Source organism: Rhodococcus oryzae (assembly GCF_005049235.1).
GTDB classification, from domain to species: Bacteria; Actinomycetota; Actinomycetes; order Mycobacteriales; family Mycobacteriaceae; genus Rhodococcus_G; species Rhodococcus_G oryzae.
Window position 1 is genome coordinate 456,822 of sequence record NZ_SUMD01000004.1, and the last position, 57,671, is coordinate 514,492.

The following is a 57,671-nucleotide window of genomic DNA, read 5'->3' on the forward strand; positions in this document are numbered from 1 at the left end:
ACCTTCTCGTACCCGGGAATCGCCTCGTAGAAGAAGTCGAACAGGTCGTCGTGCATGGGCACGACCTTCTTCATGAATTCCACGTACCGCATCAACCGGGTCATGTAGTCCGTCATCAGCTGGATGGTGGCCACCGTCCCGACCCCGCCCGGATAGAGCGTGGACGGGTGCACGTGCCGACCCTCCATGAGGCAGAACATCTCTCGGGTCGCCCGGCTGACCTGGAGCGCCTCGCGATAGAACTCGCCGGTGAACGGGTTGAGCGAACGCATGATGTCCGCGATCGTGCGGTACCCGTGTTCGCCCGCCCGCGGCGCCTGGGTGTTCTCGGCCTTGGCGAGCACGCCGGGGTTCGTCTCCGACACCATCTTCTCGCAGTAGTCCACGCCGACCAGGTTCTCCTGAAAGATGTTGTGGTCGAACATGTACTCGGCGGCCTCACCGAGATTCACGATCCATTCCCCGAGGTGCGGCGGCTTCACGCCATAGGCCATGTTCTGCGTGTAGCAGGAACACGTCGCGTGGTTGTCACCGCAGATGCCGCAGATGCGGCTCGTGATGAAATGCGCGTCGCGGGGATCCTTGCCCTTCATGAACAACGAGTAGCCGCGAAAGATGGACGAGGTGCTGTGGCATTCCACCACCTCTCGGTTGTCGAAATCGATCTTGGTGTAGATGCCGAGACTGCCCACGATGCGGGTGATCGGATCCCAGGCCATTTCCACGAGGCCGCCGGGGTCCGTCTGCTTGTGCGACGGCTCGGGGATGATCTGTGTCATCGAATTGCCTCTCGACAGGTCGAGCTACCAGGTACGTACTGCTCCCGTTTCGAGTGTGGAACCCGGATTGCGCCAACGCGGTTCCTTCTCCACCGTTCGTGCGGTCACGTGACGCAGGCGTCGGATGACGGAGCCGTAGAGCCCCGACGCCGTGCTCGAGACCAGGCCGCCGGGTGGCTCGTCCATGAATGGCATGAACTTGTCGGGGAACCCGGGCATGGTGCACCCGATGCAGATGCCGCCGACGTTCGGGCATCCGCCGAGCCCGTTCATCCAGCCGCGCTTGGGGACGTTGCACTTGACCACCGGGCCCCAGCACCCCAGCTTCACAAGGCAGGTCGGCGATCCGTACTCGGTGGCGAACTCACCCTGCTCGTAGTAACCACCGCGGTCGCAACCCTCGTGCACCGTGGCACCGAACAGCCACTGCGGGCGCAACGCCTCGTCGAGCGGGATCATCGGGGCCTGATCGGTCGCCATGTACAGCAGGTAGGTCAGCGTCTCGGACAGGTTGTCCGGCTGGATCGGGCAGCCGGGCACACAGACGATCGGGATCCCGGCCTTGGACTTCCATTCCCAGCCGAGGTAGTCGGGTACGCCCATCGCACCGGTGGGATTGCCCGCCATCGCGTGGATTCCGCCGTAGGTCGCGCAGGTCCCGGCCGCGACGATCGCGGTCGCCTTGGGCGCGAGACGGTCGAGCCACTCGCTCGTCGTCACGGGTTGTCCGGTGGCCGGGTCACTCCCGAAGCCGCACCAGTAACCCTCGTCGTGCAGCTTCTCGTTGGGGATCGATCCCTCGACCACCAGCACGAACGGTTCGAGTTCGCCGCGATCGGCCTTCCAGAACCACTCGAGGAAGTCGTCGGCGCCGCCGGTCGGTCCGCACTCGAAATCGATCAGGGGCCAGTGGACGGCGATCTTCGGCAAGCCCGGAAGGGCACCGAGGGCGATCTCCTCGATGCTGGGCTGGGTGGCAGCAGTCAGTGCCACCGAATCGCCATCACAACTGAGACCCGCGTTGATCCACAGCACGTGGATCAACGTTTCTTCGGCTTTGACTGCCGCCTCCGTTGGCATCAGTGCCGCTCTCCGGGGCAGGGCTGTGCCCCTACGTCATCGGAGTCGACCCTCGGCCCACTTGTATGACGCTCATCACGGTCTACACCCGCCGGAAGAACCTTGTCAATGGTCGCAGGATCGTCACGGCGCCCCTATTGCGCGTCAATCCATGTGTACCAATCGATTACGCCCTCGCCCGACACCGCCGAGACCGGCACGATCTGAACGTCCGGGTTCACCGACCGCGCGTGTCGCGAGCACGCCTCGAGATCGAAGTCGACATACGGCAACAGATCGGTCTTGTTGATGATCACCAGCCCCGCTGCCGCGAACATGTGCGGGTACTTGAGCGGCTTGTCCGACCCCTCGGTCACCGAGATCACCACCACCTTGCTGCGCTCGCCGAGATCGAACAGGGCCGGGCAGACGAGGTTGCCGACGTTCTCCACGAACAGCAGTGATCCGCTGGGCGGGTCGAGCGTGTCGAGGGCGCGCCGCATCATCTCGGCGTCGAGGTGACAGCCGGCACCCGTGTTGACCTGCACCACCGAACATCCCGTGGCCTTGATCCGTTCGGCGTCGAGCAACGTCTCCTGATCGCCCTCGATGACGGAGATCGGGCGCGCGCTGCCGAGTTCACGGATGGTGCGCTCGAGCAACGTGGTCTTGCCCGCGCCCGGCGAACTCGTCAGGTTGAAGGCGAGGATGTCGCGGGCGGCCAGCCATTCCCGAATCTCCTGTGCGAGCAGGTCGTTCTTCGCGAGCACCTTCTGCTCGAGCGAGATCGTCTCGGTCGGCGGCAGGTGTTCGTGCGGATGATCGTCGTGGTCGTGCTGGTGCGCGTGATCATGTGAGTGGGCAGGGTCGTGTGGATGAGCGTGATCGTGATCGTGATCGTGACCGGCATGGTCGTGAGGCACCGTGATCACCGCACCCGCGTGGTCGCCGCATCCGCATGTTGCACACATAGCTCAGCTCACTTCCATCGACATGATCCGCAGTTCGCGACCCGATAGGATCTCCACGTCCGCGCTCCCGCAGCGGCACAGCACCACCAGATCGGTCAGCTCGAAATCCGCCCCGCAGCCGCGACAGTGCGCCCTGCCCGGCGGCTGATCGATCGCCAGGCTGGCACCCTCCATCACGGTGCCCTCGGTCGCCAGCTCGAAACAGAACTGCATCGAATCGGGAACCACGGCGCAGAGCGTGCCCACCTCGATCGTGACCCGCCGCACCCGCCTGCCCGCCGCACGCTCGCACACCGCGTCGACGACGCTCTGGGTGATCGACATCTCGTGCATCACGGCCTCGCTCCGGCCTCGGTGGAATTCACCCTAGGACGCGGCCACCACGGGCACAACGGTTCGTCACTCAGGTGACGCCGCCTTCTCAGGTGACGGCGACGACGCCAGACCGGACTCCCAGCGCGCCTGCACGCCGCCGTACTGCCACACCAGCACGGCGGTCAGCCAGGTGCCGATGAACAGCCCGACGATGATGAACCCCATCGCCCCCAGGTCGAGCGCGCCGATCCACCCGAGCAGCCCGTCGGTGACGTCGAACTTCGCAGCGAGGAGCGAGATGATCTCCTGCGCACCGATGAGCATCGCGACCAGCACCGACAGCCCCGTGACCACGAGGTTGTAGTAGATCTTGCGGAGCGGCCTCGCCAGCGCCCAGCCGTAGGCGAAGTTCATGAACGAGCCGTCGATCGAATCGAACAACGACATGCCCGCGCAGAACAGGATCGGCAACACCAGGATCGAGTACCAGGGCAGCCCGGTCGCGGCCGCGCCACCCGCGATGACGAGCAGCCCCACCTCGGTGACCGTGTCGAAGCCCATCCCGAAGAGCAGCCCCACCGGATACATGTGCCACGGCGCGCGGACCGCGGCGACCACCGGCTTCAGCACCCGGTTGAGGGCTCCCCGATTGTCGAGTTCCCGCTCCAGCCGCGCCTCGTCGTAGGCACCCCTCTTCATCTCGCGGAACACCCGGTGGATCGCGATGAACGACATCAGGTTGAGCAGGCCGATGAGCAGCAGAAAGGTCCCCGAGACCAGGGTGCCGAACACTCCCGTCCAGCGCGTGAGATCGGACTTGTCGTCGGACAGGCTCGCAGCGATCTCCCGCACCCCGAACGCCAGCAGCGCCACGAGCACGAACACGATCGTGGAATGCCCTAGGGAGAACCAGAATCCGACCGACATCGGCTTCTTGTTCTCCGCGACGAGCTTCCTGGTGGTGTTGTCGATGGCCGCGATGTGGTCGGCGTCGAATGCGTGCCGCATGCCGAGCGTGTACGCGGTGACACCGAGCCCGACGCCGAAGGCGGACCCATGGACCATGTACTGCCCGGGAACGACGACGACGAACAGCACACCCCACCCGATGACGTTGAGGGCGAGCACCGTGACCGCCATGCCGACGAGGCTGCGTCGCTCACCGCGATCGAGGTCTCGCCATGCGCGGATCAGCCCGGTGCGGGTGAAGCGGGATGTCACGGTCATGACGTTCCTCGATGGGCGCGAGAACCGAGCCGATGCCGTCACTCAGCCTATACCTGCACAGTTGTTCACTTGAAGCCCTTGACCGCCGGTATCTGGCCGTGGCCACCGCCAGGTCAGCGAAACCCAATTGGCTGAATTGTGCCGGCTTCTCGGGCCGCGGGCCGGCGGGCGAGCGTGACGCACGTGATCGCCGTGACTGCCATTGCCGCGATCCCGATCCATGCCGCGGTTGTATAGGCGTCGTCGGTCGGGAAGAGATGCCCGCTAGGAGTGCCGGCGGCCAACACCAGGCCACCAATTGCACTTCCGAGCGAGAAGCCGACGCTGCGCACGACCTGGTTGAAGCTCATGGCGCTCGTCGTCTCATCCGTCGGGGTGACGGCCAGGATGACGGAGGGCATCGCCGCCGAGAAACCGCCGACGCCGAAGCCGAGGACCGCCATCGATACCAGCAACTCGGCGAGGTTCGAGCGGGCGGCAACAAACAGGGCAAAAGCAAACAGCACGATGATGGCGCTACCGGCCAGAAGTGGCGGCGCACCGATACGCTCGCGCAGGCGAGGCGTGAGCTTGCCTGCGACGAATCCCAGCAGCGAGAACGGAACCAGCACGAGCCCGGCAACGAAGGTGGTGAGCCCGAAGCCGTAACCGGCGCTCTGCGGCGTCTGGGCGTAGCGCGTGATGAGGGTCAGCAGCAGGTACATGCCCACGCCACCGACGAGCATCGCGGCGTTTGCTCCGGCGACGGCGGGGTGTCGCATCAGCCGGATATCGACAAGCGGCGCCGAGCTACGGCGTTCGTAGGCCGCCCAGATGCCGAGCAGGAGTGCGGCGGTCGCAGCCAGAGCCACCGCGAGGCCGAGGTGTCGGATCCACAGGCCCGTCTCGCTCGCCAGGAGAAGGACGAGGAACAGTCCGCCTGCCAGGAGTAACGCGCCAGGTTTGTCGACCCGGGCCGAGCGCCCCTCGGGTGGTACGGGCATGCTGCGCAGGGCCGCCAGGAACGCGACGGCGGTGACGAACACCCCGAGTCCGTACGCGACGCGTACACCGCCGAGTTCGGTGAGCAACCCTGCCAGCGGGTAGCCGATGCCGACACCGACGGTGGAGGCCACCGACACCAGGGCGATCGTGGCGGCCGCGCGATCTTCGGGAAGATGATCACGGGCGACGCCCATCATCAGCGCGGTCAACCCCAAGCCGACGCCCTGAGCCGCCCGGCCGACGAGCAGCCAGGCGAAGGGCAGCGGAAGCACCGTGAGCACGCTTCCCGCCACCACGACCCCGAGCGTGGCGAGGATGGTGCCGCGGCGATGAGGACCGGCCCCCAAGCGGCCGAGAACAGGCGTGGCGATGGCGCCGGTCAGCAGGGTGATGGTGAGAGTCCACTGCGCGCTGGCCAGGGACACATCGAATGTGGTCGCCACGCTGGTGATCAGCGGCGCCCCGAGGCTGCCGACCGCTGCGACGACCAGGGCGATGAACACCAGCGACGGGACCAGCATCCGCGGTTCGGGCCGCCTCGACGATGGCTTCACACGCCGCAGACTACTGATCATCGACTCGACACATCCAGTGGAAGACCTGTGTGTGGCGAGCTCCACAGGTCACCGAAGCGGTGCTCACCGGACCGGACGACCCGGCACGTAACCGCCTCCGACGAGGCAGTCGCGGTGGTCGTCCGGCCGGGAGGCACGCCTCAGGCGGACGGCACCTTGTCGAGGAAGCCGAGCACGTGGATCAGCCGGCCGTCCGCGTCGCGCTCGATCACGTCGAACCCCTCGATCAGGTCCTCCGCACCCGCGGGCCCGAGCTGCCAGCCGAACCTCGCCTGGTCGTGGTGACCGTCGACCGGGCCGTTGAGCCGGAAGCTCATCCCGGCGAACTGCTGCTGCACGGCGCCGATGGTGGCGTCGATCTCGGCCCGTCCGGTGGCCGCGGCCATCGGGTCCACGTACCGGCCGTCGGCCGCCCACAGCGCGTCGATCGCGGCGCGACGCCGGTCCGCATCGGTCTCGTTCCACACCGCGATGTACTGGGCCGCAAGGTTCTCGAAGGTCATGTCGTCACTCCTGTCGGATGTCGCGGTGGCCGCCTCGGCCCCCGTCGGAACACAACTCTGACCGTCACGGTGCGCCGCGTCGATTACCTCCGAGGTAATGGCGGCGCTTCCCGGGCCGCCCTAGGGTTGCCTCATGACCACCCTCATCGAGGCCCAGCAACCGGTCGGCACGTTGCTCCGGCGGTGGCGTGAGCGACGCAGGCTCAGTCAACTGGACCTCGCGTCCCGGGCGGAGGTCTCGGCCCGTCACGTGAGCTTCCTCGAGACCGGCAGGTCCAAGCCGACCAAGGCGATGCTGCTCAAACTCAGCGAACAGCTCGAGATCCCACTGCGGGAGCGGAACTCACTGCTGCTGGCAGGCGGCTATGCCCCGGCCTACCCGGAGCACCAGCTCTCCGACGTGCCTATGGCCGCGGTGGCCGACGCGATCGCGGCAATACTCGGTGCACACCTGCCCGCCCCGGCCGTCGTCGTCGACCGGCACTGGAACATGATCGACGGCAACACCGCGGTCGCGATGTTCACCGAGGGCTGCGCGCTCCACCTGCTCGAACCGCCCGTCAACGTACTGCGATTGAGCCTGCATCCGGAGGGCATGGCACCGCGGATCGTCAATCTCGGCCAGTGGCGCAGTCACCTGCTGCACCGGCTCGACCACCAGATCGTCACCACCGGGGATCCGTTCCTCGCCGCGTTGGCCGACGAACTGTCGGCCTACCCCGGCGAGTCGCCGACGGACCACGACCCGGATGCCCTGGTGGTGCCGCTCCGATTCGCCACGCCGGGAGGCGAACTGGCGTTTCTCAGCACCACCACGGTGTTCGGCACGCCGATGGACGTCACGGTCGCCGAGCTGGCGATCGAGACCTTCTACCCCGCCGACGCGCCGACAGCCGCGGCGCTCGCCGAGGGCGTCAGATGACGCCCATCCCGAGCATCGCGTCCGCCACCTTGACGAAGCCACCGATGTTCGCGCCGAGGACGTAGTCGCCCGGCTTGCCATATTCCTCAGCGGTCGCGACACAGCGGCCGTGGATGTCCGACATGATCTTCGAGAGCCGCTCGTCGGTGTAGTCGAAATGCCAGGAGTCGCGCGAGGCGTTCTGCTGCATCTCCAGCGCCGAGGTCGCCACGCCGCCCGCATTCGCGGCCTTGCCGGGGGCGAACGCGACGCCCGCCGAGCGCAGCACGCGCAACGCCTCGGGGGTGGTCGGCATGTTGGCACCCTCCGCGACCACGCGGACCCCGTTCTCGACCAGGGTCAGTGCGCCCTTCTCGTCGAGCTCGTTCTGGGTGGCGGACGGGATCGCGACCTCGCAGGGCACGTCCCAGATCGATCCGCCCGCAACATACTTGGCGGACGGAACGGTGTCGACGTAATCGCAGATCCGGCCGCGCCGGACCTCCTTGATCTCCTTGAGCAGCTCCAGGTCGATGCCGCGCTCGTCCACGATGTAGCCGGCCGAATCCGAGCAGGCCACCACGGTGCCACCGAGCTGGTGCACCTTCTCGATCGCGTAGATCGCCACGTTGCCGGAACCGGAGACGACGACCCGCTTGCCGTCCATGCTGGTGCCGGCCGTCTTGAGCATCTCGGCGACGAAGTAGGCGGCGCCGTAGCCGGTCGCCTCCTTGCGCACCTGCGAGCCACCCCAGGTCAGGCCCTTGCCGGTGAGCACGCCGGACTCGTAGGAGTTCGTCAGCCGCTTGTACTGACCGAACAGGTAGCCGATCTCGCGGCCACCGACGCCGATGTCGCCCGCGGGCACGTCGGTGTACTCACCGATGTGCCGGTGCAGCTCGGTCATGAACGACTGGCAGAACCGCATGATCTCCGCGTCGGAGCGACCCTTGGGGTCGAAGTCCGAGCCGCCCTTGCCGCCGCCGATGGGCAGTCCGGTCAGCGCGTTCTTGAAGATCTGCTCGAAGCCGAGGAACTTCACGATGCCGAGGTTGACGCTCGGGTGGAAGCGGAGGCCGCCCTTGTAGGGGCCGAGCACGCTGTTGTACTGCACCCGGAATCCGCGGTTGACGTGCACGTTGCCGTTGTCGTCGGTCCACGGCACCCGGAAGATGATCTGGCGCTCCGGCTCGCACAGCCGCTCGATCAGCGCGCCGTCGGCGTAGTTCGGGTGCCGCTCCAGCACCACCGTGAGCGATTCGAAAACCTCGGCGACGGCCTGGTGGAACTCCGGCTCACCGGCGTTGCGACGAACAACTTCCTCGAAGTACTTGTCGACGCGCTCACGGACATGCCCACTCACAGCGGCCGCCCTCCTCATTGATCTGCAGGGATGGAAAGTAAAGACAATCACAAGACTTCCTCACGGCCGCATGCGGGTGCCCGTGATCCCCGTCACCGCGGTGACCGATCCCACCCGTGCCGCAGGCGCGACACGGGTGGGCGCGGACCTGACTTGCCGGGACGGGAGGTGAGCCTGGGACTACCGTGAGATTCGTCATCCAGATCTGCGGAGGAGCGTCAATGAGCATCCAGACGGTGGAATCGCGCCGCCATCGCGTCGTGGTCATCGGTTCCGGTTTCGGCGGACTGTTCGGTGCGCAGGCACTCAAACGCGCCGACGTCGACGTCACCCTCATCGCTCGCACCACCCACCACCTCTTCCAGCCGTTGCTCTACCAGGTGGCGACCGGCATCCTCTCGGTCGGCGACATCGCCCCCGCGACCCGCCTGGTCCTGCGCAAGCAGAAGAACACCCAGGTATTGCTCGGCGACGTTCTCGAGGTCGACCTCGAGGCCAAGACCGTCACCTCACGACTGCTCGAGCGAGAGACGGTCACCGAGTTCGACAGCCTGATCGTCGCCGCGGGCGCCGGTCAGTCCTACTTCGGCAACGACCAGTTCGCCGAGTTCGCGCCCGGCATGAAGACCATCGACGACGCCCTCGAACTGCGCGGCCGCATCCTCGGCGCCTTCGAACAGGCCGAGCTCTCCAACGACCCGGAGGAGCGCGCCCGGCTGCTCACCTTCGTCGTGGTCGGCGCGGGCCCCACCGGCGTCGAACTGGCCGGCCAGATCGCCGAGCTGGCCCATCGCACCCTCACCGGCGCCTTCCGGAACATCGACTCCCGCGAGTCCCGGGTGATCCTGCTCGACGGCGCCCCGGCGGTGCTCCCCGTCTACGGCGGCAAGCTCAGCGAGAAGGCGGCCGCGCGGCTCGAGAAGCTGGGCGTCGAGATCCAGCTCAACGCGATGGTCACCGACGTCGACGTGGACGGCCTGGTCGTCAAGGAGAAGGACGGCACCGAGCGCCGCATCGACTCGCAGTGCAAGGTGTGGTCCGCGGGCGTGCAGGCCAGCCCGCTGGGCAAGCAGCTCGCGGCGCAGTCCGGCGCCGAGATCGACCGCGCCGGCCGCGTGCACGTCAACCCCGACCTGTCGCTGCCCGGGTACCCCAACGTCTACGTCATCGGCGACATGATGTCGCTCGACAACCTGCCCGGACTGGCGCAGGTCGCGATGCAGGGCGGCAAGTACGCCGCCAAGCAGATCAAGGCCACCGTCGCGGGTGAGTCCCCCGAGACGCGGCACCCCTTCAAGTACTTCGACAAGGGCTCGATGGCGACCATCTCCCGCTTCAGCGCGGTCGCGAAGGTCGGCAAGCTGGAGATCAGCGGTTTCATCGGCTGGGTCGCGTGGCTGGTGATCCACCTGATGTACCTGGTCGGCTTCCGCAGCAAGTTCTCCACGATCCTGTCCTGGACCGTCAGCTTCCTCGGCCGCGGCCGCGCACAGATGGCATCGACGGAACAGCAGGTGTTCGCGCGCAACGCGATCGACCTGTTGCAGGACTACGAGCGAGCCAAGGACGCAGGCCTGATCGGCGATCCGCTGGCGGTCTCCACCGGTGAGGAGCGGGAGAAGGCGGGCTAGCTAGCCGTTGTGCGCGTGGGTGGCGCCGAGGTCGTGCAGCATCCGGTGCACGACCTCGTCGTCGAGCGAGTAGCTCATCTTCTTGCCGTCCCGCCGTACCGCGACCCAGCCCTGGTTGCGCAGCAGCCGAAGCGCGTGTGAGACGGCCGTGGTGCTCATGTCCAGCGCCGCCGCGAGATCCGAGACGTAGATGCCGGGGGCGCGGTGCAGACCGAGCAGGATCCGGAGCCGGGTGGGGTCGCCGAGCAGTTCGAACCGGCGCACCCACTCCGGTAGGTCCGGCACCGCCTCGACGGCAGCGCGGGCCTGCGCGACCTGTTCCGGGTCGAACGCGGGCGGGATACCGGTCATGAGTTCACCGTAGCCAACGCGCGGCCCAGCCGGGTCCCGAGGCTGCCGCCCGCCGCAAGGGGCATCCGCACCCACGACCCACCCGCGGGGTACCTCTCGACCACCGCGGACCGCTCGTCGGGGAACACCAGCTCGCTCTGGACCGCCATCGGCGAGTCCAGCAGGTCGTGCCCCACCGTCCCCGCCCCCAGTTCCAGCCGGTGCCGCAGCAACGGCATCCCGTCCAGGTCCGCGTGCAGCGCGCCCGACCATCGCCCGCCGCGCTCCCCGGTGCGCCCGATCTGGGCCCGCTCGCGCACCGTCACCCGCGACGAGGACGTCAGCTCGAGCCGGGTGTGGGTCCGGTGGTCCGCGTCCGCCGCGACGACCATGGGCTCGGGGTCGAGCAGCAGCTCCGCGTCCCGGTCCACCCGGATGTCCCAGCGCGCGGTCGAGACCAGTTCCTCGGCCCCTGGCAACGCGAGCGCCGCCGCGACGGTGCGCACCGTCAGGCTCGCGCCAGGCCCGACGCGCAGCACGATCTCGAGGTGGTCGCCGCCGAGCGGCGTCGCCGCCGCGGAGATCAGGTGCACGGTGTCGGGCCCGGTGATCCGGGCGGCCAGTCCGCCGCTCGCCCGGATCCGCGGGGAGCGGCCCCGCTCGGCGACGATGGTCAGCGCGGTGTGCACCCGATCAGACCGCCGCGGCCAACTGCTCGCGCACCCAGGCCAGCACCGGTGTCGCCGCCGGGTCTGCGGTCAGCGAGATCAACGCCGTCGGCCTGCCCTCGCGGACCCGGGCCGCGTCGGTCTCCATCACGGTCAGGTCCGCGCCGACCAGCGGGGCGAGATCGGTCTTGTTGACCACCAACAGGTCCGAGAACGTCACGCCCGGTCCGCCCTTGCGCGGCACCTTGTCGCCGCCCGCCACGTCGACCACGAAGATCTGCACGTCGATCAGCCCCGAGGAGAAGGTGGCGGTGAGGTTGTCACCGCCGGACTCGACCAGGATCAGGTCCAGGGGCGGGTTCGCCTCGATCAGGTCGTCGATCGCGTCGAGATTCGCGGTGATGTCGTCGCGGATCGCGGTGTGCGGGCAGCCACCCGTCTGCACCGCGGTGATCCGCTCGTCGGGCAGCACCGCATGCCTGCGCAGGAAGTCCGCGTCCTCGGTGGTGTAGATGTCGTTGGTGAGCACCGCGAGCGAGAGTTCGTCGCGCAGCTCACGACAGAGCGCGGCCACCAGCGCGGTCTTGCCGGATCCGACCGGGCCGCCGATACCCACTCGCAGCGGCTCTCCCGGCACCCGCACCCGCTTGGGCCGGTCGTGCGTGTGCTGATGCGGTTCACCGTCGATCAGGTGCGGGGGCATGTCGATCTCCTTCGGATGGTGCGGTTCTCGGGCAGTCGGGGAGTTCACGAGGCGAACAGCTGGCGTTCGCGGTCCAGGTGCGCCTGCGCGACCACGTCGAGCAACGGGTCGGACAGGTCGGCGAGTCCGGTCGCCGCGAGATCCGCCGTCCGGTCACACAGCTCGGAGAGCGCGAAGGTGCAGGCAGCCACGTCCGCAGGGTCGAGGGCGAGCAGGCGCTGCGCGGCGATCGCGGACCCCGTCATCGTGGTGTAGACGAGGACCATCGCGGCCTCGGCATCGCTCATCCCGCAGACCCGCGCGGCCTCGCCGGTTGCCACCGCCAGGTGCGGGCGGGAGCCGAGAACCGACCAGTCGTGCTCGGGCCACACGCGTTTGGACAGCCGCAGCAGCCCCCGGCCCTGGGCCCGGGACGCGGCACGCCCCGCGGGGGACGGGGTCCGCGCGTCGGTCTCCGCATCGGCCTCGCCCGTGGCGAGCGCACCGCCGCACACCGCCGCGGCGATCGACCCGGCGACCAGCCCGGTGCTGCCGACCCGCCTGCGCAGGTAGGCGTCGAGCGTCGCGAGGTCCCGCACCAGCCCGCAGGCGATGGCCTCCTCCACTCCCCCGGAGTGCACGTGACCTCCGGTGGGCAGCCGGGAGTCGGCCAACGCAAGCAGGTTCGCCAGTCTCGAGGTCATCGCGTACGCACCGCCATCAGAACAGGAAGTACCGCTGGGCCATCGGCAGTTCGGTGGCGGGCTGCTCGCGCCACACCTGCCCGTCGATCCGCACGGTGAACGTGTCGGGGTCCACCTCGATGTGGGGTCGCGCGTCGTTGAGCGGCATGTCCGCCTTGCCCCGTGCGCGCACATCGAGCACCGGCACCAGCCTGCGGTCAACGTTCAGCCGGTCGGCGAGCCCGTCCTCGATCGCCTGCGGGGCCACGAAGTGCACCGAGGTCGCGGCGGCCACCTTCGGGGCGGCGCCGAACATCGGCCTCGGCAGCACCGGCTGCGGGGTCGGGATCGAGGCGTTGGCATCGCCCATCGCGGCCCAGGCGATCGCGCCGCCCTTGATCACGGCATGCGGACGGACCCCGAAGAACGCGGGCTCCCAGAGCACCAGGTCGGCGAGCTTGCCCACCTCAACCGACCCGATCTCGGCGTCCAGTCCGTGCGCGATCGCCGGGCAGATCGTGTACTTCGCCACGTAGCGCCTGGCCCGGTTGTTGTCCGCGGCGCCGTCACCGGGAAGGGCCCCGATCCGGCGCTTCATCACGTGCGCCGACTGCCACGTGCGCAGCACCACCTCACCGATCCGACCCATCGCCTGCGCGTCGCTGCCGATCATCGAGATGGCGCCCATGTCGTGCAACAGGTCCTCCGCCGCGATGGTCGACGGCCGGATCCGGCTCTCCGCGAACGCCAGGTCCTCGGGGATGGACGGGTCGAGGTGGTGGCACACCATGAGCATGTCCAGGTGCTCGTCGAGGGTGTTCACCGTGTGCGGGCGGGTCGGGTTCGTCGAACTGGGCAACACGTGCCCCTGCGCGGCAACGGTGATGATGTCGGGCGCGTGCCCGCCGCCCGCCCCCTCGGTGTGGTACGCGTGGATCCCGCGTCCCGCGATGGCCGCGAGGGTGTCCTCGACGAAGCCGGCCTCGTTCAGTGTGTCCGAGTGGAGCGCGACCTGGACGCCCGCCGCATCGGCGACGGACAGGCAGGCATCGATCGCCGCCGGGGTCGAGCCCCAGTCCTCGTGCAGCTTGAATCCGGAAGCGCCGCCGCGCAACTGCTCCCACATGGATTCCGCGCTCACGGTGTTGCCCTTGCCGAGCAGCGCGATGTTCATCGGCCACCCGTCGAGCGCCTCCAGCATCCGCGACAGGTGCCAGGCGCCCGGCGTCACGGTGGTGGCCTTCGACCCCTCGGCCGGGCCGGTGCCGCCGCCGATCAGAGTGGTGATCCCGCCACCGAGAGCTTCCTCCATGATCTGCGGGCAGATGAAGTGCACGTGGCAGTCGATCGCGCCCGCGGTCAGGATCCGCCCGTTACCCGCGATGATCTCGGTGGACGGTCCGACCACCAGGTCGGGATGCACCCCCGTCATGGTGTCCGGGTTGCCTGCCTTGCCGAGCGCGACGATCCGGCCGTCCCGGATCCCGACGTCTGCCTTGATGATTCCCCAGTGGTCGAGGACCACCACCCCGGTGATGACGGTGTCGGGCGCCCCTTCGGCGCGGGTCGCGCGGCCCTGTCCCATGGATTCGCGGAGCACCTTGCCACCGCCGAAGACGGCTTCCTCGCCGGCCAGCCCCGGACCGCCGGAGCGATCCTCGGTGATCTCGATGAACAGGTCGGTGTCGGCCAACCGGATCCGGTCGCCGGTGGTGGGTCCGAACAGGGCGGCATAGCGGGGCCTGCTCAACGAGCTCATCAGCGGTCCAGCTTTCCTGGTGCGGTCAGATTCAGGCCGTGCACTTCACGGGTGCCACCGATCGGGACCAGGCTCACGCGCTGGCTCAGCCCGGGTTCGAAGCGAACGGCGGTACCCGCGGGGATGTCGAGACGGAGCCCGTGCGCGGTCGCGCGGTCGAACCGCAGCGCCGCGTTCGCCTGCGGGAAGTGCACGTGGCTGCCGACCTGGATCGGCCGGTCGCCGACATTGAGCACCTCGAGCTCGGTCCGCGGCGCGCCGGGATTCAGCTCGATCTCGCCGTCGGCGCAGCGGATTTCACCGGGGATCATCTGCTGCTCCTACGCGATCGGATGGTGGACGGTCACGAGCTTGGTGCCGTCCGGGAAGGTGGCCTCGACCTGGACGTCGGCGAGCATCTCGGGCACGCCCTCCATCACGTCCTCGCGGCCGAGCACCTCACGACCGGACGCCATCAACTCGGCGACGGTGCGGCCGTCCCGCGCGCCCTCGAGCAGGTGGTCGGTGATGATGGCCACCGCCTCGGGATGGTTGAGGAGCAGACCCCTGCCCCTGCGACGCCTGGCGAGTTCGGCGGCATAGCTGAGCAGCAGCCGTTCCTGCTCATGGGGCGACAGGCGCATCCGTTCTCCTTGTCATGTGCCGGGCTGGTGCCCGGAGGGGCAATGGTGCCACGCGGACCGGGAGCGATCTCATCCTCCCCGGCCGGTTGATACGGCTGTAAGAAGACCGAAACATGCAGGCAACACGCCTCTCTCGACGCTGCGACGGCCCGCGGGAGCGGATCGCCAGTAGCATCGAGCCTGTGACCGAGGCGACGGAACGCACCAGCCCGCCAGTCGTGTTGCGCGTGCTCGTGTACAGCGACAACGCGAACACCCGCGCCCAGGTCATCAGTGCGATCGGGACGCGGCCCGACCCGGAGCTGCCGAAACTGGAGTACGTCGAGGTGGCGACCGGCCCCGTCGTGATCTGGCACCTGGACGCGGGCGGCATCGACCTGGCCGTCCTGGACGGAGAGGCGACCCCCGTCGGCGGGATGGGCATCGCCAAGCAACTGAAGGACGAAATCCGCGACTGCCCGCCGATCGTGGTGCTGACCGGCAGGCCCGACGACGCCTGGCTGGCCAACTGGTCGCGGGCCGAGGCCTCGGTGCCGCGGCCGATCGACCCGATCCGCCTCGCCGACGCCGTCGTCACCCTGCTGCGCGCCGCCGCGTAGCTCCGCGGTTCGCCGCCGGACACGCCCGCGAACCACCGAGCGCGAACTCCCCAGACCGGTAGGGTGAGATGTAGCTCACATCGACCCGAGTCGGGATAGTGCGGCTCGTTCGGCCGGAGTGATCGCGCGGGAAGTGCTTCGGATCTTGGGAGCGTGGTATGGGGCGAGCCTGGCAATTCGGACCGACGAGTCGGTCCGAGATCGACTGCCGCATCGGTCCCGCGCGCGTGCTGGAACGACCGTCCGGAACCGGGCGGCCAGGCTCGCACAGAGGGGAGCTCACCCGGCATGAACGTCTACGTGCCGATCCTCGTACTCGGAGCGATCGCAACGGGATTCGCGATCTTCTCGGTGATGGTCGCCTCGATCGTCGGCCCGAAGCGGTACAACCGGGCCAAGCTCGAGGCGTACGAATGTGGCATCGACCCGATTCAGCAGCCGGCGGGCGGCCAGGCTCCGGGCCAGCGCATCCCGGTGAAGTACTACCTGACGGCGATGCTCTTCATCATCTTCGACATCGAGATCGTCTTCCTCTATCCCTGGGCCGTGCATTTCGACGCACTGGGCATCTTCGGTCTCGGCGCGATGGCCCTGTTCATCTTCAACGTGGCCGTTGCCTACGTGTACGAATGGCGCCGGGGCGGCCTGAGCTGGGACTGAGCTCCCGTTCGCGCAGTGCCGGAATCGATCTCAAGCGAAATCCGAACCGAGAAGAGTAGCGAGATGGGTCTCGAGGAGAAACTGCCGAGCGGCTTCCTGCTGAGCACGCTCGAGGGGCTGGCGGGTTTCGCCCGAAAGGGCTCCCTATGGCCGGCGAGCTTCGGCCTCGCCTGCTGCGCGATCGAGATGATGGCCACCACGTCGGGGCGCTACGACCTCGCCCGCTTCGGGATGGAGGCGTTCCGCGCCTCGCCGCGGCAGGCGGATCTGATGATCGTCGCGGGCCGGGTCAGCCAGAAGATGGCCCCGGTCCTCCGCCAGATCTACGACCAGATGGTCGAACCCAAGTGGGTGCTGGCGATGGGGGTGTGCGCATCCTCGGGCGGCATGTTCAACAACTACGCGATCGTGCAGGGCGTCGATCACGTCGTCCCCGTGGACATCTACCTGCCAGGGTGCCCGCCGAGGCCGGAGATGCTGCTGAACGCGATCATCACGTTGCACGAGAAGATCCAGCAGATGCCGTTGGGCGCCAACCGCGAGGAGGCGGTGCGGGCCGCCGAGCAGGCCGCGCTGGCCTCCACCCCGACGTTCGATCTCGGCACCCCCGGGGGTCTGCTCCGGTGACCAACAAGGAAAGCGACCGCGACGAGGAAGCCCGGCGGATCGACGCGGAGGCGACCGTGGGCCCGGAGGGTGCCGTGCCGTCGGCGCACCCCGAGGACGAGGAGCTGATCGGCGTGCGCCGGGGCATGTTCGGGGTGCGCGGCACCGGCGACACCTCCGGCTACGGCCGGCTGATCCGCCCGGTCACCGCGCCAGACAGCGCGCCTCGCCCTTACGGCGGCTACTTCGACGAGGTCGCGGACGCCCTCGAGGCGGCGCTCACCGAGGCGGGTACGCCGTTCGAGGAGGCGATCGAGAAGGTCGTCGTCTTCCGGGACGAGCTGACCTTCCACGTCCGGCGGCAGCACCTACCTCTGGTCGCGCGGACCCTGCGCGACGAACCCGATCTCCGATTCGAGCTGTGCCTCGGCGTGAACGGCGTGCACTATCCGCAGGACACCGGCCGGGAACTGCACGCGGTCTACCCTCTCCGGTCGATCACCCTCGGCCGCCTGATCAGGCTCGAAGTGTCGGTGCCCGACGGCGATCCGCACGTTCCGTCCCTGTACGGGGTGTACCCCACGAACGACTGGCACGAACGGGAGACCTACGACTTCTTCGGCATCGTGTTCGACGGTCACCCCTCGCTGACCCGGATCGAGATGCCCGACGACTGGCAAGGCCACCCGCAGCGCAAGGACTACCCGCTCGGCGGTATCCCCGTCGAGTACAAGGGCGCGCAGGTGCCCCCGCCGGACGAGCGGAGGGCGTACAACTGATGAACGAGACCGAACTGAACCTCACCGTCACGGGACAGGACTGGGACGAGGTCGTCTCCTCCACCGGGACATCCGGGGCCGAGCGCATCGTCGTCAACATGGGCCCGCAGCACCCGTCCACGCACGGGGTCCTCCGGCTCATCCTCGAGATCGAGGGCGAGACGGTCACCGAGGCGCGCTGCGGAATCGGCTACCTGCACACCGGGATCGAGAAGAACCTCGAGTACCGCAACTGGATGCAGGGCGTCACCTTCGTCACCCGGATGGACTACCTGTCGCCGTTCTTCAACGAGACCGCGTACTGCCTCGGGGTGGAGAAGCTCCTCGACATCACCGACCAGATCCCGGAGCGGGCCAACGTCATCCGGGTGATGCTCATGGAGCTCAACCGGGTCTCCTCCCATCTGGTGGCGCTGGCCACCGGCGGGATGGAGCTGGGCGCGATCACCCCGATGCTCTTCGGGTTCCGCGAGCGCGAGTTGATCCTCGATGTCTTCGAGGTGATCACCGGCCTGCGGATGAACCACGCATACATCCGTCCCGGCGGCCTCGTCCGGGACCTACCTCCTGGCGCGGACCGGAAGGTTCGCGAACTGCTCGCGATCATGCCGAAACGACTGCGGGACATCGAGTTGCTCCTCAGCGACAACGCGATCTGGAAGGCCCGCACCGAGGGGATCGGCTATCTCGACCTGACCGGCTGCATGGCACTCGGCATCACTGGTCCGGTGTTGCGAGCCACCGGCCTCCCCCACGACCTGCGCAGGAGCGCGCCCTACTGCGGCTACGAGGACTACGAATTCGACGTCATCACCGCCACCGGCAGCGACTGCTACGGGCGCTACCGGATCCGGGTCGACGAGATGGCTGAGTCGCTGAAGATCGTCGAACAATGTCTCGACCGACTGCGGCCCGGCCCCGTCATGGTCGCGGACGAGAAGATCGCCTGGCCTGCCGATCTCGCCCTCGGCAGCGACGGACTCGGCAACTCCCCCGAGCACATCGGCAAGATCATGGGGACCTCCATGGAATCGCTGATCCACCACTTCAAGCTCGTCACCGAGGGGCTCCGGGTACCGCCGGGACAGGTCTACACCGCGGTCGAGTCGCCCCGAGGCGAGCTGGGCGTGCACATGGTCAGCGACGGCGGCACCCGCCCGTTCCGGGTCCACTACCGGGACCCCTCGTTCACCAATCTCCAAGCAGTGGCGGCCATGTGCGAGGGCGGGATGGTGTCCGACGTCATCGCCTCGGTTGCCAGCATCGATCCGGTCATGGGCGGAGCTGATCGCTGATGTTGCAGGGACGAGGCGACGAGCGCGCGACCAACGTGTCCGTGAGCGGGCCACCCGGTGCCACCGGACCGATCTTCCTCGAGCTCGGGCCGCGTCCGGACGAGAAGGGTCAGCTGGTCCGCCCCGGTGCCCGCGCGGACTACCCGCCCGATGTCCACGCCCGGTTGGCGGCGGATGCGGCGGAGATCATTGCGCGCTACGGCGAGACGAGCGCGGTCCCGGAGGCACGCTCGGCGCTGTTGCCACTGTTGCACCTCGTCCAGGCCGAGGACGGCTACCTCACCCCGGCCGGAATCGAGTTCTGCGCAACGCGACTCGGCCTCACCGGGGCCGAGGTCACCGCGGTGGCGACCTTCTACTCGATGTACCGCCGCAATCCGACCGGCGACTTCCACGTCGGGGTCTGCACCAACACGCTCTGCGCGGTGATGGGTGGCGATGCGATCGCCGCCGCCCTGGAGGAGCATCTCGGCGTCGGCAACGGCGACACCACCGCCGACGGCAAGATCACGCTCGAACGCATCGAGTGCAACGCGGCGTGTGACTTCGCCCCTGTCGTGATGGTCAACTGGGAGTTCTTCGACAACCAGACCCCTGACTCGGCCAGGGAGCTGGTCGACGGCCTCGCGGCAGGCGACGAAGTCACCCCGACCAGGGGCGCCCCGCTGTGCACCTTCCGGGAGACCGCCCGGATCCTCGCCGGCTTCCCGGACACCAGGCCAGGCGCGCTCGAGGCGGGCGGCGGCGCGGGTGATCCCACCGTGGTCGGCCTGCGAATCGCCCGCGAACTGGGGATGGAGGCGCCCGACGTCGCTCCCCCGCCCGAACCCGCCGCCTCCCCCGACGAGACGGACCAGCCGCTGGCCGACGCGGCGCCGGAGCCGTCCGCCTCGCCCACCTGGTTGTCCCCTGTCCTCAGCCGGTACTGGGACGACCCCCGATCCTGGACGCTGGAGACCTACCGCAGGCACGACGGCTACCTGGCGCTGGACAAGGCCCTGCGCATGGATCCCGATCAGGTGATCGGGACCGTGAAGGACTCGGGTCTGCGCGGACGCGGGGGTGCCGGATTCCCCACCGGCACCAAATGGGGGTTCATCCCACAGGAGCGGAGCCCGCAGAGCGACCCGAATGCACAAACGAAAGATGCAGACGGCCCCGCGCCCAAGCCGCACTTCCTGGTCGTGAACGCGGACGAGTCCGAGCCCGGCACCTGCAAGGACATGCCGCTCATCCTGGCAACACCGCACGCACTGGTCGAGGGCGTGATCATCGCGGCATACGCCATCCGCTCGAGCCGCGCCTTCATCTACCTGCGGGGTGAGGTCGTGCCGGTGCTGCGCCGTCTGCAGGCCGCGGTTGTCGAGGCCTACGAGGCGGGGTATCTCGGCCGGGACATCCTCGGCTCCGGCTACGACCTGGAGTTGGTGGTGCACGCGGGCGCGGGGGCCTACATCTGCGGCGAGGAGACCGCGCTGCTCGACTCGCTCGAGGGCCGCCGCGGACAACCCCGGCTGCGTCCGCCGTTCCCGGCGGTGGCCGGCCTGTACGCGAGCCCGACCGTGGTCAACAACGTCGAATCGATCGCCAGCGTCCCGCCGATCATCCTGCGCGGGGCGCAGTGGTTCCGCTCCATGGGCAGCATGGAATCGCCCGGCTTCACCCTGTACTCCCTCTCCGGCCATGTTGCCCGACCCGGGCAGTACGAGGCACCGCTGGGCATCACCCTGCGCGAGCTGCTCGAGTACTCGGGCGGCGTGCGGGCCGGTCATTCACTCAAGTTCTGGACCCCGGGCGGATCGTCGACCCCCCTCTTCACCGCCGATCACCTGGACGTCCCGCTGGACTACGAACACGTCGCCGCGGCCGGCTCGATGCTCGGCACCAAGGCACTGCAGATCTTCGACGAGACCACCTGCGTTGTCCGAGCGGTGCTGCGCTGGACCGAGTTCTACGAGCACGAGTCCTGCGGCAAGTGCACCCCCTGCCGCGAGGGCACCTACTGGCTGGTCCAGATCCTCGAACGACTGGAGGCGGGCGACGGCACCGAAGCGGACCTGGAGAAGCTGCTCGACATCTCCGACAGCATCCTCGGGAAGTCGTTCTGCGCCCTCGGCGACGGCGCGACCAGCCCGATCATCTCCTCCATCAAGCACTTTCGTGACGAGTACCTGGCGCATTTCGAGCTCGGCCGGTGCCCGTTCGATCCGGACCGGTCCACTCTCCACGACGCTGGCGACTGCTCGCAGGTCGCTCGAAACAACACAGCGACAGGACACATCTGATGACGGTGAACACGAACAGCGACGCGGCGGAACTGCCCGTCCCCGAGGAGCTCGTGTCGGCCACCATCGACGGCGTCCCGATCGCGGTTCCCAAGGGAACGCTGGTGATCCGCGCCGCGGAGATGGTCGGCATCCAGATCCCCCGGTTCTGCGACCATCCGCTGCTCGACCCGGTCGGCGCCTGCCGCCAGTGCCTGGTCGACGTCGAGGGTCAGCGCAAGCCGCTCGCGTCATGCACCACGACGGTCACGGACGGCATGACGGTCCACACCCAGCTCACCTCGCCCGTCGCGGACAAGGCGCAGCGGGGCGTGATGGAACTGCTGCTGATCAACCATCCGCTGGACTGCCCGGTCTGCGACAAGGGCGGCGAGTGCCCGCTGCAGAACCAGGCGATGTCCAACGGCCGGACCGAATCGCGGTTCGGCGGGGTCAAACGCACCTTCCCCAAACCGATTCCGCTTTCCTCCGAGGTCCTGCTCGACCGGGAGCGGTGCGTGCTGTGCGCCCGGTGCACCCGCTTCTCCCAACAGATCGCGGGCGACCCGTTCATCGAGCTGTTGGAGCGGGGCGCGCTGCAGCAGGTCGGCATCTACGCCAAGGAACCGTTCGAGTCCTACTTCTCGGGCAACACCGTGCAGATCTGCCCCGTCGGCGCGCTGACCGGTGCCGCCTACCGGTTCCGTGCCCGGCCGTTCGACCTGGTGTCCAGCCCGAGCGCCTGTGAACACTGCGCCAGCGGGTGTGACCTCCGCACCGATCACCGCCGCGGCACCGTGTTACGCCGGATGGCGGGCGACGACCCGGAGGTCAACGAGGAATGGAACTGCGACAAGGGCAGGTGGGCGTTCACCTACGCCACCGCCCCCGATCGCATCACCACACCGATGGTCCGCGCCGAGGACGGCACGCTGGTGCCCGCCTCCTGGCCCGAGGCACTGGCAACGGCTGCGCGCGGTTTGACCTCCGCAGTAGGGAGTTCCGGCGTTCTGGTCGGCGGGCGCTCCACCCTGGAGGATGCCTACGCCTACGCGAAGTTCGCGCGGGTTGTGCTCGGCACCAACGACATCGACTTCCGCATCCGGCCGCACTCCGCGGAGGAGGCTGATTTCCTGGCCGCCCGTCATCGGGTCACGGCTACGTACCGCGACCTGGAGAACGCGCCGACCGTACTGCTCGTCGGGTTCGAGCCCGAGGAGGAGTCACCGATCGTCTACCTGCGACTGCGGAAGGCCGCGCGACAGAGCGCGCTCGCGGTGCTGTCGATCGCGCCCTACGCCAGCCGCGGCCTGGCGAAGATGTCGGGCCGGCTCTTGCAGACGGTGCCTGGCGGCGAGGCGGCGGCGCTCGACTCGCTGAGGGAGTCGGAGCTGCTGCGGATGGCGGGCGCCGTGATCATGGTCGGCGAGCGCCTCGCGGCGGTCCCTGGTGCGCTGTCCGCCGCGATCCGACTCGCCGATCGGACCGGGGCCCGGCTGGTGTGGGTACCCCGCCGGGCAGGCGACCGGGGTGCGCTGGAGGCGGGTGCCCTCCCGCAGCTGCTGGCCGGCGGCAGGCCGGTCGCCGATGACGCCGCGCGCAGGTACGTGGCACAGGCGTGGGGCCTCACGGATCTGCCTGCGATGCCGGGCCGGGACTCCGCGGACATCCTCGCCGCCGCGCGCGACGGCCGGATCGGGGCGCTGGTGGTCGGAGGGGTCGAGCCGGGCGATATGGCCGACCCGCGGGCCGCCCTGGCCGCCATCGAGGCGGCCGGTTTCGTGGTCAGCCTGGAGTTGCGCCGCAGCGAGGTCACCGAACGCGCCGATGTGGTGTTCCCCGTCGCCCCGGTGACGGAGAAGCCGGGCACCTTCCTCAACTGGGAGGGCCGCCCTCGTGTCTTCGGCGCCGCGCTTCCCGGCGGTGGCGCCATGCCCGACCAGCGGGTGCTGGACGCCATCGCCGACCGGATGGGCACGCCGCTCGGGCTTCCCGACGCCGCGGCCGCCCGCGCCGAACTCGCGCGGCTCGGCCCGTGGGACGGTGTGCCGCCCGCCGCGCCGGACGTCGCACCCGCCGAGCCGACGCGGCCGGGCCCGGGCGAGGCGGTCCTGGCCGGTTGGCGAATGCTGCTGGACTCCGGCCGCATGCAGGACGGGGAGCCGCACCTCGCGGGCACCGCGCGCACACCGGTGCTGCGTCTGTCCGCCGCCACCGCCGCCGAGATCGGTTCCGCCGAGGGGGATCCGGTGACCGTCAGCACCGAGCGGGGATCGATCACCCTGCCCTTGGCCATCACGGATCTGCCGGACCGGGTGGTGTGGCTGCCGCTGAACTCCCCCGGGTCCGCGGTGTTCCGGGAGCTCGCCACCCTCCCCGGCGGCGTCGTCCGCATCCATTCCGCGACAACCGGAACGGAGCGGTGATGGACACGGGGAGCGGTTACACCGCTAGCGACTGCTTGCAGGTCGCTCGAAATTACACCGATCTGTCGGCCTTCGGCCACGATCCGTGGTGGCTCGTCCTCGGCAAGGCCCTTGCGGTCTTCGTCTTCCTCGTCCTGACCCCGCTGCTGGCGATCCTCGTCGAACGCAAGGTGCTGGCCTGGATGCAGATGCGGGTGGGGCCCAACCGGGTCGGTCCGAAGGGAACGCTGCAGAGCCTGGCCGACGGCATCAAGCTGGCACTCAAGGAGGGCATCGTCCCGAGCGGCGTGGACAGGCCGGTTTACCTGCTGGCACCGATCATCGCGGTGGTGCCGGCCTTCATGGCGTTCGCCGTGATCCCGTTCGGCCCCGTGGTGTCGGTCCTCGGCCACCAGACTCCGCTGCAACTCACCGATCTGCCGGTCGCCGTCCTGTACATCCTCGCGGTCACCTCGGTCGGCGTGTACGGCATCGTGCTCGCCGGGTGGGCGTCGGGCTCGACCTACCCGCTGCTGGGCGGGTTGCGCTCGACGGCACAGGTCATCTCGTACGAGGTCGCGATGGGGTTGGCGTTCGCCGCGGTATTCCTGTGGGCGGGCACCATGGCCACCTCGGGCATCGTCGCCGCACAGGAAGGCACCTGGTACGTCTTCCTGCTCCTGCCCTCGTTCCTCATCTACGCCACCTCGATGGTCGGCGAGACCAACCGCGCGCCGTTCGACCTCCCGGAGGCCGAGGGCGAGCTGGTCGGCGGCTTCCACACCGAGTACTCCTCGCTCCGCTTCGCGATGTTCATGCTCGCCGAGTACATCAACATGGCGACCGTCTCGGCACTCGCCACCACGCTGTTCCTCGGTGGCTGGCACGCCCCGTGGCCACTGAACATGTGGGACGGCGCGAATTCCGGATGGCTTCCCCTGCTGTGGTTCACGGCCAAGGTCTGGGGCTTCCTGTTCGTCTTCATCTGGTTGCGCGGGACGCTCCCCCGGCTGCGTTACGACCAGTTCATGAACCTCGGCTGGAAGATCCTGATCCCCGCCGCACTGGCCTGGATCCTGGTGGTCGCCGCGATGCGGACCCTGCGGAACGAGGGGTACGGCTCCCTGCAGGTCTTCCTCTTCGGTGCGGGGACGGTCGTCGCACTGGTAGCCCTCGGACTGGTGTGGCGACGGCTCCGGTCTGCACCGAAGCCCGCGGCAGCGCCCGTGCCACACGTGGCCGGGGGCCCGATCGCACCCCAGGTCGAGGAGCCGTTCGACCCCATGGCGGGCGGTTTCCCTGTTCCGCCGCTACCCGGCCAGATTTTGCCCGCGTTCAGCCGCACCCCGGTATCCACGGGCGCCACCACCAAGGAGGGCGACGATGGTTGAGTTCCTAGGTCCCCTATCGGGATTCGGCGTGACCTTCCGAACGATGTTCGCGAAGCCCAACACCGAGTTCTATCCGGAGGAGAAAACACCGACCGCCCCCGGCTTCCACGGCAGGCATCAGCTCAACCGCTACCCGGACGGGCTGGAGAAGTGCATCGGGTGTGAGCTGTGCGCCTGGGCCTGCCCCGCCGACGCCATCTATGTCGAGGGCGCCGACAACACCGAGGCCGAACGCTATTCGCCCGGTGAGCGATACGGCCGCGTGTACCAGATCAACTACCTGCGGTGCATCGGATGCGGACTGTGCATCGAGGCCTGCCCGACCCGGGCGCTGACCATGACCGACGACTACGAGATGGTCGACGACAACCGGGCCGGATTGATCTACGAGAAGGATCGCCTGCTGGCGCCGCTCGAGCCGGGCATGACAGAGCCGCCACACCCGATGCAGCCGGGGAGCACGGACAAGGACTACTACCTCGGCACCGTGCGGCCGGACGCGGAGGACCCCACCCCCGAGGACCCCACCCAGGAAGAGCCCGCACCGGAAGATGGGTCGCACGCGTGAACGCGGTCGCCGCCGCGGCGCTACTCGCCGCCGAGCCCCTCGAACGCACGTCCACGGGCGAGGCGGTCCAGTTCTGGGTCCTCGCCGTGGTGGCCGTGATCGGCGCCCTCGGCGTCGTATGCGCCACCAAGGCCGTCTACTCGGCCATCTTCCTCGCGCTGACCATGATCATTCTCGCGGTCTTCTACATCGCCCAGGACGCGCTCTTCCTCGGCGTCGTGCAGGTCGTCGTCTACACCGGCGCGGTGATGATGCTGTTCCTGTTCGTCCTCATGCTCATCGGCGTCGACTCCTCCGACTCGCTGGTCGAAACGCTTCGCGGCCAACGAATCGCCGCGATCGCGGCGGGGCTCGGATTCGGGGTGCTGCTGATCGCGGCCATCGGCACCGCGTCCGTCTCCTTGAGCGGTGGCGCGGCCGAGCCGGGCGAGCTGCCTGCGGGCAACGTCGAGGCCCTCGCGGAACTCATCTTCATCCGCTACGTGTGGGCGTTCGAGCTGACCGGCGCGCTGCTGATCACCGCGACCATCGGCGCCATGGTGCTCGCACACCGCGAGCGGTTGTGGCCGCGCGCGGACCAGCGGGAGCTCTCCCGCGACCGGGTTCGCCGCTGGAGCGAGGGAGCGACGGGCGGCGATCGGGTGACCCCGTTGCCGAGTCCCGGCGTCTACGCCCGCAGCAACGCGGTCGACATGCCCGCACTGCTGCCGGACGGGTCGTACGCCCCGTCGTCCGTCAGCCGCATTCTCCAGCAGCGATACATCTCGGCACCCGAATCGGAGACACCCGGAGAGGAGGGCACGCGGTGAACCCCGAGAACTACCTGTACCTGTCCGCCCTGCTGTTCACCATCGGTGCGGCGGGCGTCCTCGTCCGCCGCAACGCCATCGTCGTGTTCATGTGCATCGAGCTGATGCTGAACGCGAGCAATCTGGCCTTCGTGACCTTCGCCCGGATGCACCAGAACCTCGACGGCCAGGTCTTCGCGTTCTTCACCATGGTGGTCGCCGCCGCCGAAGTCGTTGTCGGCCTGGCGATCATCATGACCATCTTCCGCACCCGACGTTCGGCCTCGGTCGACGGCGCGAATCTCCTGAGGTACTGACGTGACCGGGGGGATCTGGCTGCTGCCCGCCCTGCCGCTGCTGGGGGCCACGGTGCTGCTGCTCGGCGGCAGGCGAACCGACCGGTGGGGCCATCTGTTCGCCTGCGGGATGGCGTTGGCGTCGTTCGCGGTCGGTGTCGTGTTCTTCGCCCAGATGCTGGGCCGCGACACCGCCGATCGCGCCCTGTCCGAGGATCTCTTCAGCTGGCTACCCGCCGCGGGCCTGCAGGTGGACTTCGGGCTCCTGCTGGACCAGCTGTCGATCTGCTTCGTGCTGCTCATCACCGGGGTGGGCTCGCTGATCCACATCTATTCGGTCGGCTACATGAAAGACGATGTGGCCAAGCGTCGTTTCTTCGCCTACCTCAACCTGTTCCTGGCCGCGATGCTGCTCCTGGTGCTCGCCGACAACTACCTCGGCCTGTATGTCGGATGGGAGGGCGTCGGCCTCGCGTCCTACCTGCTGATCGGCTTCTGGCAGTTCAAGCCGTCGGCGGCGACCGCGGCGAAGAAGGCCTTCGTGGTCAACCGCGTCGGCGACATGGGCCTGGTCGTCGCGATCATGATGATGTTCGCGACGTTCGGCTCGATCAACTTCAGCGGCGTCTTCGCCGCGGCGGACGGGGCGAGCGAGTCCGCGGTCACGGCAATCGGATTGGCGCTGCTGCTCGCGGCCTGCGGCAAGTCGGCCCAGGTGCCGCTGCAGTCCTGGCTGGGCGACGCGATGGAGGGCCCGACCCCGGTGTCGGCGCTGATCCACGCCGCCACCATGGTCACCGCGGGCGTCTATCTCATCGTCCGGTCCAATGTGATCTTCGATCTCGCGCCGAGCGCGCAGCTCGCCGTCGTGGCGGTCGGCGCCGTCACCCTGCTGTTCGGCGCCATCATCGGCTGCGCCAAGGACGACATCAAGAAGGCGCTGGCGGCGTCGACGATGAGCCAGATCGGCTACATGGTGCTCGCCGCGGGACTCGGCCCCGCGGGGTACGCGTTCGCGATCATGCACCTGCTCACCCACGGCTTCTTCAAGGCGGGACTGTTCCTCGGCGCCGGGTCGGTGATGCACGGGATGAACGACGAGACCGACATGCGCCGCTACGGCGGATTGCGGGCGTTCATGCCGATCACCTTCGTCACGTTCGGGCTCGGCTATCTGGCGATCCTCGGCATCCCCCCGTTCTCCGGCTACTTCTCGAAGGACAAGATCATCGAGGCGGCGTTCGGCGCGGGCGGCACCGAGGGCATCGTCCTCGGCACGGCCGCCCTGCTCGGGGCGGGCATCACCGCGTTCTACATGACCCGGGTGATGCTGCTGACGTTCTTCGGCACGCCCCGATGGCGAGAGGAACGACCAGAAGGCACAGGAGCGGAGCCTGCGGAGCGACCAGAAGGCACAGTCGCCCACCCGCACGAGTCGCCGGGCGTGATGACGTGGCCGATGATCCTCATCGCGATCGGTTCGGTCACCTCCGGCGCGATCCTGGCCTTCGGTGGGGCGCTCCAGCATTGGCTCGAACCGGTGGTCGGCTCCCACCATCCCGATCTCGCCGTCCCCGTGTGGGTGATCACCGTGACCACCCTGGTCGTCGTGCTCGCCGGTGTAGCAGTGGCCTATCGGCAGTACGCGGGGCAGAAGATCCCCGAGGTCGCGCCAGCCGCGGTCTCCCCACTCACCGTCGCGGCCCGCAGGGATCTGTACGGCGACGCAGTCAACGAGGCGGTGTTCATGCGTCCTGGCCAACATCTGACGCGGTGGCTCGGGTACTTCGACGGCAGGGGCATCGACGGCGCGGTGAGCGGGTTGACCGCGGCGATCGCCGGCACCTCGGCGCGGATCCGACGGCTGCAGACCGGCTTCGTCCGGACCTACGCCCTGTACATGTTCGCGGGCGCGGGCGCGGTGGCCGCGACGATGGTGCTGGTGGGTCTGCGATGAGCATGCCCTGGTTGACCGCAGTCTGGGTGGCCCCGCTCGTCGGCGCCGCAGCCGTCCTGGCACTGCCCGCGGACAAGCACCGGCTCGCCCGGTCCGTCGCGCTCGGCACCGCGCTCGTGGTGCTCGGGCTGGCCGTGGCCGTGGCTGTCGGTTTCGATCCGGCGGGCGCGCAGTACCAGTACGTCGAGTCCCACGCCTGGATCCCGGCTTTCGGCACCCGGTACACCCTCGGGGTGGACGGCATCGCGCTGGTGATGGTGCTGCTGACGACCGTGCTGGTGCCGCTGCTGCTGCTCGCAGGCTGGAACGACGTCCCCGAGCCGGAGCCGATCGGCAGGCGCAGGATCCACTTCTACGTGGCGCTCATCCTGGTGGTCGAATCGATGGTGCTGGTGGCGTTCACCGCCCTCGACATCCTGCTGTTCTACGTGTTCTTCGAGGCGATGCTGCTCCCGATGTATTTCCTCATCGGCGGATTCGGCGGGACCGATGCCAGCGCGGTGACCCGGCGGGCCAGCGTGCACCGGTCCCGCGCGGCGGTGAAGTTCCTGCTGTACAACCTCTTCGGCGGCCTGATCATGCTGGCCGCGGTGATCGGACTGTATGTGGTGACGGTGCGGGAGGGCAGCCCGCTACCGGGTGGGACCTTCGACTTCCGCGAGATCGTCGCGGCCGCCTCCACGGGCGGACTCGGCGTCGATCCCGGCGTCCTCAACGCGCTGTTCCTCGGCTTCATGTTCGCCTTCGCGGTGAAGGCGCCGCTGTGGCCCTTCCACACCTGGCTGCCGGGAGCGGCCACCGCCGCCACCCCGGCCACCGCGGTGCTCATGATGGCCGTCGTCGACAAGGTCGGCACCTTCGCGATGCTCCGCTACTGCCTGCAACTCTTCCCCGAGTCGTCCGCGTACTTCGCGCCGCTGATCGTCACGCTGTCGGTGATCGGCATCGTCTACGGCGCGTTGCTGGCGATCGGTCAGACCGACGTGATGCGGCTGATCGCCTACACGTCGATCTCGCACTTCGGGTTCATCATTCTCGGCATCTTCGCGATGACCAGTCAGGGGCAGGCCGGCTCGACGCTGTACATGGTCAACCACGGCATCTCGACCGCTGCCCTGTTCCTGGTGGCCGGATTCCTTGTCTCCCGCCGCGGCACCAGGGCCATCGCCGCGTACGGCGGCGTGCAAAAGGTCGCCCCGGTGATGGCAGGCACCTTCCTCGTCGCGGGCCTCGCGACCCTGTCCCTGCCCGGGCTGGCCCCGTTCGTGAGCGAGTTCCTGGTCCTGGTGGGCACTTTCACCCGCTACCCGGCCGCCGCGCTGATCGCGACCAGCGCGCTGGTGCTCGCGGCGATCTACGTGCTCTGGCTGTATCAACGCCTGATGACCGGTCCGGTGACCGAGGACAACAAGCGCATCCGCGACCTGGTGCCCCGCGAACTCGCGGTCGTGGCCCCGCTGATCGCGCTGCTCCTCGTCCTCGGCTTCTACCCGAAACCGGTCCTCGACATCGTCAACCCCGCGGTCAGTCAGATCATGACCACGATCGGTCAGCACGATCCCGCACCGACCGACCCGGCCCTCACCGGCCTCGTCGCCGATCAGGACAATCACGGAGGTGCGCCCCGATGACGTCCCACGAAGCCCTCGCCCAGGCGGCACTGCCCGCACCGGACATCGAGTACGGCCGGCTCGCGCCGATGTTGATCGTGTTCGGGGTGGCGGTCGTGGCGGTGATCGTCGAGGCGTTCGCGCCCACCCGCGGCCGCCTCACCAGCCACCTGGTGCTCAGTCTCGGCGGCCTGGGCGCGGCGTTCGTCGCGGTCGTGCTGCTGAGGGGAGATCACGGCACCGCCGTCATGGGCGCGGTCGTCGTCGACGGCCCAACCCTGTTCCTGCAGGGCACGATCCTGCTGGTCTCGATCCTCGCGGTGTTGCTGATCGCCGAACGCAGCGGACTGCGGGCCGCGGGCGGGGCGCGGCGGTCGGCGGTCGCCTCGGTCCCGAGTCCAGCGGCCGGGGTCGGCGGCATCGACGCCTTCGCCCCCCAGGCGGCCGCGGTGCCCGGCAGCGTCGACGAACTGGAGGCGACCAGGGCGGGAGTGATGCAGACAGAGGTGTTCCCGCTGACGCTCTTCGCGGTCGGCGGGATGCTGCTGTTCCCCGCGGCGGGTGACCTGCTCACCATGTTCGTCGCGCTCGAGGTGCTGTCGCTGCCCCTGTACCTGCTCTGCGGACTGGCCAGGCGCAGGCGCCTGCTCTCCCAGGAGGCAGCGCTGAAGTACTTCTTGCTCGGCGCGTTCTCCTCGGCGTTCTTTCTCTACGGCGTGGCGTTGCTGTACGGCTACGCGGGCACGGTGCGGCTCGCGGGCATCGCCGACGCCATCGCCGACGGCGGCGAGCAGCGGCCGGTGCTGGCGTTGCTCGGCGCCGGGCTGCTGAGCGTGGGCCTGCTGTTCAAAGTCGGTGCGGTGCCGTTCCATTCGTGGGTGCCCGACGTGTATCAGGGCGCCCCCACCCCGGTCACCGCCTTCATGGCGGCGGCCGTCAAGGTCGCCGCGTTCGGCGCCATGCTGCGCATCTTCTACGTCGCCCTGCCGGAGTTGCGGGCGGACTGGCGTCCGATGCTGTGGGCCGTCGCCATCGCGACCATGCTGATCGGTGCCGTGCTGGCGATCACCCAGACCGACGTCAAACGCATGCTCGCGTACTCGGCGATCGCCCACACCGGATTCATCCTCACCGGCCTGATCGCCGGGAACGACGCGGGACTCTCGGCAACGATGTTCTACCTGCTCGCCTACGGCTTCAGCACGCTCGGCGCCTTCGCCTGCGTGATGTTGGTTCGGGACGGGCACCAGGAAACCACCGACATGGCCGGCTGGGCCGGCCTCGGCCGACGCTCACCGCTGTTCGCCGCGGTCTTCGCCCTGTTCCTGCTCTCGTTCGCCGGAATCCCGTTGACCAGTGGGTTCGTCGGAAAGTTCGCGGTGTTCCGGGCCGCCGCCGAGGGCGGGGCCGTACCCCTCGTCATCGTCGGCGTGATCAGCAGCGCGATCGCCGCGTTCTTCTACGTGCGGGTCATCGTGCTGATGTACTTCTCCGACCCGACGCCGGAATCCGAGGCGACGACGGTGGTCGTGCCCAGCACCGCGACCGCGGCCGCGATCTGCCTGTGCGCCGTCGTCACGCTGATGCTCGGGATCCTGCCGCAGCCCGTGCTCGACCTGGCGGACCGGGCGGCGCAGTTTCTCACCTGATGCGAAGCCGGTGGGCAGCGGAGGGTTCCTAATTGTTTTCTACGCGGGCTTGATCGGCTGCGTAGCGTGGCCCTCCGCGCACGGTGTGGGTGTGACGCTCATGGGTTCCTGGCACTCGCTGTGGGAGATGCCTTCACACAGAGAACGGCGCGGCTCACCCGGTGCGGAGGGTTTCGGTGGTGTCCTGCTCGTGGTGCGAGCCGGCCGCAGGGTTCAACCTCTCGTTTGGCGTTCACGAGCTTCAAGCTCTTCGATAGATCGAGGCCCCTGCGGTGTGCTGGCGTCACGGCACGACTGATGAGATGACGGACCCGCATCCTGCGTGAGTCCTGCAATTAAGGCGTCGTGTGACTCCACTTCGGTTCGACCGACTGTGTTCCTCGACGTGGCAGGAGAGTGGATGTGGACCGTTTCTGCGGAATCGATTGGGCCGATGATCATCACGACATCGCCGTCATCGACGACACCGGGACTGTGCTGGTCAAGGGACGGGTGAGCAACGACGCGGACGGGTTCGCTCGTCAGCTCGAGATGCTCGCCAACGCCGGTGACAGTCTGGAGGATCCGATCCCAATCGCGATCGAAACCGATCGCGGCCTGTGGGTCGCAGCCCTGCAGGCAACCGGCCGTGTTGTCTTGCGATCAATCCACTCTCGGCGTCGCGTTATCGGAGCCAGCGGGCCGTGTCTGGTGCGAAGTCTGATGCGGCGGACGCGGTGATGTTGGCGAACATCCTGCGTCTCGATGCTTCCTCACATCGGACAATCCCGAAGGACACCGATCTGGCACGCGCGGTGAAGGTTCTCGCCCGCGCCCAACAAGACGCAGTATGGGCGCGGACCGCCCTCGGCAACCAGATCCGATCGTTGCTCAAGGACTACTTCCCGGCCGCGTTGATCGCGTTCGACGCGCTCAGTGGCGGTGGCATCACCCGGGCCGACGCGCGGACGGTCCTTCTCACAGCTCCGACTCCGGCTGCTGCTGCGAAGCTGACTCCCACCAGGTTGCGGGCATTGTTGAGGAAGGCGGGCCGGCAACGCAATGTCGATGCCGACCCGGCGCGTTTGCGGGAGGTCTTCCGCGCCGTGCAGTTGCGCCAGACCGAGTTGGTTGAGCACGCAATCGGCATCCAGCTGCAAACGCTCGTTCAGCGTCTCGATGCCGCCGGCGCTGCGTCGAGGCTCTGACAGCAGCGACGACCGAGCAAATTGAACGGCATCCCGACGCGGAGATCATCACCAGCTTTCCGGGACTCGCCGCGGTCAGCGGTGCACGGCTGCTCGCCGAGATCGGTGACGATCGAGCACGATTCGCCGATGCCAGAGGGTTGAAGGCGTATGCCGGCGCATCACCGGTCACTCGAGCCAGTGGCAGGAAGACCGTGGTGATGCACCGGCAGATCAAAAACAACCGTCTCGCGTCGGTCGGATCGTTCTGGACGCTCGTCGCGATCCAGAACTCACCCGGTGCCCGAGGGCACTACGACCGACGGCGCGCGTCCGGGGACTGGAGCCGACAAGCCCAACGCCACCTGTTCAGCAAACTCCTCAGCCAACTTCACGCCTGTTTGAGAACCGGACAGTCATACAACGAGGAGCAAGCCTTCCCGATCAGAACATCAGTAGCTGCATGATTCGTGCGCGTTCCATGCCGCGGCCTACGGGTGGAATCCCATGGTTGACTCGTTGCCGTTGTGGTCGTCCTCAACCACCGTGGTTCTCGACAGTCGTACGCCGAGCATGGTGACGATGACTGCAGCGAGAGCGCCGACAACGAGCCCTATCGTGGGGAAAGTGAGGTATGTCGGCGCCAAATCCACATGCAAGGGTGCCCCTTCGATCGCGTATGGATCGGACGAAGGTGTCGTTGACGCCGTTACCAGCAGCGCCGGCGGGTAGATGACACTCGCGGCGGTGACGACGAGTCCAACGAGAAGCCCCGTGACACAGATGAACGGAACTGCCAGCCAACCCCCGGATCTCCCATTCCAGATCCACTGCAGTCCACAGAGCGACGCGAACGCGCCGATCAGCGCCCCGACCACCGCGCCCAGCACCGGCAGCAAGAGCGCCATAGGCATCCATGCTGGCCCGGCGAGATACACGAAGTGGTCGAACACGATCATGAGTCCCGGCTCGGAGCTCGGGGGTCTCAATTCAGGTGGTACTGGCGCGTGCTCGAGAGCGCCATACGGGGCGGTCGAGCGCCATCCAGGAATCCCCACCGCACCGACGGCCAGTCCAAAGGCGGCGAACCACGCAACAGTTCCGAACGATAGGTGTCGCCGACTCTTCACTTCCGTCACGCTCTAATCATGCAGGGCTGCATCTTGTGTGGGCGCTCGACTTGACGCTTAGCGAACTGAGATGTCTGTGTGCCCGTCAGAACGAACTGCGTTCGAACAGGGCTGCCTGGCGTGATGCGGGCCGGCAAGGGAAGTACCGGTCCGCTCCTCGCTGGACAGCCGCCGTTGATGCCCTGGCCAGAACCGACACTTGAGAAATCTAGGGATGATCCTCGGGTTGCCCGCGGGACATCCACTTCTCATCCGATTCTCCGCGCCCTGGTCTATCCAGCCGTTCGATGAGCGCCGTTCCGCCGGCAAGGAGTACGAGAAAGCCAGCAACGAGCGCGATGGCGACTACCAATTTTGTCCCCCTGTGGACTACCTGCAGCGGTGTGCAGGTCTACTACGCGGACCACCCCGGCCGCATTCCCCGGTCCGGAGGCTACCAACTAGTTCGCCGCCGCAACGAGGGCTTTGGAGTATTCATCCGGCCTTGGACCACCCACTACGCGGTGAGCGGCACCGTCTGCTCACATCTCGGCGTGACATCCGAGGAAGTAGGAACTTTTCTCCCAGCATGACAAGCACGACACCAATCCCAACCCCGATGACCCGTCCCGACCACGAGGTATCTATGACGCTGGATGCAACGGCAAGCGCGATGCCGAGGACGACAATCGTGCCATCCCAATACGGGTTCCGGCGTTGCCGATCGACCTGCCGGTGATCGACTGGATTCATCGGTTCAGTCACTGCATCGCCTTCCTTTCCCGATAGCGCCAGACGCGACACTACGAGCAACTCTCCTATCCCAACGAAAACTCCGTTGGACGCGGCCCTAGGTGTGCCCGGCCACGCCCCGATCAGCCGACTGCTACCAACATGATGGCCGGCCGGGCGCCCTGGCCGTTGCGGGATGCGACTCCTGGCTCGCAACCAGCCCGAGGCCGCCACCTATTTACAAATATTGTTAGGTTGTCAGATTTCTGCCTTTACTACATTCCCATGCTGGTTGACGCACATTTTTGGAATGCTAACAAGATAACCCGCATATGGATTTCGAAAATGCATCCCCTATTCCGGGTTGGCCATTGACGCAAAAACCCGAATGAAGCATCCTTGGCTCGAGCGGAGATAAGTCCGCCAACCCGCCAACCAGGGAGATCCATGAAGGTTCGTTCTCGTGTCGCGTTGACCACTATTGCAATGGCCGCAATTCTCCCTCTTGGCGGAGTTGCAAATGCTGCGCCGTCCACTCCTGGTGAAGAGATTCAGGGGACCGGAACAGATGGTTCACAAATCAGCTGGCAAATCCCCAACGACGGCCTTGCCAAACGAGGCGGCGCTACACCATCGCTCGACACCCTCCCTGGCGCTTCAACGTCGTTCGACACCAAGACTGGCCCGAACGGCGAGGTCTCGACCACGATCACCATCCCCGACGCGGCGGCGCCGAGCCGCTACGAATTCCCCCTTAACCTGCCGGCCGGCTTCACCACCGATCCTCAGGAAGATGGGTCGATCACCGTGAACAACGCCGCCGGCCTCCCGGTCGGCAGCTTCGCGAAGCCATGGGCGACCGATGCGAACGGTGGCACGATCTCCACTTCGCTGAAAGTAGAAGGAAACAGTCTCGTTCAGCACGTCGACTTCACCGAGGAAACAGCCTTCCCCGTGACCGCCGATCCCTCCTGGAACTGGGGATGGGTGTCCGGCCACATCTATCTCAACAAGCATGAGACTGGCCTGATGGCGGTAGGGGCAGGCGCGGCCAGCTGGCTTCCGAATCCGGGCGCGATGTGGGGCGGGCGGACACTTGCCGCCATTGCCTCGACGGCCACGGCAACCGGTCAGTGCGTTCAGTTCAAGGTAGGCTTCGGCCTTGGCGGACTCCCGTTGCTGCCCGGCTCCCCGCTTCCGTTCGGTGCCGGCATTCTGGGTGTCGACTACTACTCGGGTGGGTACTGCAGCTGATGTGGATCATCATCACGATGGCCGTCGTGGCCGTGATCGTCTACACGATCGCGGCCACGGCGGCCCGTTGGTTGGAGCGGCCGACTACGGCAACCGTTGTCCGGTTCGGTGGTTGGGCTGTGCTCGTTGCGACGATCGCCGTCCTCGCGTGGGTGGCGTCGTATGCGAGCACAGACGCGCTGTTGGGTCTGGTTATCGGCGCTATTGTGGCACCCATTCTTGTCGGGAAGATCTGGGCCAGAATGAACTCGCGCGAGGATGCTAGATAGTCCGGAGTCCCCGTCCCGGCTCTGAATATGGAGTGCAATTCGCACGACTAACAACCTGAGGTTGTGAATATCGGCCGTAAATCCGTAAATCAGCGGCGCCGTTGACGTGACTGACCAGCCTCCATCATGCATGCATACATGCGATATTTGGCATGCGATCTCACCGCTAGATACTCGCAGGTAACTTTCGAAGACAATGCCCCCGAAATGCACTAGGATTGCATGCTCTAAGTATCTAAATTTACAAGTCAGACACGGAGTGCAAGTGGGGATCAGCGGGGGGTCACATCTACCAAATGCAGACAAGGGAACATCTAGCCACCTCTTTGGATCCCATCGAGGCGAACTACAGCCATATACGGCGCTACCTACCGTCCAAGGGGGACCGCAACGGTCACCTCAACCGGAGGATCGATCGCTGAAGGGCGCGACGCTTGCGCCCTTCGGGACTCGGCTCCCTATCGAGGTACAGCGCCAACTGAAGATGACTTGCGCAGCCAAGGGCCTCCGCATGCAGGACGCAGTGCTCGACGCCGTTCGAGACTGGTTGATGCGTCAGGAGTCACGGTAGCCACATGAGGATCAACGAGCGGCAGGCATTGACCGCAGGACTCCTCCTGTCCATGATCCTTGGCGTCGTTTTCGGTGCCTCGGCTGGTAGTTGGACCAAAGGAACCGTGACCCTGTTGGTTTGCGTGGTTGCCACCGGACTGGCGTTCCTGGTCCTCCGGGCCGTTTACAAGAACCGGCCGCAGGTTTGACGCCTACGAGATGAGGGATCGCGCGCCTTCTCGGCAAGGCGCATCTTTGCTGGGCTAAGCGCGGCGGCAGTCCCACAAATGGACCGCTTCGTTGCCGGATTCTGCCGCCCCTCCGGAGCGGGGCAGTGCTGCCGACAAATGCATTGCGCAAGTGACTGCGATCAATGGCGACAGTCGGGGGCGACGAACCGATCTCTCGTTCGTTCGTTAGCCCCCGAGCCGGTCCGTGTCTGTGACGTTCGCGAGCCGCACCTGCCCCTTGGCCACCAGGCGGTCCCGCTCGTCCACCACGGCGACCTGCCACAGCTGTTGCGTGCGGCCACGGTGCACCGGCGTCGCCTCCGCGAAGAGGACGCCATCGCGGGTGGCCCGCAGGAAGTCGGTGTTGTTGTTGACGCCGACCACATGCCCCCGGTCACCCAGCCAGATGCTGCCCGCGATGCTTGCGAGCGTCTCGACGACGGCGCAGTGCACGCCGCCGTTCATGATGCCCGCCGGCTGGTACAGCTCGGGACGGACGGTCCACTTGGCCCGGACCCGGTCGCCGCTGAGTTCGGTGTACTCGAGCCCCAGCACCTCACCGAATCCCTTGTTGAGGAACGGGGTTGCGGCCGCGGGGTCCATCCCGGACAGATCGCTCATCGAGGACACGTTGCTCATCTTCACACTCCATCGTTGCCGGTCGAGTGAATGTACCTTTCGCCCGAAATGCCGACGGGCCCCGCACCCGAAGGTGTGGGGCCCGTCGTGGGGAAGGACCGGGAGTCTCTGCAGCCCTCAGGACTCCGGCGCGGTCCGATCATTCACGTTCCGAGAACGACTATAGGCAAGCCTGGCCTAACTTGCAAGCGCAGCGACGCCGCGGCGAAAAGCTGCCCGGTCGGCACGCGCCCGGACCGGCACCCCGGCACCCTCAAAGGCGTCGAGCAGGCCCTGCCCCCGGCGCATCGCGGCGGACTCGCCCACGCCGCCGAGAATGGGAACAAGCGTGGCGGCACCGAGGATCGCCTCACCGACCATGGCCCACAAGCGCGATCGATCGAGCGGCACGATCAGGTCCAGCGCATCGAAGAACGCGACCAGCGCGGTGTGGCAGCGGTGCGCGGTCCACACCAGCAGAGCGCCCTCGCACGGCAACGTCACCGCGGCACGCGTCCCGGCCCAGCGATCACCCGGCAGCACCCGCAGCACCGGATCGCTCACCCCGGCCCAGTCGATGCAGCCGTCGCTGTCCATGTGCAACCACAGGTTCTCGAGACCCGGATCCCAGGCGCGCCCCTCCAACACCACCAGCGACGCCACCCGGCCGATCACCGCGTGGATGAGCGCGGTCGCGACCGAGGCGGCCGCCGCCTCCGGATCGCAGAGGTCGGCCAGCGCCCGCTCGACCATCCGCTCGAGGCGATCGCCGTGAATCCCCTCGACGGCAGACCACCAGCGACGCTTGCCCTGGTCGGCCATCAGAGCGACGGCATACACCCGCGGGTACTCCGGATAGACGCCCCGGAGTCGGAGACAGGAGTCGTCGAGCGCGGCGGCCGGGTCGTTCCCCACCGGTTTCACCGAAACGGCGGTCGATGACACTGCGAACGGGGGCGCTGCGATGGATGACACTGCTCACTCCTGGGTCGGCGACATTCGGACATCTCGTCGAGATCAACTACAGGGCGACCGCTTGCGGGTCGACCGCGAATGTAGGTTAGCCTAACCATTACTTGCGGGCGAGCGGGAGCCGGACCCCCGGCCGGGGATAGGGTTCCGTAACCTAATCTCGCAAGCTTGCGCCTCGCCGATCAGGAGCCCCCGACCGTGACGTCCACCCCCACACCCGGTTCGGTCGCCGCTCGCCCCGGGCCGACCGAGACCCGGGGGACCCACCCGACCGAGATCTACGGTTCGCTGGAGGTCCCGACCGGTCCGGCACCGCTGCAACGCCGGCTGCTCGCCACCCTCGCGGACCTCGGCGTGGTCGCCCTCCCCCTGGTCATCGGCTGGTTCATCGTCGACTCCCTGCGCGACGACAACGGCGGCGGCCAGATGGATCGCGCGGTCTTCGGCGGCGTCGCGCTGATCACCGCCGCCGCCCTGCTCGTCTGGAACCGCGGCAGCAGGGAAGGCGCCACGGGCCAGAGCGTCGGCAAGGGCTGGCTGGGCCTCGTCACCCGGGACGCCGAGTCCGGTCAGCCGCTGGGCACCCGCCGGGCCCTGCTCCCCCGCACCGGCTCCGAGGTCGTCCGGCTCAAGACCGCGGTCGCGGAGGGTTTCACCCCGATCCGCCGCGACACCTCGATGGCCGCGATCCGCAAGCGCCGACTGCTCGGACTCGCCCTCCTGGTGCTGCTGCTCGCGGCGGCCGCGCTCGCCAGCGTCGCCGTCGGCGCCCGGCCGATGACCTTCGCCGAGATCTTCCACGCGCTGTTCACCCCGACCGGGCTCGACACCGACCTGGTGGTGCGGACCCTGCGCGTGCCGCGCACGGCCCTCGGGATCGCCGTCGGCATCGCGCTCGGCATCGCGGGCGCGCTCATCCAGGGCCACACCCGTAACCCGCTCGCCGACGCGGGCCTGCTCGGCCTCAACGGCGGCGCCGCGTTCTTCGTGGTGCTCTCGATCTACATGTTCGGGCTGGCCGGACCGAACGAGTACCTCTGGTTCGCCTTCGCCGGGTCCCTCGCCGCGAGCATCGTCGTATTCGGCATCTCGTCGATCGGCAACGGCAGATCGAGCCCACTGAGCCTCGCGCTCGCCGGTGCCGCAGTGGCGATGTTCCTCAGCGCCATGACGAACACCGTCATCCTGCTCGACCAGACCAGCCTCGACGGCTACCGGTTCTGGGTCGTCGGCTCCATCGCCGGGCGCGGACCGGAGGTGCTCTGGCAGGTGCTGCCGTTCCTGGTCATCGGCGCGCTGATCGCGATGGCGAGCACCCCGAGCCTGAACGTGCTCAGCCTCGGCGACGACGTCGCCCGCGGCCTCGGCACCAACATCGTGTTGAGCCGGACGATCGGCATCATCGCGATCACCCTGCTCACCGGCGCCGCCACCGCCGCCTGTGGCCCGATCGCCTTCGTCGGACTGGTGGTACCCCATGTCGCCCGGTCGATCACCGGACCGGACTACCGCTGGCTGGTGCCCTATGCCGGCATCATCGGGGCGATCATGGTCCTGCTCGCGGACGTGATCGGCCGCGTCGTGGTCCGCCCCGGCGAACTCCAGGTGGGCATCGTGTTGGCGCTCTTCGGTGCACCGTTCTTCGTCGCGCTCGTCCGGCGCAGAAAGCTGGTGTCGCTGTGAGCCTGATCGACGACAAGGTCGAACTCCCCACCACCGTGCCGTCGCGCCCTGGGTTCCGGGTCGGGCCGGTCTCCCTGGTCCGCCGCACCACCATGGTCGCGATCACCGCCGGCCTGCTGCTCGCCGCGTTCCTGCTGCTGTGCATCAACATCGGCCGCGGCGACTTCGCAATCTCGGTGCCGACCGTCGCCGAGATCCTCTTCGGCGGCGGCACCAAGGTCGAGCGGTTCATTGTGATGGACCTGCGCCTGCCGCGCGCCCTCACCGCGCTGCTCACCGGGCTCGCGCTCGGCATCTCCGGCGCGATCACCCAGTCCATCCTGCGCAATCCCCTGGCCAGCCCGGACCTGTTGGGTATCACCGCCGGGGCGAGCGCGGCCGCCGTGGCCCTCATCGTGCTGGCGGGCGGCGGCAGCTTCGTGGGACTGCTCGCGGTGCTCGGCATCCCGATCGCGGCGCTGATCGGCGGCATCGCGACTGCCGTCATCATCTACGCGCTCGCGTGGCGCGGCGGAGTCCAGGGCTACCGGGTGGTGCTGATCGGCATCGGGTTCAACGCCATGCTGATCGCCGCGATCCAGTGGATGCTGATCTCCGCCGACATCAACGACGTCGCCCGCGCGCAGGTCTGGCTGAACGGCTCCCTCAACGGCAGCGACTGGGCGCAGGTCTGGCCCGTCGCGATCGGCGTCGCGGTGGTCGGCACCATCGCGCTGATCTCCTCGTTCACCCTGGGCGCGCTGCGTCTCGGCGACGACAACGCGCGCTCGCTCGGCGTCCGCCTCCAGGCCGGTCAGGCCACCCTGCTGCTGGCCGCGGTGGCGCTCGCCTCCATCGCGACGGCCGCCGTCGGCCCGATCGGGTTCGTCGCGCTGTGCGCTCCGCAGCTCGCACTCCGGATGCTGCGGACCGCGGGACCGCCGATCCTGGCCTCCGGCCTGATCGGGGCCGTTCTGGTGGTCGGCAGCGACGTCATCGCACGCACGATCCTCCCCGTCGAACTCCCCGTCGGCATCGTGACCTCGGCCCTCGGCGGACCGTTCCTGCTGTACTTGCTCGTCCGCAACAATCGAAAGGTGTCGGTCTGATGAGCGAGCTCACCACCGAGCACACCGTGCCCCGGCTCGCGGCCGAGGCCCTCACCGTCGGCTACGGCGACCGCATCATCGTCGACGGGCTCGACCTCGAGATCCCGACTGGCGTGGTGACGACGGTCATCGGGCCGAACGGCTGCGGCAAGTCCACCCTGCTCCGCTCTCTCGGCCGACTGCTCAAGCCGAAGTCCGGCCAGGTGCTGCTCGACGGCAAGGCCATCTCCACCCTCAAGACCAAGGACGTCGCGCGCACGCTGGGCATGCTGCCGCAGGCACCTGTCGCCCCCGAGGGACTGACCGTGGCCGACCTGGTCGCCCGCGGACGGCACCCGCACCAGTCCTGGATCCGACAGTGGTCGGCCGATGACGAGGGCGAGGTGGCAAGGGCGCTGGCCCTGACCGGGGTGTCCGAACTCGCGGACCGACCCGTCGACCAGCTCTCCGGCGGGCAGCGCCAGCGCGCCTGGATCTCGATGGCGCTCGCCCAGGGCACCGACATCCTGCTGCTCGACGAGCCGACCACGTACCTGGATCTGGCGCATTCGGTCGAGGTCCTCGACCTGGTGGACCGGATGCACGAGGAACTCGGACGCACGGTGGTGATGGTGCTGCACGACCTGAACCTCGCCATCCGGTACAGCGACCGCCTGATCGTCATGTCCGAGGGCGCGGTCGTCGCGTCCGGCACCCCGACCGAGGTCATCTCGGAGGAGCTGCTGTTGGAGGTGTTCGGGCTCGAGGCCCGCGTCATCGAGGACCCCGTCTCCGACCGACCGCTGATCGTGCCCATCGGGACCCGGCACGTGTACGGGTCGATCGGCGGGCCGGTGGCCGCGGCCGACACGGTGGGCGTCGGCTCGGCGTGAGTCAGGCTGCCACTCTCGAGCGACCTGCAAGCAGTCGCTAGCGGCAGGCACTTTCGAGCGACCTGCAAGCAGTCGCTAGCGGCAGGCACTTTCGAGCGACCTGCAAGCAGTCGCTAGCGGCCGCCGATCATGGTGCGCACCAGGCGAACTCCCTGGCCGATCGAGACCTCCGGCAGGTAGGCCCGGCCGATGGCGTTGCCGATGCTCGGCAGCGCCGCGGGATCGGCGAACGTCATGTGCATCGGCACGTACTCGGGCTGGAACTTCGATTTGAAGGCCAGCAGGGACCGGAACCCGTACACCGGCTCCAGGGTCTTGCCGAGCACGTCGAGGAGACGGTCGAGCACCGTCGACAGCGTGGACCGCTCGAGGTCCTCCTCGGTATCGGCCGCTGCCTCCGGCGAGACGACCTTCGCCAGCGGCGCTCCGGACAGGCTGACGAACTCGGCGCCCTCCTCCTTGAGGAGCATCGCCGCGGACGCGATCAGGAACTCCATCGCGGGCCGGAAGCCCTCGGACCGGCGGCGCATGAAATCGAGGGTCCAACCGACAACCCGGCCGTCCCGGTAGACGGGCATCCACGAGGTGACCCCGTGCACGGTGCGCTCGGCATCCACGGCGACCAGGCACCGCACCTGCGGGTCGTCGATCTCCTCGAGGCCGCCGAGCGTGAAGCCCATCTCCGGCATCCCCTTGTCCGCCACCCACTCCTCCGAGATGGCGGTGATCTGATCGGTGATCGCCAGCGGGGCGTCGGGGAACGAGATCCACTCGGCGCTGATCCCGTCCTTCTTGGCCCGGTTCACCGCGGTGCGCACGTCCTGGAACTTCTTGCCGGTGAACGCGAGATCGTCGAGCCGGAGCACCGTCTCCTCCGCGACCTGGATTCCGGACCACCCCATCGAGTCGGTCACCTCCCGCAGCTCTCCGGTCACCGAGTAGAAGCACGGAATCCACCCGCTTCCGGAGGTGAACTCCGCGAAGTCGGTCACGTTCACCCGCAACCGTTCCGGCGGACCGACGGGATCGCCGGTGGTCAGCGCGACGCCCGCGATCACCCGGTATGCCACGTAGCTCGTCCCGTCCGGACTGAACCAGTACTTGTTGCCACGCCAGGTCGTCATCCAGGACAGCGGGCTGCCACCGCTGGCGCACAACAGCTTCCGGGCCCGTTCGGTGTCCTCGGTCTCGGCGCCGTAGGCCGGCTTGAGGAACGTGGCCAGCGTCGCCACGCAGGCGACCACCCAGAACACCACGCCGGTCCACTCGAACAGCAGCGTCGTGGCGGCGCTGTCGGGCAGCAGGCGCGGGTCCAGCCACTGCAGGTAGACCGGGGGGATCAGGCGTTGCGGGTAATCGGCGAGCAGACCCGCGAGCCCCGGATCCCGGTCGAACCCCTTGCGCGCCAGCAGCCCACCGACGACATACACGATGCCGAGCCCCGCGGCGACGGCCAGCAGGATCGTCCACATCCGGCGATACGTGCCCTTCGGCGCGGCGACATCGAAGAACCGCCGGGTCAGCAGCAGCACCACGAGGATGGCGAGCGGCGTCAGAAACGGCGTGATGGTCCGGTACAGGTTCGGCGAGTCGAGGCCGTAGAAGAGCGAATCCTCGCCGACCGATTCGATGAACCGGACGACATAGTTCGCCACCGACAGCGCGAGCAGGATCGCGTGCACGACCACCGCCGCGATCCACGCGAACCGCCTGCCCCGGCGCAGGCCGTCCGCGAGCACCAACAGGAAGATCGAGGGCATCAGGCTCAACAGGGTCGGCCCGACCCCACCCAGTCGCAACCCCAGCAACCCGCGCCTGCACGCCTCGCTGTTCGACGCGCCCGCACAGATGGCCCGCACCTCGTCCGGTGTCCATGGCACCCCGCGGAACAGTTCGCGCAGCACGGCCAGCGGTCCGACAGCGTTGGGCGAGAGGGCCGCCAGCGCAGGGCCGAGCGCGCCGGCCGCGACCACGATCGCGACGAGCACCCGGCCCTCGCGACGGGTCCCCGCGAGCCGAGCCCCGCGCGCCGACCGACCGACGATCCAGGGACCGAGGACAAGCCCCACCACCGCCGCGGCGAGCCGGATGATGTCCTCGAGGTGCCCGCCGAACAGTGCGAGGGTGATCAGCAGCGCGAGCAGCCCCACCCGGGTCCGCCGCCGCCACAGCGTGTCCATCCGCGAACTCGCCACCATGGCAACGCCGACGATCCACGTCGTCGGGCCGACCGCGGCCCCGATGTGCAACCGGAAGCCCCACCCCTCGTCGACCAGTTTCACCAGCGCGGCCACCCCGATCCCCAGCAGCGTGCCCAGCACCTGGGTGCTCGCCGCCGCCACCGCGAAGCGGCCCGAGCCGATCCGGTGCTCGATCGGGGCGGCCACCAGCAGGACCAGCACCGTCGCGACCAGATACCCGGCCAGGCCCGGTGCCCAGAGCCCGGCGGTGAGCGCCGTCCAGAGCCGACCGTCCTCGAACGCCCCGATCCCCGCCGCAAAATGACGGTCCACGTACCGCGACGGCCCGGACAGCAGGCTGCCGGTCGCCGCGCCGAGGACCCAGATCAGGACCAGTAGCCCGATGCTGACCGGCGCGCCGGACGCCCCGGACCTGGCCAACTCGAGGAGCCTGCGGGTCTGTCGGGTGGCCGCCGTCGCCGTCGCCTGAGTCACGAAATCAGCCCCATCCTCGTCGCCAACCACCCGAGCTCGCGTTCGAGCCCGGCCGACCACACCGCAAAGCTGTGTCCCCCCGGCAGTTCCACGTACTGCACGTCCATCCCCGCGGCCTTGGCCGCCTGGTACACCCGCTCGGCCCCCGGCCGATACTCGCCGTCGTCGCTGCCGACGACGAACACGCCTGCCGTGTCGGGGTAGGTGCGCGCGGCCATCAGGTCCATCGGGTTCACCGCCGCGAACTTCGACGCATCACCGCCGAATGCCTCGTCGACCGTGCGGGCCCGGCCCCCGAGCGTCGGCTCCTCCTGACCCGACAGGTCGAGGAACGTCGGATACAGGTCCGGATGATTGGTGGCCATCTGCAGTGAACAGGTGCCGCCGTAGGACAGGCCGCCGATCGCCCAGGTCCGCGGGTCACGGTTCACCTCGAGGTGCGACTTCACCCAGTCGGGCACGTCCTCGGCGAGGTAGGTCGCCACATTGCCGAGTTTCGAGTCGAGGCAGAGCGGGTTGGCGAGTTGGGACCCGGTGCCGTCGGCGACGACAACGACCGGGGCCAGGCCACCGTGCTTGGCGGCGAAGTCGTCCATCGTCTGCGCCAGCCGTCCCCCGTTGAACCAGTCCGCAGGCGAACCCGGCTGCCCGGCGAGCAGGACGAGGACCGGCAGCTCGGGCCGGGGGTCGGCGAAGTAGGCGGGCGGGAGATAGATCTGCGCGTCCCGCGCCCCGAAGCCCGACGCGACGCCGGGTATGGACACGGTGGTGACCCTGCCCTCGGTGGGCAGGTCGGCAGGTGGCCGCCACACCGACTCGAGCGGGACACCGGTGATCGGGTCGGGCGTGGGCGGCGGGACCTCACCGAAGGCGATCTCGTTGGGGTTCGGGAGGCCGAGGACATCGCGCACCGTCGGATACGCGGCGAAGACCAGGTTGATCTGCGCGCCTGCCGCCGCGGCCACGGCAACCGTCGCGAGCACGGAGACCACCGCCCGCCACACCCGCCGGTCGAGTAGCAGCCGCGCCACCAGCAGCGCCACCGCGAGGATCCCGAGGCCGATCCAGACATAGATCTCGGTCTCGATCGGATCCGGGAACGGCCGCCACCACTTCTCGACGACCACCCAGAGGAGGGCGGTGCACCCGAGCGCGACCGCCGCGGCGAGCGGGATGGCCCGCTGCCGGTACCGACGTGGGTCCGTGGTCGGGGCCAGCAGCAGCCAGAGCCCGCCGACCGCGCCGAGGGCCGCGATGAACCACGGTAGCGGGCCGGAGGTCAGTGACCAGCGAAGCAGCCAATCCACGGGTACGCCTCTCGACGGGTGACAGCAGACTATTCCCTCCGGCGCCCTCGGGCCGGTACCGAAACGAGCCCATCCACACATAGCACGGATCCGGGGATTTCGTACTACGAGTAGTAGTACGCATCTGCGTCGGACAGTCCGTACACTGTTCCTATGGCAGGACTTGGGGAACTCGAGCGCGCAGTCATGGACCACCTCTGGTCCAGTTCCGAACCGCAGACCGTGCGACAGGTGCACGAAGCTCTCGCCACGCGCCGCGAGCTGGCGTACACGACCGTGATGACGGTCCTGCAGCGTCTCGCGAAGAAGAACCTGGTGATTCAGCAGCGCGACGATCGTGCGCACCGCTACGTGCCCGTACATGGCCGCGACGAGCTCGTCGCGAGCCTCATGGTCGACGCACTGCAGCAGGCGGACGAGTCCGACGGACGGGTCGCCGCACTGGTGCATTTCGTCGGGCAGGTGGGCGCCGACGAGGCGGCCGCACTGCGTGAGGCTCTCGCCGCGCTCGAGGCGTCGGAGGCGTCCAAACCCACCCTCCGGAGCGTCGATCCGGGGACCGATCGCGCCAGCTGACCCCACAATGTGGATGATGGGTGGGCAATGAACCCCACCACCGCACTGGCCTTCGCGCTGCTCGCATTGTTGCTTGCAGGGCCGGTGCCAGCCCTCCTCTCCCGGGCGACCTGGCCGTATCGGGCGCCTAGGGCGGCACTGGTGCTGTGGCAGGCCATCGCACTCGCGGCCGTGTTGTCGGCGTTCAGTTCTGGACTTGCGATCGCGACGGAGCTGCTCGTACCCGGACCGGACGGCAGGCCGACCACCGCGCCGACCGCCGAGATCGACGCGCTCGGGCTCCCGCTGTGGATCGCCTATGTGGTGGTGCTCGCGCTCACCCTCCTGATCGGCGCGAAGCTGGTGTTCTCCATCGCCTCGGTCGGTGTGCGCACGCGCAGGCGCCGCGCCCGGCACCGGATGCTCGTCGACCTCCTCGATCAGCGCGACCCGCAGCGTGGACGCAACTCGAACCTCCGGGTGCTCAGCGCCTCGGAACCGATCGCCTACTGCCTGCCCGGCCTGCGCCAACGGGTGGTGCTGAGCGAGGGCACCCTGGCGAACCTCCAGCGGGAGGAGATCACGGCGATCCTGATGCACGAGCGCTCCCACCTGCGTGCCAGGCACGACCTGGTGCTCGAGGCGTTCACCGCGGTGAACGAGGCCTTCCCCCGGGTGGTCCGCAGCAAGTCCGCGCTCGGCTGCGTACAGCTACTCGTCGAGATGCTCGCCGACGACTCGGCCCTCAAGGTCACCGGGCCCACTCCCCTTGCCCGCGCGCTCGTCGCCTGCTCGGGTTCCAGCGCCCCCGTCGGCGCCATGGCGGCAGGCGGTCCACACACCCTGACCCGGATCAAGCGACTCGGGGGCGAAGGGAACGACTTGCAGCTCGCGGCCGCCGCCTATCTCGCGTCGGTGGCCATCCTCGTGGTGCCGACGATCGCCGTCGCGGTGCCCTGGCTGGTCGAGCTCAGCCGCCTTTTCCGGGGCTGAGCCCGACCCGTCGCCGCGTCAGGCGACCTGGAGCACGGTCCGCACCGGGGTCGGATTGCGGGTCAGGTCCAGCACCGGGCAGTGTTCGTCCACCACCTCCTGCAGCTCCGCGTACCGCTCGGCGCTCTCCGGTCCGGTGAGTGTGACGGTGACCCGCACCTCGCCGAATCCGGGGCGAACCGCCTCGTCGAGGCCGAAGAATCCCTGCACGTCGAGGTCTCCCTCCGCCGTGGCGGTGATGTCCTCGATCTCGAGGCCGAGCTTGTCCGCCCAGAACCGATAGGTCACCACCTGGCAGGACAGCAGCGCCGCCAGGTGGTACTCGACAGGATTGGGCGCGGTGGATCCGCCGCCGAGCGCGGGCGGCTCGTCCACCTCGACGGAGTGCTTGCCGGCTCGGACTGTGCTGGCGACCGCGTCGTGCGCCGTCGCGTTCGCCGTGAACCGGACCCTGGCGTTGGCGCGATCCTTGCTGACGGCGTCGGTGGTCGCGCGGATGATGCCGCCCAGGTGTGAGGTCGCGACATCGGGGTTCGGGGTCGTGAGCACAGCATTGATCGTGGACATGGAAAGGGCTCCTTGCGCAGGATGTGGGTGAACGTCGCAGGATTCGACTCCGCGAGCGACGGTCGCGGTTCAGGTCGGATCAGAAGCCGCGACAAGCGGCGGCACACACCAGCGCAAGATCGATGTGCCGACGACGGACGAGGGCCATAGCCGCATCGGTCACGTGGGTGTCGGTCACGAGGCGATGCTAACCGGTGAATCCCGGTGGTGCACAGGGACTCCGCGCACCTCAACGGCCGTCCTACCGGCAGTTGCCCACGTCACAACCCTGCTGACGTGTGGTTTTCCTGCGCCTCGCGTACACTGAACGACGGCCGCAATCGCGGTCCATCAATTGATTGTTCAGGCACCCAGCCCCGCCCCCGGCCGTAATGTCACCGGGAAAGGCCAGGCGAAAATGTGCCCTGGCTCGTCTCTTTGCGTGCTGCATGACAGCTCGCGCTCCGCGACGCGCCCGACGTCCGGAGAGGTATCCGCGTGACCGACGCTGTCCACATGTCTTCTGCTGCCCCTGTTTCCCCCGAGGAACTGGCGCCGCTCGAGTCCCCCTCGCCCGCCGAGGAGACTCCCACCATCACCTTTGCCGAGATCGGCCTGCCCGCACCCGTGGTCGCCGCCCTCGCCAAGAACGGCATCACCGTACCGTCGCCGATCCAGGCGATGTCCGTGCCCGACGCGATCGCGGGCAGGAACGTCCTCGGCCGCGCCCAGACCGGTTCCGGCAAGACCCTCGCCTTCGGCCTGCCGATGCTGGCCCGGCTCGCGCAGCACGAGGACCGTCCCGCGGCCAAGCGGCCGCGTGCCCTGGTCCTGGTGCCGACCCGCGAGCTCGCGATCCAGGTCGTCGACTCGCTCTACCCGTACGCGTCCTCGGTCGGCGTGCGCGTGCTCGCCGCGGTCGGCGGCATGCCGTTCACCAAGCAGGTCGAGCAGCTGCGCCGCGGCGTCGACATCCTCGTCGCCACCCCCGGCCGCCTCGGCGACCACCTGCGGCAGGGCACCTGCATCCTCGACCAGGTCGAGATCACCGCGCTCGACGAGGCCGACCAGATGGCCGACATGGGCTTCCTGCCCGAGGTCCGCTCGATCCTCGGCGAGACCCGGCCCGACGGTCAGCGCCTGCTGTTCTCCGCGACCCTCGACCGCGAGGTGCAGTCGCTGGTCCGCCAGTTCCTGGCCGATCACGTGACGCACTCGACGGAGGACGGCAAGGCCAGCGTCGACACCATGGAGCACTACGTGCTCCTCGTCGATCGCGGACAGAAGGACGTCGTCCTCGCCGAGATCGGCGCCCGCGACGGCCGCACCATCATGTTCGCCCGGACCAAGCTCGGCTGCGAGGGCATCACCGATCGTCTTCGCGCGGTTGGCATCCCGGCCGAGTCGCTGCACGGCGGCAAGGCCCAGAACCAGCGCACCCGCGTCCTCGAGCGTTTCAAGAGCGGCCGCACCCCGGTGCTGGTCGCCACCGACGTCGCGGCCCGCGGCATCCACGTCGACGGCATCGACCTGGTCGTGCACGTCGATCCGCCCGCCGATCACAAGGACTACCTGCACCGCGCAGGCCGGACCGCCCGCGCGGGCGAGAAGGGCACGGTCGTCGCGATCGTGCTGCCGAACCAGCGCCGCCTGGTCCGCAAGCTGACCGGGATGGCGGGGGTGGACGCCACCGCGGTGAACGTCGCACCCGGGTCCGAGGAGCTGGCCACCATCACCGGCGCCAAGGCGCCGAGCGGCGAGCCGGTCCGCGAACAGCACTTCAAGAGCGATCGGTTCGGCGACCGGCCCCGTCGTGAGGGTGGCTACCAGGGCAGCCGACCCCGCCGTGAGGGTGGCGGCTACCAGGGCAGCCGTCCCCGCACCGAGGGTGGCTACCAGGGCAACCGGTCCGAGGGCGGCTACCAGGGCAACCGCCCGCAGCGCGACGGCGGCGGCTACCAGGGCAGCCGACCCCGCACCGAAGGCGGCTACCAGGGCAACCGCTCCGAAGGTGGCTACCAGGGCAGCCGACCCCGCACCGAGGGCGGCTACCAGGGCAACCGCCCGCAGCGCGACGGCGGCGGCTACCAGGGCAGCCGACCCCGCACCGAAGGCGGCTACCAGGGCAACCGCTCCGAGGGCGGCTACCAGGGCGAGCGCAAGTTCAACGACCGTCCCCAGCGCAGCGAGGGCGGCTACCAGGGCAACCGCCCGCAGCGCGACGGCGGCGGCTACCAGGGCAGCCGACCCCGCACCGAAGGCGGCTACCAGGGCAACCGCTCCGAGGGCGGCCACCAGCGTTCGCACGGCAGCCGTCCCTACGGGGACCGCCCGCAGGGCGACCGCCCGTACGGCGACCGCCCGAACCGCGACTCCGGCAACGGTGAGCGCAGCTATGGGGATCGCCCCCAGCGCAGCGGCGATTCCTCGCGTTCCGGCGGCTTCCGCAGCCGGACCGAGCGCCGCTCGTACGACGGATTCGAAGGACCCCGGGGCGATCGCTGATCGCTGGACGCCCACGCGTTCGACATAGACACCCAGACGCCACCGACCGCATACGCGGTCGGTGGCGTCTCGGCTATCCGGGCACGCGACGGACGGCACCCGCCCCCGTCGACAGGTATCGGGACCCCGCGCTTTTCTTCGCGGGCCCAGCAAGGGAAGGTGTACGGCATGACCGAGAACAGCAGCACGACCGCCCGCGCGCAGATCGGCGTCACCGGACTTGCCGTGATGGGCTCCAATATCGCCCGCAACTTCGCCCGGCACGGACACACCGTGGCACTGCACAACCGGAGCGTCGCAAAGACCGACGCCCTCATCGCCGAGCACGGCGGTGACGGAGACTTCGTGCGCACCGAGACCGTCGAAGAGTTCGTTGCGGCACTGCAGAAGCCGCGCCGGGTCCTGATCATGGTGAAGGCGGGAGACGCCACCGATTCGGTGATCGAGGAGCTCGCCGCGGCGATGGAGCCGGGCGACATCATCATCGACGGCGGCAATGCGTTGTACACGGACACGATCCGCCGCGAGGCCTCCCTCCGCGACCGCGGACTGCACTTCGTCGGCGCCGGCATCTCCGGCGGCGAGGAGGGAGCACTGAACGGCCCGTCGATCATGCCGGGCGGCCCCAAGGAGTCGTACGAGTCCCTCGGACCGCTGCTCGAGTCCGTGGCAGCTCAGGTCGACGGCACCCCGTGCTGCACGCACATCGGCCCCGACGGCGCAGGCCACTTCGTGAAGATGGTGCACAACGGCATCGAGTACGCCGACATGCAGCTGATCGGCGAGGCCTACCACCTCTTCCGTGACGCGCTCGGCCTCGACGCCGGCCAGATCGCGGACGTCTTCACCGAGTGGAACGCAGGCACCCTCGAGTCCTACCTGATCGAGATCACCGCAGAGGTGCTGCGCCAGAAGGACGCCAAGACCGGACAGGCACTCGTGGACGTGATCGTCGACGCCGCCGAGCAGAAGGGCACCGGCCGCTGGACGGTCAAGTCCGCGCTCGACCTCGGCGTCCCGGTCACCGGCATCGCCGAGGCGGTCTTCGCGCGCGCCCTCTCCGGCTCACGCACCCAGCGCGCGGCCGCCCAGGCGGCGGGCCTCGCGTCCGGCGCGCTCGGCGAGAAGCCGAGCGATGCAGCGCAATTCACCGAGGACATCCGCGCCGCCCTCTACGCGTCGAAGATCATCGCGTACGCCCAGGGCTTCGACCAGATCGCCGCGGGCAGCGCCGAGTACAACTGGGACCTCAAGCCCGCCGACCTGGCCACCATCTGGCGCGGCGGCTGCATCATCCGCGCGCAGTTCCTCAACCGCATCAAGGATGCGTACGAGGAGAACCCCGCCCTGCCGAGCCTGATCCTCGCCCCGTACTTCCGGGAATCCATCGAGGCGGGCATCGACAGCTGGCGCCGCGTCGTCGCGACCGCGACCCTGCTCGGCATCCCGGTCCCCGGTTTCGCCTCCTCCCTGTCGTACTACGACGGCCTGCGTGCCGAGCGCCTGCCCGCCGCGCTCACGCAGGGGCAGCGTGACTTCTTCGGCGCGCACACCTACGAGCGCACGGACCGTCCGGGCAAGTTCCACACGCTCTGGAGCGGCGACCGCAGCGAGGTCGAGGCGTAGCAAACGCCGACGTCCTACGAGCCCGGCCTCCGGTCGGCGCACACCGAAGGGTGTCCGCCGACCGGAGGCCGGGCTCGACTCGTCAGGCCACCATCCGGCCGCCGGGCGGCGGCCCCAGCAACGGCTGCACGATGGTCGAGCTGATCTCGGCCTCCCACGGCATCAGCCCCTGACAGTCGGCCCAGACCGCCTGGACCGCGGACACGTGTGCCGGCCCGTACAGCCCGACCGCGCGCAACAGCCAGGACTCGTACTCGCGCGCCCGGATCAGGCACACCTCGAGCCCGCCGACCTCGAGCCGCTCCCCCGGCCCGAGCCGATCGCCGTGCCACAACCGGTGGGCGAGCTCGCCAAGGACCGCCACCGACTCGTCCGCGGCGCGGCCGGTGACGATCACCTCGGGACAGCCGATCTCGGTCAACCCGACCGTGTAGCAGAAGGCGGGATGGACGCCGCGCTCGTCGACGGAGGACTCGACATACTGCAGCGCCCAGCCGAATCTGTCGATGGTTCGCAGCATCCTCCGGTGCGCCTCCTCCGGCGTCATCCCCTCGCAGATCTCACACATGACCACCCTCCCGACATCGAATGTATGTTCGATGTGATCATGCGCCGTGCCACCGACACCGCGCGCCCGCGCGGATGCCATAGCGGACGCATGCAGGAGAAATGATGGAACCCTTGGGTCGGAGCGGTAACCTCACTGCACGCGCCGACGACGTTCCGTGAGATCGGGGGCGCCCCGCGGCCCAACACTCGGAGGCAACCGCGACATGTCCGACCCAGCCACCACAGGACCCGCAGACACGTTCGCGGGCCTCGGCCTCCCGCCGCTTCTAGTGCAGTCGCTGAACCGGGAGAAGATCACCGCCCCGTTCCCGATCCAGGCCGCCGCGATCCCCGACATCCTGGCCGGGCGGGACGTGCTCGGGCGCGGGCCGACCGGTTCCGGCAAGACCCTCGCCTTCGGGCTGCCGATGCTGGTCCGGCTCAAGGGAGCCCCCAGCACACCCGGGCGCCCCCGCGGGCTCGTGCTCGCGCCGACCAGGGAACTGGCCGCACAGATCGAGAAGGCCCTCGACGAGTCCGCGCTCTCGCTCGGACTGCGCCTGGCCTGCGTGGTCGGCGGGCTCCCCATCAAGGCACAGGCGCAGCGGCTCGCCCGCGGAGTGGACCTGCTGGTGGCGACGCCCGGCCGGATGGCCGACCTGATCGCCCAGGGCGCCGCCTCGCTCGCCGACGTCCGCGTGACCACGATCGACGAGGCCGACCACATGGCGGAGCTCGGGTTCCTGTCGCAGGTCACCACCCTTCTCGACCAGACGGCGAAAGACGGTCAGCGACTGCTCTTCTCGGCGACCCTGGACGGTGGAGTGGACGACCTCGTCCGGGACTACCTGCACGATCCCGTCACGCACGCCACCGCGCCGGTGGGCGCCTCGGTGGCCACGATGGAGCACCACCTGCTCCACGTCCGCAAGGCCGACAAGTGGGTTGTGCTCGCCGAGATCGCCTCGCGCAGCGGCAAGACCCTGCTCTTCGTTCGCACCAAGCACGGTGTGGACCGGGTGGCCGAGGAGCTGCGGGCGGCCGGCGTCGTCGCGGGGGCATTGCACGGCGACAAGACGCAGAGCAACCGCACCCGCACCCTCGCGGCGTTCGCCGACGGCGACACCCCGGTCCTCGTCGCCACCGACGTCGCGGCCCGCGGTATCCACGTGGACGGGATCGACCTCGTCGTCCACGTCGACCCGCCCGCCGAGGCGAAGGACTACCTGCACCGCGCCGGACGGACAGCTCGCGCAGGCGAATCCGGGACGGTGGTGACCCTGGTGACCGACGACCAACGCGCCGAGGTCGCCGCGCTCACCGCGAAGGCAGGCGTGGACGTCATCGGCGTCGAGGTGCGCCCGGGCGCACCCGAACTCGTCACCCTCACCGGCGCCCGCGAGCCCACCGGCGTCCCCGTGCCCCCGCCCTCCGCACCGGCGCCGACGGCACCGAAGGAACGGGCCACCGGACCGGGTGCCCGCGACAGACGTCCGGGCGCGACCACGGTTCGCTCCGGCGGGCGGCGCGGCAGCGGCGCAGGGGCGCACGGCCACCGCAACCGGGGAGGGCGCTGAGCGATGTCCGGAACCCCGCTGCTGGCAGTCGCGTTCGCGCTGATCGGTGCGCTGCTGTTCGCCTGCGGCTCCGTCGCCCAGCAGAGCGCGGCGGCCGGGGTCGGCGAGGACGAAGCCCTGCTCGCCGAGCTGGTCCGGAGCAAGCGATGGTGGGCGGGACTACTCGGCGACGGCGGCGGGTACGTGTTCCAGGCGATCGCGCTCGGCGTCGGGTCGGTGCTCGTGGTGCAGCCGCTGATCGTGGCCTCGCTGCTGTTCGCGCTTCCCCTCTCCGCCCGGTTCAGCGGCGCCAGGATGACCGCGCGCACCTGGGCGATGGCATTGACGCTGGCGGCTGCGCTCGTCGTGTTCCTGATCGTCGGGAATCCGACCGAGGGACACAATTCGGCGGCGATCGCCGACTGGCTGATCCCGCTCGCGGGGGTCCTCGGACTGGTCGCCGCGGCGGTCGCGGCCGCGCTGGCCCGGATCCGCCCCGGCCCGCGGGCCCTGCTGCTCGGGTTCGCCAGCGGCGCGCTGTATGGGGTCGCGGTCGCGCTGACCAAGTCCGTCATCGACCTGTTGCACCTGGGCCCGGCGGCCGTGCTCGGCAACTGGACCACCTGGGCCCTGATCGCCGCCGGACTCACCGGGTTCTACCTCCAGCAGCGTGCGTTCCACGCGGGCTCCCTCTCGGCATCGCTACCCGCCATCACCATCGCCGAGCCGTTGGTGGCCGCCTTCCTCGGGTTCGCGGTGCTCGGTGAGCGGCTACGGGTGCACGGCCCCGGCATCGCGCTGATCGCCGTCGCGGTGCTCGCCATGGTCGTCACCACCGTCGGGCTGTCCCGATCCCAGGCCGATGTGACGACCCACGCCCAGTCGTCGCAGCCGGTACTCTCGTAAGACGTGCGCTTCCTCGACGGCCAGCAGCCGCCCTATGACCTGACCTACGACGACGTCTTCATGGTGCCCAATCGCACCGACGTCACCTCGCGCTTCGACGTGGATCTGTCCACGCTCGACGGATCGGGGACCACCATCCCGATCGTCGTCGCCAACATGACCGCGGTCGCCGGGCGCCGGATGGCCGAGACCGTCGCGCGCCGCGGCGGGATCGTGGTCATCCCTCAGGACATCCCGGCCTCCGCCGTCACCGAGACCGTCGCGTTCGTCAAGAGCCGCCACCTGGTGGCCGACACCCCGGTCACCCTCGGCCCCGAGGACTCCGTCTCCGACGCGATCGCGCTGCTGCCGAAGCGTGCGCACGGCGCCCTGGTCGTCGTCGAGAACGACCGGCCGATCGGCGTCGTCACCGAGGCCGCGTGCGCGGACGTCGACCGCTTCGCCCGGCTCCGCTCCGTCGCCATCACCGACTTCGTCACCGCGCCCGTGACGGCCTCCCCCCGCGAGGTCTTCGAGCTGCTCGAGACGAAGCACGACCCGATCGCGGTCATCGTCAACGAGGACGGCACCCTGGCGGGCGTGCTCACCCGCACCGGCGCGATCCGGGCGGGCATCTACGAACCGGCCCTGGACGCGGACGGCAAGCTGCGTGTCGCCGCGGCCGTCGGCATCAACGGCGACGTGGCCGCGAAGGCGAAGGAACTGGTCGCGGCGGGCGCGGACGTCCTCGTGATGGACACCGCACACGGTCACCAGCAGAAGATGCTCGACGCACTCGGCGCCGTCGCGTCGCTCGACCTCGGTGTGCCACTTGCCGCAGGCAACGTGGTCTCGGCGGCAGGCACAAGGGACCTCATCGCCGCGGGCGCGAACATCATCAAGGTCGGCGTCGGCCCCGGCGCGATGTGCACCACCCGGATGATGACCGGCGTCGGCAGGCCCCAGTTCTCGGCGGTGGCCGAGTGCGCTGCGGCCGCACGGGAACTCGGCGCCCACGTGTGGGCGGACGGCGGCGTCCGGCACCCCCGCGACGTGGCGCTGGCCCTCGCCGCGGGCGCGTCGAACGTGATGATCGGTTCCTGGTTCGCCGGCACCTACGAGTCACCAGGCGATCTGCGGATGGACCAGGCGGGCAACGCATACAAGGTGAGCTTCGGCATGGCGTCCAAGCGCGCCGTCGCGGCCAGGACTGCCACCGACAGCGCCTTCGACCGCGCCCGTAAGGGACTCTTCGAGGAGGGCATCTCGAGTTCCCGCATGCGCCTGGACCCGGACCGCCCTGGCGTCGAGGACCTCATCGACCACATCTGCGCCGGCGTGCGCAGCACCTGCACCTACGCAGGCGCCCGCACGGTCGAGGAGCTGCACGAGAAGGCACTGCTCGGGGTCCAGTCCGCGGCCGGGTTCGCCGAGGGCCGCCCGCTGCCTGCCGGCTGGTAGCGAGCCGACACACCGGCGCACCACCTCTACTACCGGGCACGGTCCGCCGTGCCCGGTAGAATCGTGGTCTGCACGCGCCCACGCGCAGGGAAAGCCTGCGCACAACAGGAAGGAACAAGGTGCCTGAGGCACCCACTCTGACCGTCGTCGACTCGACCGAGTCCGGCGACGAGAGCACCTCTACGGAGGGCTCCTCTACCGAGCCGGGCGACAAACCCGGCGCACATCCCCCACTGTTCGGACCCACGCTCGGCGGCGATAGCTGATGGAGATCGCACTCACCGTCTTGAGCCTCATCGGGTTCGCAGCCCTGACCGCAGGCACCGCGCTGTTCGTGGCCGCGGAATTCTCGCTCACCGCGCTCGAGCGCAGCACCGTCGACGCCCACGCGCGCGACGGCGACCGGCGTTCGCGCCAGGTGCAGCACGCACACCGCACGCTCTCGTTCCAGCTCTCCGGCGCCCAGCTCGGCATCACGATCACCACGCTGATCACCGGCTACCTCGCGGAGCCGGTGCTGGCCAAGCTGATCGACCCACTGTTGACCG

General features: G+C 68.6%; 52 protein-coding genes and 1 pseudogene (2 of these 53 cut by a window edge). 31 read left to right on the top strand and 22 right to left on the bottom strand.

The window, feature by feature from the left end:
- From FCG67_RS11010 to FCG67_RS11040, 7 genes are all read right to left on the bottom strand, one after another.
- Positions 1 to 779, bottom strand: partial view of a nickel-dependent hydrogenase large subunit gene (locus FCG67_RS11010; RefSeq protein ID WP_136909717.1) — the 5' portion only. 1,018 nt of this gene lie to the left of the window's left edge; the window shows 779 of its 1,797 coding nt (coding positions 1-779); the start codon lies at positions 777 to 779; the stop codon falls past the left edge of the window.
- A gap of 24 nt (positions 780 to 803) precedes the next feature.
- Positions 804 to 1,859 (bottom strand): NADH-quinone oxidoreductase subunit B family protein, encoded by a 1,056-nt coding sequence (locus FCG67_RS11015; protein WP_136909719.1) that lies wholly within the window; start codon positions 1,857 to 1,859, stop codon positions 804 to 806.
- Between the two features lie 134 nt (positions 1,860 to 1,993).
- Entirely contained in the window at positions 1,994 to 2,809 is an 816-nt protein-coding gene (gene hypB, locus FCG67_RS11020) for a hydrogenase nickel incorporation protein HypB (protein WP_136909721.1), read from the bottom strand.
- 3 nt (positions 2,810 to 2,812) lie between these two features.
- Complete coding sequence (locus FCG67_RS11025; protein ID WP_136909945.1) at positions 2,813 to 3,142, bottom strand: hydrogenase maturation nickel metallochaperone HypA/HybF; 330 nt, start codon at positions 3,140 to 3,142, stop codon at positions 2,813 to 2,815.
- Positions 3,143 to 3,208: 66 nt separating this feature from the next.
- Entirely contained in the window at positions 3,209 to 4,351 is a 1,143-nt protein-coding gene (gene nicT / locus FCG67_RS11030; RefSeq protein WP_136909723.1) for a Nickel transporter NicT, read from the bottom strand.
- A 113-nt stretch (positions 4,352 to 4,464) separates the two neighbouring features.
- On the bottom strand, positions 4,465 to 5,856 hold the full coding sequence (locus FCG67_RS11035) for an MFS transporter (protein WP_211243165.1): 1,392 nt from the start codon (positions 5,854 to 5,856) through the stop codon (positions 4,465 to 4,467).
- A 194-nt stretch (positions 5,857 to 6,050) separates the two neighbouring features.
- Positions 6,051 to 6,413 carry a nuclear transport factor 2 family protein gene (locus tag FCG67_RS11040; protein WP_077041733.1) on the bottom strand — a complete coding sequence of 121 codons (363 nt, stop codon included), beginning with the start codon at positions 6,411 to 6,413 and terminating at the stop codon, positions 6,051 to 6,053.
- Between the two features lie 133 nt (positions 6,414 to 6,546).
- Between FCG67_RS11040 and FCG67_RS11045 the strand changes: the two genes are divergently transcribed.
- On the top strand, positions 6,547 to 7,335 hold the full coding sequence (locus tag FCG67_RS11045) for a helix-turn-helix domain-containing protein (RefSeq protein WP_136909725.1): 789 nt from the start codon (positions 6,547 to 6,549) through the stop codon (positions 7,333 to 7,335).
- On the opposite strand, the gene gdhA is transcribed toward FCG67_RS11045, so the two are convergent.
- Positions 7,328 to 8,677 carry an NADP-specific glutamate dehydrogenase gene (gene gdhA / locus FCG67_RS11050; RefSeq protein WP_246045001.1) on the bottom strand — a complete coding sequence of 450 codons (1,350 nt, stop codon included), beginning with the start codon at positions 8,675 to 8,677 and terminating at the stop codon, positions 7,328 to 7,330. The two genes, FCG67_RS11045 and gdhA, sit on opposite strands and share 8 nt — an antisense overlap.
- A 221-nt stretch (positions 8,678 to 8,898) precedes the next feature.
- Between gdhA and FCG67_RS11055 the strand changes: the two genes are divergently transcribed.
- Positions 8,899 to 10,308: an NAD(P)/FAD-dependent oxidoreductase gene (locus FCG67_RS11055; protein ID WP_136909729.1), complete on the top strand. Its 1,410-nt coding sequence runs from the start codon at positions 8,899 to 8,901 to the stop codon at positions 10,306 to 10,308.
- On the opposite strand, the gene FCG67_RS11060 is transcribed toward FCG67_RS11055, so the two are convergent.
- The 7 genes from FCG67_RS11060 to FCG67_RS11090 are packed head-to-tail and all read right to left on the bottom strand — an operon-like array spanning position 10,309 to position 15,053.
- A complete protein-coding gene (locus FCG67_RS11060) occupies positions 10,309 to 10,659 on the bottom strand; it encodes an ArsR/SmtB family transcription factor (protein WP_136909731.1) in 351 nt (116 codons plus the stop codon).
- Positions 10,656 to 11,327, bottom strand: a complete 672-nt coding sequence (locus tag FCG67_RS11065) for an urease accessory protein UreD (RefSeq protein WP_136909733.1) — start codon at positions 11,325 to 11,327, stop codon at positions 10,656 to 10,658. Before FCG67_RS11065 ends, FCG67_RS11060 begins: the two co-directional genes overlap by 4 nt.
- A gap of 4 nt (positions 11,328 to 11,331) precedes the next feature.
- On the bottom strand, positions 11,332 to 12,009 hold the full coding sequence (gene ureG / locus FCG67_RS11070) for an urease accessory protein UreG (RefSeq protein ID WP_077041737.1): 678 nt from the start codon (positions 12,007 to 12,009) through the stop codon (positions 11,332 to 11,334).
- A 44-nt stretch (positions 12,010 to 12,053) separates the two neighbouring features.
- Positions 12,054 to 12,692, bottom strand: a complete 639-nt coding sequence (locus FCG67_RS11075; RefSeq protein WP_136909735.1) for an urease accessory protein UreF — start codon at positions 12,690 to 12,692, stop codon at positions 12,054 to 12,056.
- Positions 12,693 to 12,708: 16 nt separating this feature from the next.
- Positions 12,709 to 14,430, bottom strand: a complete 1,722-nt coding sequence (locus tag FCG67_RS11080) for an urease subunit alpha (RefSeq protein WP_136909737.1) — start codon at positions 14,428 to 14,430, stop codon at positions 12,709 to 12,711.
- The gene (locus FCG67_RS11085) at positions 14,430 to 14,741 is read right to left on the bottom strand and encodes an urease subunit beta (protein ID WP_136909739.1); all 312 of its coding nucleotides are present in this window, start codon (positions 14,739 to 14,741) and stop codon (positions 14,430 to 14,432) included. Before FCG67_RS11085 ends, FCG67_RS11080 begins: the two co-directional genes overlap by 1 nt.
- Positions 14,742 to 14,750: 9 nt before the next feature.
- Positions 14,751 to 15,053: an urease subunit gamma gene (locus FCG67_RS11090; RefSeq protein WP_027501480.1), complete on the bottom strand. Its 303-nt coding sequence runs from the start codon at positions 15,051 to 15,053 to the stop codon at positions 14,751 to 14,753.
- A gap of 182 nt (positions 15,054 to 15,235) precedes the next feature.
- Here FCG67_RS11090 and FCG67_RS11095 point away from each other — a divergent pair, with 182 nt between their 5' ends.
- From FCG67_RS11095 to FCG67_RS11165, 15 genes and pseudogenes are all read left to right on the top strand, one after another.
- Positions 15,236 to 15,652: an Rv3143 family two-component system response regulator gene (locus FCG67_RS11095; protein WP_136909741.1), complete on the top strand. Its 417-nt coding sequence runs from the start codon at positions 15,236 to 15,238 to the stop codon at positions 15,650 to 15,652.
- 288 nt (positions 15,653 to 15,940) lie between these two features.
- Positions 15,941 to 16,312: an NADH-quinone oxidoreductase subunit A gene (locus tag FCG67_RS11100; protein WP_097213343.1), complete on the top strand. Its 372-nt coding sequence runs from the start codon at positions 15,941 to 15,943 to the stop codon at positions 16,310 to 16,312.
- Positions 16,313 to 16,375: 63 nt separating this feature from the next.
- A complete protein-coding gene (locus FCG67_RS11105) occupies positions 16,376 to 16,939 on the top strand; it encodes a NuoB/complex I 20 kDa subunit family protein (protein WP_097213344.1) in 564 nt (187 codons plus the stop codon).
- A 56-nt stretch (positions 16,940 to 16,995) separates the two neighbouring features.
- Positions 16,996 to 17,697 (top strand): NADH-quinone oxidoreductase subunit C, encoded by a 702-nt coding sequence (locus tag FCG67_RS11110; RefSeq protein ID WP_246045013.1) that lies wholly within the window; start codon positions 16,996 to 16,998, stop codon positions 17,695 to 17,697.
- Positions 17,697 to 18,992, top strand: coding sequence for an NADH dehydrogenase (quinone) subunit D (gene nuoD / locus FCG67_RS11115; RefSeq protein ID WP_136909743.1), 1,296 nt, complete (start codon positions 17,697 to 17,699; stop codon positions 18,990 to 18,992). Before FCG67_RS11110 ends, nuoD begins: the two co-directional genes overlap by 1 nt.
- Positions 18,992 to 21,277, top strand: coding sequence for an NADH-quinone oxidoreductase subunit NuoF (nuoF, locus tag FCG67_RS11120; RefSeq protein ID WP_136909745.1), 2,286 nt, complete (start codon positions 18,992 to 18,994; stop codon positions 21,275 to 21,277). The genes nuoD and nuoF overlap by 1 nt, the downstream gene beginning before the upstream one ends.
- Complete coding sequence (locus tag FCG67_RS11125) at positions 21,277 to 23,682, top strand: NADH-quinone oxidoreductase subunit G (protein WP_136909747.1); 2,406 nt, start codon at positions 21,277 to 21,279, stop codon at positions 23,680 to 23,682. The genes nuoF and FCG67_RS11125 overlap by 1 nt, the downstream gene beginning before the upstream one ends.
- A 35-nt stretch (positions 23,683 to 23,717) precedes the next feature.
- Positions 23,718 to 25,052: an NADH-quinone oxidoreductase subunit NuoH gene (nuoH, locus tag FCG67_RS11130; protein ID WP_425467823.1), complete on the top strand. Its 1,335-nt coding sequence runs from the start codon at positions 23,718 to 23,720 to the stop codon at positions 25,050 to 25,052.
- Positions 25,045 to 25,620 (top strand): NADH-quinone oxidoreductase subunit NuoI, encoded by a 576-nt coding sequence (nuoI, locus tag FCG67_RS11135; RefSeq protein ID WP_136909751.1) that lies wholly within the window; start codon positions 25,045 to 25,047, stop codon positions 25,618 to 25,620. Before nuoH ends, nuoI begins: the two co-directional genes overlap by 8 nt.
- Positions 25,617 to 26,429, top strand: coding sequence for an NADH-quinone oxidoreductase subunit J (locus FCG67_RS11140; protein WP_136909753.1), 813 nt, complete (start codon positions 25,617 to 25,619; stop codon positions 26,427 to 26,429). Before nuoI ends, FCG67_RS11140 begins: the two co-directional genes overlap by 4 nt.
- A complete protein-coding gene (gene nuoK / locus FCG67_RS11145) occupies positions 26,426 to 26,725 on the top strand; it encodes an NADH-quinone oxidoreductase subunit NuoK (RefSeq protein ID WP_097213351.1) in 300 nt (99 codons plus the stop codon). The genes FCG67_RS11140 and nuoK overlap by 4 nt, the downstream gene beginning before the upstream one ends.
- A 1-nt stretch (position 26,726) precedes the next feature.
- The gene (gene nuoL, locus FCG67_RS11150) at positions 26,727 to 28,661 is read left to right on the top strand and encodes an NADH-quinone oxidoreductase subunit L (RefSeq protein WP_136909755.1); all 1,935 of its coding nucleotides are present in this window, start codon (positions 26,727 to 26,729) and stop codon (positions 28,659 to 28,661) included.
- On the top strand, positions 28,658 to 30,292 hold the full coding sequence (locus FCG67_RS11155; protein ID WP_136909757.1) for an NADH-quinone oxidoreductase subunit M: 1,635 nt from the start codon (positions 28,658 to 28,660) through the stop codon (positions 30,290 to 30,292). Before nuoL ends, FCG67_RS11155 begins: the two co-directional genes overlap by 4 nt.
- Positions 30,289 to 31,920 carry an NADH-quinone oxidoreductase subunit NuoN gene (gene nuoN, locus FCG67_RS11160; protein WP_136909759.1) on the top strand — a complete coding sequence of 544 codons (1,632 nt, stop codon included), beginning with the start codon at positions 30,289 to 30,291 and terminating at the stop codon, positions 31,918 to 31,920. Before FCG67_RS11155 ends, nuoN begins: the two co-directional genes overlap by 4 nt.
- A gap of 402 nt (positions 31,921 to 32,322) precedes the next feature.
- Positions 32,323 to 33,553, top strand: a pseudogene (locus FCG67_RS11165) (IS110 family RNA-guided transposase).
- Between the two features lie 24 nt (positions 33,554 to 33,577).
- On the opposite strand, the gene FCG67_RS11170 reads toward FCG67_RS11165, so the two are convergent.
- Entirely contained in the window at positions 33,578 to 34,225 is a 648-nt protein-coding gene (locus FCG67_RS11170) for a hypothetical protein (protein ID WP_136909761.1), read from the bottom strand.
- Positions 34,226 to 35,374: 1,149 nt separating this feature from the next.
- Here FCG67_RS11170 and FCG67_RS11175 point away from each other — a divergent pair.
- The 3 genes from FCG67_RS11175 (at position 35,375) to FCG67_RS11185 (ending at position 37,211) form a co-directional block, all read left to right on the top strand.
- A complete protein-coding gene (locus tag FCG67_RS11175) occupies positions 35,375 to 36,181 on the top strand; it encodes a hypothetical protein (RefSeq protein ID WP_136909763.1) in 807 nt (268 codons plus the stop codon).
- A complete protein-coding gene (locus FCG67_RS11180; protein ID WP_136909764.1) occupies positions 36,181 to 36,450 on the top strand; it encodes a hypothetical protein in 270 nt (89 codons plus the stop codon). Before FCG67_RS11175 ends, FCG67_RS11180 begins: the two co-directional genes overlap by 1 nt.
- A gap of 575 nt (positions 36,451 to 37,025) precedes the next feature.
- Positions 37,026 to 37,211 carry a hypothetical protein gene (locus tag FCG67_RS11185; protein ID WP_136909766.1) on the top strand — a complete coding sequence of 62 codons (186 nt, stop codon included), beginning with the start codon at positions 37,026 to 37,028 and terminating at the stop codon, positions 37,209 to 37,211.
- 207 nt (positions 37,212 to 37,418) lie between these two features.
- Here the strand turns inward: FCG67_RS11185 and FCG67_RS11190 are convergent, their stop codons facing one another.
- The gene (locus tag FCG67_RS11190) at positions 37,419 to 37,853 is read right to left on the bottom strand and encodes a PaaI family thioesterase (protein WP_397513361.1); all 435 of its coding nucleotides are present in this window, start codon (positions 37,851 to 37,853) and stop codon (positions 37,419 to 37,421) included.
- 195 nt (positions 37,854 to 38,048) lie between these two features.
- Positions 38,049 to 38,774 carry a hypothetical protein gene (locus FCG67_RS11195; protein WP_211243166.1) on the bottom strand — a complete coding sequence of 242 codons (726 nt, stop codon included), beginning with the start codon at positions 38,772 to 38,774 and terminating at the stop codon, positions 38,049 to 38,051.
- Positions 38,775 to 39,098: 324 nt separating this feature from the next.
- On the opposite strand from FCG67_RS11195, the gene FCG67_RS11200 reads away from it, so the two are divergent.
- The 3 genes from FCG67_RS11200 to FCG67_RS11210 are packed head-to-tail and all read left to right on the top strand — an operon-like array spanning position 39,099 to position 42,465.
- A complete protein-coding gene (locus FCG67_RS11200) occupies positions 39,099 to 40,505 on the top strand; it encodes an iron chelate uptake ABC transporter family permease subunit (protein ID WP_136909949.1) in 1,407 nt (468 codons plus the stop codon).
- The gene (locus tag FCG67_RS11205; RefSeq protein WP_136909768.1) at positions 40,502 to 41,593 is read left to right on the top strand and encodes a FecCD family ABC transporter permease; all 1,092 of its coding nucleotides are present in this window, start codon (positions 40,502 to 40,504) and stop codon (positions 41,591 to 41,593) included. Before FCG67_RS11200 ends, FCG67_RS11205 begins: the two co-directional genes overlap by 4 nt.
- Positions 41,593 to 42,465, top strand: a complete 873-nt coding sequence (locus tag FCG67_RS11210; RefSeq protein ID WP_136909770.1) for an ABC transporter ATP-binding protein — start codon at positions 41,593 to 41,595, stop codon at positions 42,463 to 42,465. The genes FCG67_RS11205 and FCG67_RS11210 overlap by 1 nt, the downstream gene beginning before the upstream one ends.
- Positions 42,466 to 42,578: 113 nt before the next feature.
- Here the strand turns inward: FCG67_RS11210 and FCG67_RS11215 are convergent, their stop codons facing one another.
- Together FCG67_RS11215 and FCG67_RS11220 are read right to left on the bottom strand one after the other, a co-directional pair.
- Positions 42,579 to 45,140 carry a bifunctional lysylphosphatidylglycerol flippase/synthetase MprF gene (locus FCG67_RS11215; protein WP_136909772.1) on the bottom strand — a complete coding sequence of 854 codons (2,562 nt, stop codon included), beginning with the start codon at positions 45,138 to 45,140 and terminating at the stop codon, positions 42,579 to 42,581.
- Positions 45,137 to 46,447 (bottom strand): alpha/beta hydrolase, encoded by a 1,311-nt coding sequence (locus FCG67_RS11220; protein ID WP_211243167.1) that lies wholly within the window; start codon positions 46,445 to 46,447, stop codon positions 45,137 to 45,139. Before FCG67_RS11220 ends, FCG67_RS11215 begins: the two co-directional genes overlap by 4 nt.
- Positions 46,448 to 46,600: 153 nt before the next feature.
- Between FCG67_RS11220 and FCG67_RS11225 the strand changes: the two genes are divergently transcribed.
- Together FCG67_RS11225 and FCG67_RS11230 are read left to right on the top strand one after the other, a co-directional pair.
- Entirely contained in the window at positions 46,601 to 47,023 is a 423-nt protein-coding gene (locus FCG67_RS11225) for a BlaI/MecI/CopY family transcriptional regulator (RefSeq protein ID WP_136909776.1), read from the top strand.
- A gap of 27 nt (positions 47,024 to 47,050) precedes the next feature.
- Positions 47,051 to 47,995: a M56 family metallopeptidase gene (locus FCG67_RS11230; RefSeq protein WP_136909778.1), complete on the top strand. Its 945-nt coding sequence runs from the start codon at positions 47,051 to 47,053 to the stop codon at positions 47,993 to 47,995.
- 18 nt (positions 47,996 to 48,013) lie between these two features.
- Here FCG67_RS11230 and FCG67_RS11235 read toward each other — a convergent pair whose 3' ends face one another.
- Positions 48,014 to 48,562 (bottom strand): OsmC family protein, encoded by a 549-nt coding sequence (locus tag FCG67_RS11235; protein ID WP_136909780.1) that lies wholly within the window; start codon positions 48,560 to 48,562, stop codon positions 48,014 to 48,016.
- Positions 48,563 to 49,057: 495 nt separating this feature from the next.
- Here FCG67_RS11235 and FCG67_RS11240 point away from each other — a divergent pair, with 495 nt between their 5' ends.
- Positions 49,058 to 51,046, top strand: a complete 1,989-nt coding sequence (locus FCG67_RS11240) for a DEAD/DEAH box helicase (protein WP_136909782.1) — start codon at positions 49,058 to 49,060, stop codon at positions 51,044 to 51,046.
- Between the two features lie 168 nt (positions 51,047 to 51,214).
- Positions 51,215 to 52,672: an NADP-dependent phosphogluconate dehydrogenase gene (gene gndA / locus FCG67_RS11245; protein WP_136909784.1), complete on the top strand. Its 1,458-nt coding sequence runs from the start codon at positions 51,215 to 51,217 to the stop codon at positions 52,670 to 52,672.
- Between the two features lie 82 nt (positions 52,673 to 52,754).
- Here gndA and FCG67_RS11250 read toward each other — a convergent pair whose 3' ends face one another.
- Positions 52,755 to 53,240, bottom strand: coding sequence for a DUF4262 domain-containing protein (locus FCG67_RS11250; RefSeq protein ID WP_211243168.1), 486 nt, complete (start codon positions 53,238 to 53,240; stop codon positions 52,755 to 52,757).
- 205 nt (positions 53,241 to 53,445) lie between these two features.
- Between FCG67_RS11250 and FCG67_RS11255 the strand changes: the two genes are divergently transcribed.
- The 4 genes from FCG67_RS11255 to FCG67_RS11270 all read left to right on the top strand — a co-directional run.
- On the top strand, positions 53,446 to 54,798 hold the full coding sequence (locus FCG67_RS11255; protein ID WP_136909788.1) for a DEAD/DEAH box helicase: 1,353 nt from the start codon (positions 53,446 to 53,448) through the stop codon (positions 54,796 to 54,798).
- A gap of 3 nt (positions 54,799 to 54,801) precedes the next feature.
- A complete protein-coding gene (locus FCG67_RS11260) occupies positions 54,802 to 55,683 on the top strand; it encodes a DMT family transporter (RefSeq protein WP_136909790.1) in 882 nt (293 codons plus the stop codon).
- Between the two features lie 3 nt (positions 55,684 to 55,686).
- Positions 55,687 to 57,123, top strand: a complete 1,437-nt coding sequence (guaB1, locus tag FCG67_RS11265; RefSeq protein WP_136909792.1) for a GMP reductase — start codon at positions 55,687 to 55,689, stop codon at positions 57,121 to 57,123.
- Positions 57,124 to 57,388: 265 nt separating this feature from the next.
- Positions 57,389 to 57,671: the 5' portion of a hemolysin family protein gene (locus FCG67_RS11270; RefSeq protein WP_136909794.1), read on the top strand. Its footprint extends 1,163 nt past the window's final position; 283 of the gene's 1,446 nt are visible here — the first part of the coding sequence; its start codon is at positions 57,389 to 57,391; the stop codon falls past the right edge of the window.

Coding starts and splice junctions, on each gene's coding strand:
- FCG67_RS11175 (WP_136909763.1), top strand. CDS start 35,375: ATGAAGGTTCGTTCTCGTGTCGCGTTGACCACTATTGCAATGGCCGCA.
- FCG67_RS11040 (WP_077041733.1), bottom strand. CDS start 6,413: ATGACCTTCGAGAACCTTGCGGCCCAGTACATCGCGGTGTGGAACGAG.
- nuoN (WP_136909759.1), top strand. CDS start 30,289: ATGACGTCCCACGAAGCCCTCGCCCAGGCGGCACTGCCCGCACCGGAC.
- ureG (WP_077041737.1), bottom strand. CDS start 12,009: ATGCCCCCGCACCTGATCGACGGTGAACCGCATCAGCACACGCACGAC.
- FCG67_RS11155 (WP_136909757.1), top strand. CDS start 28,658: ATGAGCATGCCCTGGTTGACCGCAGTCTGGGTGGCCCCGCTCGTCGGC.
- FCG67_RS11035 (WP_211243165.1), bottom strand. CDS start 5,856: ATGCTGGTCCCGTCGCTGGTGTTCATCGCCCTGGTCGTCGCAGCGGTC.
- FCG67_RS11190 (WP_397513361.1), bottom strand. CDS start 37,853: ATGAGCGATCTGTCCGGGATGGACCCCGCGGCCGCAACCCCGTTCCTC.
- nicT (WP_136909723.1), bottom strand. CDS start 4,351: ATGACCGTGACATCCCGCTTCACCCGCACCGGGCTGATCCGCGCATGG.
- nuoI (WP_136909751.1), top strand. CDS start 25,045: ATGGTTGAGTTCCTAGGTCCCCTATCGGGATTCGGCGTGACCTTCCGA.
- FCG67_RS11055 (WP_136909729.1), top strand. CDS start 8,899: ATGAGCATCCAGACGGTGGAATCGCGCCGCCATCGCGTCGTGGTCATC.
- FCG67_RS11185 (WP_136909766.1), top strand. CDS start 37,026: ATGAGGATCAACGAGCGGCAGGCATTGACCGCAGGACTCCTCCTGTCC.
- nuoD (WP_136909743.1), top strand. CDS start 17,697: ATGAACGAGACCGAACTGAACCTCACCGTCACGGGACAGGACTGGGAC.
- FCG67_RS11210 (WP_136909770.1), top strand. CDS start 41,593: ATGAGCGAGCTCACCACCGAGCACACCGTGCCCCGGCTCGCGGCCGAG.
- FCG67_RS11230 (WP_136909778.1), top strand. CDS start 47,051: ATGAACCCCACCACCGCACTGGCCTTCGCGCTGCTCGCATTGTTGCTT.
- gndA (WP_136909784.1), top strand. CDS start 51,215: ATGACCGAGAACAGCAGCACGACCGCCCGCGCGCAGATCGGCGTCACC.
- FCG67_RS11015 (WP_136909719.1), bottom strand. CDS start 1,859: ATGCCAACGGAGGCGGCAGTCAAAGCCGAAGAAACGTTGATCCACGTG.
- nuoF (WP_136909745.1), top strand. CDS start 18,992: ATGTTGCAGGGACGAGGCGACGAGCGCGCGACCAACGTGTCCGTGAGC.
- FCG67_RS11085 (WP_136909739.1), bottom strand. CDS start 14,741: ATGATCCCCGGTGAAATCCGCTGCGCCGACGGCGAGATCGAGCTGAAT.
- FCG67_RS11060 (WP_136909731.1), bottom strand. CDS start 10,659: ATGACCGGTATCCCGCCCGCGTTCGACCCGGAACAGGTCGCGCAGGCC.
- FCG67_RS11090 (WP_027501480.1), bottom strand. CDS start 15,053: ATGCGCCTGTCGCCCCATGAGCAGGAACGGCTGCTGCTCAGCTATGCC.
- FCG67_RS11105 (WP_097213344.1), top strand. CDS start 16,376: ATGGGTCTCGAGGAGAAACTGCCGAGCGGCTTCCTGCTGAGCACGCTC.
- FCG67_RS11045 (WP_136909725.1), top strand. CDS start 6,547: ATGACCACCCTCATCGAGGCCCAGCAACCGGTCGGCACGTTGCTCCGG.
- FCG67_RS11080 (WP_136909737.1), bottom strand. CDS start 14,430: ATGAGCTCGTTGAGCAGGCCCCGCTATGCCGCCCTGTTCGGACCCACC.
- FCG67_RS11240 (WP_136909782.1), top strand. CDS start 49,058: ATGTCTTCTGCTGCCCCTGTTTCCCCCGAGGAACTGGCGCCGCTCGAG.
- FCG67_RS11025 (WP_136909945.1), bottom strand. CDS start 3,142: ATGCACGAGATGTCGATCACCCAGAGCGTCGTCGACGCGGTGTGCGAG.
- FCG67_RS11075 (WP_136909735.1), bottom strand. CDS start 12,692: ATGACCTCGAGACTGGCGAACCTGCTTGCGTTGGCCGACTCCCGGCTG.
- FCG67_RS11125 (WP_136909747.1), top strand. CDS start 21,277: ATGACGGTGAACACGAACAGCGACGCGGCGGAACTGCCCGTCCCCGAG.
- FCG67_RS11260 (WP_136909790.1), top strand. CDS start 54,802: ATGTCCGGAACCCCGCTGCTGGCAGTCGCGTTCGCGCTGATCGGTGCG.
- FCG67_RS11250 (WP_211243168.1), bottom strand. CDS start 53,240: ATGTGTGAGATCTGCGAGGGGATGACGCCGGAGGAGGCGCACCGGAGG.
- FCG67_RS11255 (WP_136909788.1), top strand. CDS start 53,446: ATGTCCGACCCAGCCACCACAGGACCCGCAGACACGTTCGCGGGCCTC.
- hypB (WP_136909721.1), bottom strand. CDS start 2,809: ATGTGTGCAACATGCGGATGCGGCGACCACGCGGGTGCGGTGATCACG.
- FCG67_RS11235 (WP_136909780.1), bottom strand. CDS start 48,562: ATGTCCACGATCAATGCTGTGCTCACGACCCCGAACCCCGATGTCGCG.
- FCG67_RS11180 (WP_136909764.1), top strand. CDS start 36,181: ATGTGGATCATCATCACGATGGCCGTCGTGGCCGTGATCGTCTACACG.
- FCG67_RS11100 (WP_097213343.1), top strand. CDS start 15,941: ATGAACGTCTACGTGCCGATCCTCGTACTCGGAGCGATCGCAACGGGA.
- FCG67_RS11225 (WP_136909776.1), top strand. CDS start 46,601: ATGGCAGGACTTGGGGAACTCGAGCGCGCAGTCATGGACCACCTCTGG.